The following is a 57671-nucleotide window of genomic DNA, read 5'->3' on the forward strand; positions in this document are numbered from 1 at the left end:
CCGCCCATCGCGACCGTCGACAGGAGTTTCACCGTGTCGTCGTGCCCCGACGGGCAGGACGCGGGAGCGGAGGACTCCGCCATCGGACGGCTCAGTTCGAAGGTGTCGCCGCAGGTCCGGCAGCGGTACTCATAGCGAGGCATACGCACAGATTAGCGGGCGACCCCTGTGAACACAGGACTTCCCGGGGCGCGAAGGCCGTTCACGTCACCCACAGGATCTCCTTAAGATCTCCTCAATATTCTCCGGCCCATCAAGTTCCAGCCGGTTCCCGGGCGAAGAGATCACAAACGTCACTGATAATTTATGGAAGCCGCGATGAGCCGCAACGTCGGGGAGGGGGGCTCGCTGCCATATGTCAGGCCGCTGCATCTACCCGCGCGCGCAACTGGGAGTGCGGAGGGAGATGCAGTCATGACCAAGGCGTGGCATCGAATAGGTGGACGGTGGTCTCCGGTCCGTCCGAACGCCGGAGCCCACCATGGCCAGTGAGGACGGCGGCCGTCCGGACCGCCGCCGGACGGAGCCCAAAGGTTCCTGGTTCCACCGTACGGAGGGTGACGCGCAGGCGGAGGCGCCCCTCGACGACCAGGCAGAGGCGCCCGTCGACGACCGGCCCGAGGCGCCCCTGGCCCCGGACGTGACCATGCAGCTGAGGGTCGGCGCGCTCCCGGAGCCGCCGGCCCCGGACGCCACCATGCAGCTGAAGCTTCCGGAGTCCCTGCCGCCGGACGCCACCATGCAACTGCGCACGGTCCAGCCGCCCTTGTCCGGAGAACCGCCGATTTCCGGCCAACGTGCCGCCCGCCGCAAGGCCGCACGGCCCTCCCTCCTCGCTCGTGTCACCGCGTTCCTCACGCCGTTCATGCACAGGCTCGAGCCGTACGCCCGCAGGCTTGCGCCGTACGCCCGCAAGCTCAGGCCGGTGTACCCGCGACCGGGTCGCACCGGCTGGCGGCGCTGGGTGCCCTCCTGGCGCCAGTCGGTGGGTGCCGTGCTGACGTCCATGGGTCTCAGTGCCGCGTTCCTCGTCGTCGCATACGCCGCCACGGACATACCGGACAACCTGAACTCGTACGCCACCCAGCAGGACAACGTCTACTTCTGGTCCGACGGCACGCCGATGGCCCGTACCGGCTGGGTGCAGCGGCAGGCGATGCCACTGAAGGACATACCCCAGGACGTCCGCTGGGCGGTGCTCGCGGCGGAGAACGAGAGCTTCTACACCGACCCCGGCATATCCGTGCGGGGCATCACCCGGGCCCTGTGGCAGACCGTGGGCGAAGGGAACACCGCGGGTGGCTCCACCATCACCCAGCAGTACGTCAAGAACGTCTATCTGACCCAGAACCAGACGCTCAGCCGAAAGTTCACCGAGGCGATGATCGCCCTCAAGCTCGACAACAAGATGAGCAAGGACAAGATCCTCGAGGGATATCTCAACACCAGCTGGTTCGGCCGCGGCACCTACGGAATCCAGCGCGCCGCCCAGGCCTACTACGGCAAGGACGTGAGCAAGCTCAACGTCAGCCAGGCCGCCTTCCTCGCCTCCCTGCTCAAGGGCGCCGGCCTCTACGACCCCACGCTGGACAAGTCGAACCACCAGCGGGCCGTGGAGCGCTGGGAGTGGATCCTGGACCGCATGGTCAAGATCGGCAAGCTGTCGAAGGCCGAGCGCGCCAAGTACACGACGTTCCCCGAGCCGCTCAAGTCGAACCCGCTCTACGACACCGGTGAGCAGAGCGACTACCTGGTGGAACTGGCGGCCCAGTACGCCAAGAAGACCGCGAACATCTCGGACAAGCAGTTCGACCTGGGCGGCTATCAGATCTACACGACCTTCGACCGCAAGCGGGAGACCGCGCTCACCAACGCCGTGACGAAGGCCCGCAAGCAGGCGAAGAAGGACGATGCGGGCGCGGCGAAGACCGTGCACTACGGTGCCGCCTCCGTCGCGAGCGACGGCCGGATCATCGCCGTCTACGGCGGCCCCGACCACCGTACGCAGGGCTACAACGAGTCCAACTCGGCCACCGTCCCGGCCGGTTCGGCATTCCTGCCGTTCGTCTACGCCGCCGGTCTGGAAAACGGCGTCCACAAGACCCGCGGCGGGCCCGCCACCCCGGTCTCCCCGCAGTCGGTCTACAACGGCAACGACGGCGTTCCCGTCACCACACCCGAGGGACCGTACTGGGACCGCAGCGGCAACAAGGTCGCCGCCCACAACGACGGCAAGAAGAACTACGGGCCGATCACCCTGCAGCAGGCGCTCGTCCGGTCCGTGAACACCCCCTTCATGCAGCTCGGCATGGACACCGGTCTGGCCCAGGTGCGCCGGACGGCGGAGGCCGCCGGGCTGCTCTCCTCCAGCATGGGACCGCAGGTGCCCGCCCTGTCCCTGGGCAACTCCACACCCAGCGCGATCCGGATGGCGAGCGGGTACGCCACGTTCGCCGCGGACGGTATGCACACCGAGCCGTACTCGGTGCGGCGCATCACCCGCAACGGCTCCACAATTCCCCTCGACATGCCGAAGTCCCAACGCGCGGTCGGCGCCGCGGTCGCCCGTCAGGTCACCGAGGCGCTCACGGAGTCCTTCCGGACCGCTCACTCTGCGGCGGCCCCCGCGTCCGCCCAGGTGGCCGGGAAGGCCGGGACCACGCAGGACGACACCGCCTCCTGGTACGTCGGCACGGCCACGTCCGTGTCGACCGCGATCGTGGTCTACCGCATGGACCTGTCCAAGAGCCTTGCACCACTGCCTCTCAAGGGAGTTGCCGGTACCTCCGTGAACAGCGTCCCGTACGGCATCTGGTCGAACGCCCTGAGTCCGCTCGGCTGACGCCGGCGACCGAGACACAGCAATGTGCCAACCCCCCTCCTCGTAGAACCGAGCGCCCATGTCCAAGAGTTCCGGCCGTCGCCGCCGAGCCCGTCAGCCCCGCAGCACACGATGGAGCAGCCGCCCGGGTTTCCTGACCCTGGCGGCCCTGCTCGCCCTCGCGTCCGTGACCGTGACCTTCCTCGCGGTGAAGCGGCACGACGACACCGCCCCGACCGCCTCCGCCGGCACCCGGCAGAGCGACGGCAAGGGCTCCGCCAAGCCGACCCAGGAGCCGAAGTGGGACGGCAAAACGCACATCCTCGGCGACGGCTCCACCTCTTACACCGGCCCGCAGAAGGGTGTGCTGAAGGCGACGCCGCTCAAGCCCGGTGAGAAACCGCCCCAGTTCGTCGTCTTCTCCTGGGACGGCGCACTGCAGGGCGACGACGGGCTCTTCTTGCACTACCGCGAGATGGCCAAGCAGTACGACGCCCACATGACGTTCTTCCTCACGGGGATCTACCTGCTGCCCAAGAGCAAGAGGACCATCTACCACCCCCCGCAGAACCCGCCCGGCTCAGCGGCGATCGACTTCCCCACCGACCAGCACATCCGCGACACGCTCGAGCAGCTCCGCCTGGCGTACAACGACGGCGACGAGATCGGCACCCACTTCAACGGCCACTTCTGCGACACCAAGAACAGCGGCAAGTACTGGAGCGTCGACGACTGGAAGCAGGAGATCGACCAGTTCTACTCCATGGTGGAGAACTGGAAGACCAACACCGGCTACAAGGACATCCCCGCGCTCCCCTTCGACTTCAAGAAGGAGGTCACCGGCGGCCGCGCGCCCTGCCTGGAGGGCCAGCCGAACCTGCTGAAGGCCATCAAGAGCTACGGCTACCGCTACGACGCCAGCTCCCCGGGCGACTTCCAGATATGGCCGACGAAGAAGAACGGGATCTGGGACTTCCCGCTCCAGTTGCTCCCGTACTCGGACAAACACCAGGCCCTGTCCATGGACTTCAACTTCCTCTACAACCAGACAGGCGGCGAGGTCCACGGCGACCCGGCGAAGTACGCCGAGTGGGAGCAGATGGCCGTCAACTCGTACATGAACGGCTTCAACCGCGTGTACTACGGCAGCCGCGCGCCGCTGTTCATCGGCAACCACTTCGAGAACTGGAACGGCGGCATCTATATGAAGGCCATCGACCAGGTTGTGAAGAACGTGTGCACGAAGAAGGGTGTCAAGTGTGTGTCCTTCAAGGAGCTGGCCGACTGGCTCGACGTGCAGAAGCCCGAGACGCTGCAGGCGTTGCGAACCCTGGACCCGGCGCAGTCGCCGGACTGGTCGACGGTGGTGAAGTGACGGGCGGCGCCCGGTGAACGGACGACGGACGCCGGGTGCTCCGCGAGCTCTCTGATGCAACCCCCTTCACAGGAGCCACACACGCCGTGCGAAGATGCCGTCTCCCGGTATCTGAGTACCGGCGTAGAGGGGAAACATCATTGAAATCACGGAAATTGAGCCGTAAGCGGAGCCGCACGGCCATAGTCGGTGCAGCGGCCGCCTCGGTCGTCGCCGGCGTGGCGCTGCTGCCCAACTGGAGTGCGGGCGCGGCGACCGTCGCCGAGCCGACGGTGGACCCGTCGACCAAGGCCACCTTCCAGCGGCTGGCGAACACGGTCTTCGCCGACCGTACGGACGCCCTGGTGGACGGGAAGAAGACGTCGGACAAGCCGCTGGAGTCCCGCTTCTCCGGCGACGTGCGGGTGTCGTCCACGCTGTCGCACGACGAGAACTCCGCGCTGTCCCAGCTGCGGGGTCGCAAGTCCCGCCTGGCGGCGCTGGGCGAGAAGTACAGCTCGGCCAACACCAGCGTCTCGCTGGACCGGACGCGGGTGAAGGGCCGTCACGCCACGGTCGACGTCACCGAGACCACGACCCTGACGTACGCGAAGGCCAAGGGCAAGGAGCCGAAGACCACCGGCTTCCAGGCCCACCACCAGCTGACGTTCAAGGCCGACCGGCAGGGCAACTGGCAGCTGACCGGTATCCGCGACACCGACGACGGCTACCTCGCGGTCAACCAGGTGGCCAAGCCGGCCGTCGCCCACCCGGACACCGGCTCCGACGACGGCCCGCCCGAGGCGGCCCGCTCGGCCACCACATGGCCCGCACCGGCCAAGCCGAAGAACTTCTCCGCCACCGGCTACGACTACAAGGCCATGGCGGCGTACGCGGCCAAGTACTGGAAGAACTACAACCCGGACTACCCGGACTTCAACGGGGAGGCCGACGGCGGCGACTGCACCAACTTCGTCAGCCAGACCCTGAAGGCGGGCGGCTGGAAGCATGTCCCCGGCGACGGGTCGGACTTCCACAAGTGGTTCGGCAACTCCCAGATCCAGTCGGACTCGTTCGTCGGCGTCAACGAGTTCTCCTGGTTCGCCCTGTCCTCCAAGCGGGTCACCAGCCTCGCCAACGTCTACCAGCTGGACGTCGGTGACGTGCTGCAGATGGACTTCAACAGGGACGGGTCCAAGGACCACTCCATGATCGTCACCTACCGCAGCCCGCAGGGCGTGCCGTACGTGACGTACCACTCCAACAACACCTACAACAGGTCGGTGGCGAGCATCGTCGCGTCGTACCCCACCGCGTACTACTACGCCTACCGCACCTGAGCGGTGACCCTTCGGCGGGGGGCCGGGCTCAGTGACCGGCTCCCCGCTCCTCGCGGATCTGCGCGACGACCCGAGCCGCCGTCTGCCGCACTGCCTCCGTCTCGGTCAGGAAGTGCCAGTAGTCCGGGTGGCGGCCCGCCAGCGTGCCGATCGCGCGCTCCAGCCGGGCCACGGACTCGTCCAGCGGGCGGGCGTGGCGCGGATCGGGCGTCGTACGCCCCGTCATCGCCAGCCGCTGCGCGTCCCGGATCGCGAACCGCGTCCGCTCGATCTCCTGCTGCGGATCCTTCTGCACGGCGTTCAGCCTCTTGAGGCGGTCCCCGGCGGCGGACACGGCCTCGTCCGTCGTGTTCAGCAACGCCCGTACGGTCGACAGCAGTGAGGCCGCGTCCGGCCAGCGCTGGGCCTCCCGCGCGGTCTGTGCCTCCCGCAGCTTCAGCTCGGCCTGCCGTACGGTCTCGGCGGCCTGCTCCGGCACGTGCTGGAGGTCCTGCCAGCAGGCGGCCGCGAACCGTCGCCGCAGCTCGCTCAGCACCGGCTCGACCTGACCGGCACGGGTGGTGAGCGCCTGCGCCCGGGTCCGCAGCGAGACGAGCCGGTGGTCGATCTCGGTGGCCCGCTCCGGCAGCCGCTCGGCCTCCACCCGCACGGCCTCGGCCTCCCGCGCGACCCGTTCCGCACGCTCCAGGGTCTGCGCCACGCCGTGCTGTCCGGCGCCCTGGTTGAGCTTGGTCAGCTCGGGGGCGAGGGCGGCGAGCCTGGCGGCCAGGTCGTCCGCCTTGAGCCCCGAGGCCCGTACGGCGTCCAGCGCGTTGCTCGCGGCGAGCAGGGCCTGCCGGGCGCGTTCCACGGCCGGGGCGAGCCGGGCGAGCTGGGTCTCGGCCTTGCCGAGCAGCGGCCCGAGGCTCTGGCCGAAACGATCCAGCTCCCCTTTGACCCGGGTGAGTTCGTCCTTGGCGGCGATGAGTTCGGCACGGGCACGGGAGGCCGCCGAGGCCTCGAGGTCGACCCGGTCGAGATCGTGCGCGTCGACGGCGTTGATGTACCGGTGGCTGACCTCGTCGATCCGCCGCCCGAGCGCCTCGAAGTCGGCGATCGCGCGGCGGGCGTCGGGGGAGTCGTCGACGGCGCCGATCGTCTCGATCGAGATCTTCAATTCGCGCTGGGCGGTGTCGAGCTCGTAGAACGCGGCCGCGGCGGCGTCCTTGGCGGCCTGCGCCTCGGCCCGCTGCCCCTCGGCCCGTCCCCCGAACCACCGCCGCGTGCCGCCTCCGGCGAACGCCGCGGGGAGCACGAGGGCGGCTACGAGGGGGAGGGCGAGGAGGGCGAGGGTGTCGTGGACGGGGGTGCGGCGGCGCCGGTCGTCACTCTGTGGTGGTGTGGCCGTCACATCCCTCTCCCGTGCCGTGATTCGCCCTGCCCGGTGCCATTCTCCCACCGGTTGAGGACGAACACACGGGGCGATCGGTTCGTGGTGTGCCGTGCCCGCGTTCGCCGTGCCCCGCCCCAGGGCCCTACTCCGCCGTCCGCACGGTGACCGACCCGTCCCTCGTCTTCGCGTCGACCACATGGGAGCTGTTCGCGTCCCTGGGGACGGACACATGGACCGAGCCGTCCCGGGAGTCGGCGTTCACACGGTACGTGTCGTGCGGCAGCGCGATCGTGACCGAACCGTCCTGGCTGCTCGACTCCACCAGGTCGGGCACGACGCCGAGTTCGAGGTGGACCGAGCCGTCCCGCGTCCCGGCGTGCACGCGCCGCGACCCCACCCCCGTCGCGCTGATCGACCCGTCACCGCTGTTCAGCGTCAGCTGCCCGGTGGAGTCGGTCACCTGCACGGAACCGTCCCGCGTGCTGATGTCCAGCGCCTCCTTGAAGCCCTGCGCCCGCACGCTCCCGTCACCGTCCTCGACCTTGACGGCGATCCCGCGCGGCACCTCGATCCGGTGCTTGACGGAACAGTCCGCGACCATGCCCGAGCAGTGCAGCCGCAGCACGAGCCGGTCGTCCTTCATGGCCCAGGTCACCCGGGGGTCCCCGCCGACCACGACCGTCCCCCTGAACCACCGCGTGACCTGGACCTTGTCCCCGTCGACCGGGACGATCTCCAGCGCCGAGTCGTCGGAGTCGACGGTGAGCGTACGGCCGTGCAGCGCGAAGGAACGGTGGTCCGGATGCGGATCGTCCTTCGCGTCGTTCCCGCAGGCCGCGGCCGTCGCCATGAGCGCCACGGCGGTTCCTGCGACGGCGAGCGCCCGGGTGTGCCGAGAACGTCCAGTACGTGCCGTCGTACGAGCCATGACGTCGTCCCCCTGAGAACCTGAACCCGATCGGGATGCCTGATTGCGTGATTGCCTGAGTGCTCTCAGACCGTACGCATCAACGGCTCCCGGGAGGATCCGGCGTGCTCCCGGATCAAGGGTGGGGTTATCCCCCCTCGGGTGCTCGCCGAGGCCGTCCTCCGGATACGGGTTTGCGGGGCAGGCCCCCGGGCAATGTAGGCTGTCGAATCGTCTCGGGTGCGTAGCTCAGGGGTAGAGCGCCTGCCTTACAAGCAGGATGTCGGCGGTTCGAAACCGTCCGCGCCCACCAGTGCCAGGACATGAGAAAGGCCCAGGTCGGCCGGGTGGGTACCCGGGGACCTGGGCCTTTGTCGCAAGGTCATCCCCCGGGCCCGCCCGAGGTCGTGGCCCCGCCAGAGGTCACGGTCGCGCCGCCGAGGGTGGCTCCCACGGTGACGGAGCTCGTGCTCCCGCTCGTTGTCGTGGTGGAGGGTGCGATCGTGCCGCCGCCCTGAGAGGTGGTGGGGGGTGTGATCGTGCCGCCCGGTGGGCTCGGCGGAGGCGTGGTCGTGCCCCCGCTCGGGGTGGTGTTGCCGGGCGGTGGCGTGGTCGGGCCGCTCGGAGCGGTGCTGGGCGATGGTGACGTCGGGCCGCCGGTCGTGGTGGTGGCGCCCGTGGTGGTGGCACCGGTCGTGGTGGTGGCGCCGGTCGTGGTGGTGGCGCCGGTCGTGGTGGTGGCGCCGGTCGTGGTGGTGGAGGCGCCCGTGGTGACGGCGCCGGTGCTGGTCCCGCCACCACCGCCCGCGCAGAAACGCGGGTCCGTGACGAACTGGCCGGTCCTCGCGTCCACCGCGACGACCTTGCCGGTACTGGTGTCACGGACGAGCCTGCAGGCCGCGTTCGGGGTCATGACCTTCGCCACCGCCGGGGCCTTCGCTGTTTGCGGCGTGGCCTGCACGTTCATCACGCTCACCGTTCCGGCGAGCGCCGCGGCCAGGCGGGACACGCCCACCACGCGGGGAAGGTGCTTCCGGATGCCCGTCGCCATAGTGCCTCCTTGAGGGGATGGGCTACCTGGCCTCCACCACCCTGGGAAACCGGCCATGACCGTGCCGTTGGCCGGGCGTGACCCCGATGTGACGCGCCGGCGTCCCGGGACGCGGGTGACGAGACCGGCGGCCGACCGGCCGCGATGGGGCGTCGCGCCGGGGTCACGCAGGATCAACGGCGCGGTTACGCCCGACCTCCCACGCTGAGAGCCACGTAGTCCGAACCTGTCCAAGGGGAGATCTTCATGGCGACGAGCATCCGGAAGCGCATTCCGCACATTGTCGGCGCGTCCTGCGTCGCTGCGCTGCTCGCCGGAACGGTGGGTGTGGCGAGTGCCGAGGCGGCGCCTCAGACCGCGAAGGCCACGGCGGAGTCGAAGATGGCCCCCCGCGTGATATGCGGGGGCGTCGTTTTCGCGAACAGGCGTGTGTGCCCCTTGAGACTTCGGCAGGCATTGCGACAGGGGCAGACAGTGGTGACTTTGGCAAAGCAGCCAAAGGTCACGGTGGTCAGGCAGGGGTCGGTCATAACGTTGCTGCAGCAGCAACAGCAGCAACAGCAGCAACAGCAGCAACAGCAGCAACAGCAGCAGCAGCAACAGCAGCAGCAGCAGCAGCAGCAGCAACAGCAGCAGCAGCAGCAGCAGCAACAGCAGCAGCAGCAACAGCAGCAGCAGGGGCAGCAGCAACAGCAGCAGCAACAGCAGCAGCAGGGGCAGCAGCAGGGGCAGCAGCAGGGGCAGCAGCAGGGGCAGCAGCAGGGGCAGCAACAGCAGCAGCAGCAACAGCAGCAGCAACAGCAGCAGCAACAGCAACAGCAGCAGCAACAGCAGCAACAGCAGGGGCAGCAGCAGCAGCAGCAGCAGCAACAGCAGCAGCAACAGCAGCAGCAACAGCAGCAACAGCAGCAGCAGCAACAGCAGCAGCAGCAGCAACAGCAACAGCAACAGCAACAGCAACAGCAACAGCAACAGCAACAGCAACAGCAACAGCAACAGCAACAGCAACAGCAACAGCAGCAGCAGCTGACGCCGGACCAGTCCACCAACACTCTGACGCCGGATCAGTCCACCAACACTCTGACGCCGGACCAGTCCGCCCAGACGCCGGACCAGTCCGCCCAGACGCCTGACCTCAGTTCTCAGGCACCCGATACGTCCTCGAGCTTCAGTGACACGGGCTCCGGTGACACGGGCTCCAGCGACACCGGCTCGGGTGAGGCCGCCTAAGACCCGCGGCCGAGGAACCGGCACACCGAAGACCCCGGCCGTTGCCGGCCGGGGTCTTGGCGTTCACCTCTGCTCGTCCTCGTCCACGTGCTTCAGCCGCATCCGCGCGGCCACCTTGTCCCCGGTCGCCACCTCCGCCCAGAAGCGGTGGCAGGAGACGAACACGGCGAGTTCCCGCTCCCGCTGCCGGAGCTTCTCCACCTCGGCCTGTTCGTCCTCGGTCCAGCCGGGGGAGGCGGGGCGCTCCACCTTGCGCCAGCCGGTGTCGTCGCTGAATCCGTCCAGCGGCTCCACCGACCAGGGAAGCCGCTTCAGCAGGGCCAGGAGCTCTGCCCGGACCTGATGCAGCTCCTCCTGACCGGCGAGGAGGTCACTCGGAAAGTCATAGGTCGCAGCCACGCCGCAATGCTACGCCTGTTCGATTTTTTGATGCGAGTTGCTTCGGGGACTTCGCCCGAACGGTTGTTCCCGAACACTTGTCCAGTCTCCGGGACCATTGGCCGGGTGCTCACGCTCGCCGAAATCGCCGAAACCCCGCTGACTCTGATGCCCTGCCTCGCCGCGCCCCGAAACAACTCAGGCAAGGCTGTGCAGTTTTGACTGGACAGTCTTAACTGAAGAACATACGGTGGCGTCATGGACCAGAACCCCGAAGGTGTCTCCGAGTCCGCCGCCCGCGCGGCGCGTGACCTGCGGGTGGTGTTCAGCCGGCTGCGGCGCCGTATCAGGGAGGTCGCCGGGGACGACGACCTCACGCCCTCCCAGGTGTCCGCGCTCACCCTGGTGAGCAAGGGCGGCGCCGCCACCGCCAGCACCCTGGCGTCCGCCGAGGGCGTGCGCCCGCAGTCCATGGCCGCCACGCTCGCCGCCCTCGAACAGCACGGGCTGATCCGGCGCAGCCCCGACCCCGAGGACGGCCGTCGCCAGCTGGTCACCCTTACCGAGGCCGGGCGCGAGCGCGTCGAGGGCGACCGGCAGGCCCGGCAGGAGTGGCTGACCCGGGCCCTGCAGGACCGCTTCGACGAGGACGAGCGTCAGACGGTCCTCGCGGCGCTCTCCCTGATGGAACGGCTCACCCGGCCGTGACACCGAAACTCGTCCGCCCGGCCGCCGGGACGGGGCGCTCCGCCCCGGCCGACCGCTTCGATCGCCGGCTGATCGCCCCGATGGTCCTGGGTTCCGTGCTGAACCCGGTCAACTCCTCGATGATCGCCGTGGCGCTCGTCCCGATCGGCGTCGCCTTCGGGGCCCCGCCCGCCAGGACCGCCTGGCTGGTCTCCGCGCTCTACCTCGCCACCGCCGTGGGACAGCCCGTCATCGGGCGACTCGTCGACATGTACGGGCCGCGCCGCCTCTATCTCACCGGTACGGCACTGGTGGGCACCGCCGGGCTCATGGGCGCCCTCGCCCCCTCCCTGGGCGTGCTGATCGCCGCACGGGTGCTGCTCGGCTTCGGGACCTCGGCCGCGTATCCGGCGTCGATGCAACTGACCAGGAGCGAGGCCGAGCGCACCGGGCGGGACAGCCCTACCGGGGTGCTGACCGCGCTGGCCGTGGCCAACCAGACCGTCGCCGTCGTCGGGCCCGCGCTGGGCGGCTTCCTGATCGGCGTGGGCGGCTGGCGTGCCATCTTCACGGTCAATGTGCCACTGTCCGCGGCCTGTCTGGTCCTCGGCGCGCTGTGGCTGCCCGGAGCGACGGTTTCGAACGCCGGGCGGCGCTCCGTGGATCTTCCGGGCATGGTCCTCTTCGCCGCCATGCTCCTGTCCTTCATGTTCTTCCTGATGGACCCGCGGCCCACCCACTGGTGGCTGCCGGTGCTCGCCGTCGCGGCGGCCGCGGGCTTCGCCCTGCGCGAGCTGCGCATGGACCGGCCCTTCATCGACCTGCGGGTGCTCGGCGGCAACGTTCCGCTGCTCGCCACGTATCTGCGCCAGCTCCTCGGCTACACCACCGCCTACTCCTTCATGTACGGCTTCACCCAGTGGCTGGAGGAGGGCCGCGGACTGCACGCGTCCACCGCCGGACTGGTGCTGCTGCCGCTGTCGGTGAGCGCCCTCACCGTCTCCGGCCTCACCGGGCGCCGGGAGGCCGTGCGCGGCAAGCTGCTGGCGGGCGGGCTGGTTCAGGTCGCAGCGTGTGCCGGGCTGCTTCTGCTGGACTCCGGCAGCCCGGTGTGGCTGCTGCTCGCCGCCGGCGTCGTCATGGGCGTACCGCAGGGCCTGATCGGGATCGCCAACCAGAACGCCCTCTACCGGCAGTCCGCTCCCGAGCGCATCGCCTCCGCCGCCGGGCTGCTGCGCACCTTCATGTACCTCGGCGCGCTGGGCGCCTCCGCCGCCGACGCGGGCTTCTTCGCCCACGGCGCCGACACGGCCGGCCTGCACGACCTGGCCCTGTTCACGGCCGCGGGGTCCGTCCTGTTCGTACTGGTCACCCTGTTCGACCGTTCCCTGTCCACCGTCACCCCCCTCTCCGGAAAGGCCTAGCCATGGCTGTCACCACCCTCGACCCGCGCACCGCCCTCGTTGTGATCGACCTCCAGAACGGCATCGTGGGGCGGCCCGTCGAGCCCCACACTGGCCCCGAGGTGGTGGCCCGCAACGTCGAACTCGCCGACGCCTTCCGGGCCCGGGACCTCCCGGTCGTGCTCGTCCGGGTCTCCTTCGCCCCCGACTGGGCCGATGTGGTTCCCGGCCGCACCGAGCGCGCGGCCGGCGCCGGCGCCTTCTCCGAGGGCTGGGACGTCATCGTCGACGAACTGTCCGGTCACCCGGGCGACATCCGTGTCACCAAGCACAACTGGGGCGCCTTCCACGGCACCGACCTCGATGTGCAGCTGCGCCGCCGCGGGGTCACCCAGATCGTGCTGACCGGCATCTCCACCAGCATCGGCGTCGAGTCCACCGCACGGGCCGCGTACGAGCACGGCTACCACGTCACGCTCGCCACCGACGCGATGGCCGACTCCGACGCCGAGGCCCACCGGGGCAGTGTCGAGCGGATCTTCCCGCGCCTCGGCGAGACGGGCACGACGGCCGAGATCCTGGAGCTGCTGGCCAAGACCCACGCGGTCTGACGCACGGGACCGCACCGCCCGCGGACCGTACGGGCCCGGCAGGCCTGCACCGCCCCGCGGGCCGGCCGCGGCCGGCGGCTACCTTTGATCCCCGTGACCCTCGATGATCTGCGTGTCTTCGTCGCCGTCTGCCGGGCCGGAAGTCTGAGCGCCGTGGCCCGGGAGCTCGGCTGCACTCAGTCCGCCGTCAGCCAGCACGTACGGCGGCTGGAGCGCGAGGTGGGGGTCGGACTGGTGGAGCGGCAGTCCCGCGGGGTCGTGCCCACCCGGGCCGGGCGCCTGCTGCACCAGGCCGCCGCGGAGGGGATGTCCGGACTCGACCTGGCGCTGCGCAGGCTGGCGGAGATCGCCCGCGGGGACGGCGGCGTCGTACGGATCGCCACCGGCAGTGTCACCGTCCGGCACTTCATGGCCGGGGCAGTTGCCGAGTTCCGGCGGCTGCATCCGGGGGTCAGCCTGGAGTTTCAGACCGAGAGCTCCAGCCGGAGCTGTTTCGACGCGCTGCGGGAGCCGGGGCTCGACCTCGCCTGGGTGACCCTGGGGGCGCCCGTGCGCGGGGTCGAACAGCGGCCCGTCGTCCACCTGCCCTGGGTCCTCGCCGTGCCCGCCGACGACGAACTCGCCGGGCGGGAGCGCGTCGAGGCCGCCGACCTGGCCGGGCTGCGCCTCATCGGACTGCCCGACGGCTCCACCTCACGCACCCAACTCAACACCGCCTACGCCGAGTTGGGCATACCGGCGGTTGCCTCCGACACCAGCGTCGCCGACTGGGACACCGCCATTCTGCTCGCCGAACTCGGCGTCGGTCACGCGGTCGTCCCCGACCTGCCCGGCTGGCGAGCCCAAGGCCGGCCCCCCGGACTGCGGTTCATCCCCGTACCCGAGCTGCCGCCCCTCGCCGTCGGCTGGGCGGTACGCCGCTGGGACACCCTGTCCCCGTCGGCCCGCGCCTTCGCCGACGCGGTCACCCGGCACAACACCGAGCCCTGACGGCTCAGGAGTCCAGGAACGACCAGCCCAACTCCCGTACCAGCCGCGTCGCCACCGGCACCGCCACCCCGTGCCGCTCGGCCTCCCGCAGCAACGCCCCGCCGATCGCGTCGAGTTCGAGCGGACGTCCCGCCTCCGCGTCGCGCTGCATCGACGACTTCATCTCCGCCGGGAAGGCGTCGTAGCGGGCGAGCGCCACCGCCGCGTCCGTGGCCGCGCCGCTCGCCAGACCCACAGCCGCGGTCTCCTCCACCAGGGACACCAACTCCTCGCGGTAGCGGGTGCGGATGTCGCCGAGCGGCACGCCGTACCGCGTCGTCAGCAGCGCGAACGGGGCGAGGAACGCCATCTTCGCCCACAGGGCCGCCGCCTCCCCGTCCAGGACGCCGACCTTCACCCCCGCCCACTCCAGGGCCCCGGCGAGCCGGTCGAGCCGGCCGCGCGCCACGGTGTCCCCGGTGAGGTCGATCTCGACGAACGGGCTGCCGTGCTCGATCACCCCGGGCGCGAGGCGGGTCGACTCGACCCGGATGACAGCGGGCGCCACCCGTCCCACGCCGTAGCGCCGGCGCAGCGCCGCCGGGTGCTCCACGCCGTTCAACAGCGGTACGACGAGGGCGTTCTCGTCCAGTGCCTTCGCCGGGACGCGCTCCAGCGCGGCGTCCAGTGCGGTGTGCTTGACGGCGACGAGCACGATGTCGGCCGGCTCGCGCAGTTCCGTGTCCGCCTCGACCCGGGCCAGGAACTCGCCGAACCGGTCGCTGCGGACGCGGATGCCGTCCTCCCGCAGCGTCCGCGCGGTCTCCTCGCCCGCCAGACAGATCACCCGGTGTCCGGCCCGGGCCAGCAGCGCGGCGAGCAGACCGCCGACACCGCCCGGACCCAGGACCGCCACCGTGAGGTCGTCGTTCGTCATTTCCGTCCCCGATCCTCGCGCCGGGTCCCCGGTCCGAGGACCCTCGGCGATGATCACAAAGGGCGCCGAGTCCAGTCAATCCTCGGAGAAACTTGCCGATCTCCAAGGAAAAGCTGGGGATTGGCTGAGGGATTGGGCGGATGCCGTCGCTCTACAGCTGAAGCTGAACCGAGGACCCAGGCTCCAGCAGATGCAGACGGTCCCTCAGGCCCGCCCGGTCGAACGCCTTGGTGAGCGTGAAGCCGTCCTGGGTGAAGTGGGCCCAGTGCTCGAAGTGCAGCGGGACGACATGGCGGGCGCCGAGGATCCGGGTCGCCTCCGCCGCAGCCTCGCTCGTCAGCGTCAGCGGGGCGTCCGGGACGAGCGGGGTACGGGCGGCGCCGGCGAACAGGACGGCCACGTCGACCGGACCGAGGCGGCCGGCGATCGTACGGACCACGTCGAGGGAGGCGTTGTCGCCGCTGACGTACACCGTCGGCAGGCCCTCACCGGACAGGACGAAGCCGGTGACCTCGCCGACGAGCGGCTCGCTGCCTTCGGGGCCGTGCAGCGCGGGCACGGCGGTCACTCGCAGCACACCGCCGTCCGGGCGCGGCAGCGCCACGTGCTCCCAGGACGGCAGGGCCTGCACGGGGGCGCCGATACGGTCGTACGCCGATGCCGTGGACAGGGTCAGCGGGGCCTCGGCGAGGTAGCTCCGGCCTGCCGTGTCGAGGTTGTCGGGGTGCTGGTCGTGGGAGAGGAGGACGGCGTCGACCGGGGCGATCTTTGCCGCCGGGAGGGCGGGGCCGGCCGTCTTCACCAGGCTGCGCGAGCCGATCGGGTACTCACCGGGGGCGTCGAAGGTCGGGTCCGTGAGCAGGCGTACGCCGCCCAGTTCGAGGACGGCGGTGGGGCCGCCCACGTAGAGGATGTCGACAGTGGTCATGCCCTGCACAATCCGGCGCGGGACCGGGCCTATTCCCCGATTCACGGGACGGCGGGTCCGGGCGTTTCGCGAGCGGGCGGAAATCCGCGGGGTGATGGCGCGACACTGGAGGCATGTGCCGCAGTATCAAGACGCTCCGACCGCCCGCCATCCCCGAGGACGCCACGGAGGAGGAGATCCGCGCCGCCGCGCTCCAGTTCGTGCGCAAGGTCTCCGGTTTCCGTGTTCCGGCCGTCCATAACCGTGAGGTGTTCGACCAGGCGGTGGATGCGATCGCCGAGGCCACCGCTGAACTGCTCGCCGGTCTGGAGGTACGGGGAGGGCGGGGCCGGGAGGCTACTCCCGTGATGCGGGGCGGCGCATGAGGTAGGCGGCGTTGTCTGCCGTGAGCAGGGGCGCCACGGATATGCCTGTCGCTTGCCGGCTCGTGCCCGGCGGCCGGCCGCCGAGGTGCGCGTGCGCAAGGTCTCCGGTTTCCGTGTCCCGGCCGTCCATAACCGTGAGGTGTTCGACCAGGCGGTGGATGCGATCGCGGAGGCCACCGCTGAACTGCTCGCCGGTCTGGAGGTGCGGGGAGGGCGGGGCCGGGAGGCTACTCCCGTGATGCGGGGCGGCGCATGAGGTAGGCGGCGCCGCCGCCCGCCGCGAACAGGGCCGCCACCGACACGCCCGTCGCCAGCCAGCTCGTGCCCAGCCACTGGCCGCCGAAGTAGCCGAGGGCCACGCTGTACGCGGCCCAGGCGATGCCCGCCAGCGCCGACCAGGGCAGGAAGTCGCGGGCACGGCGGTGGGCGGCGCCCGCGCCGAGGGAGACGACCGAGCGGCCCGCGGGCGCGAACCGGGCGAGGATCACCAGCGCACCGCCGCCGTGCGCGAGCGCCGCACCGAGACGTTCCTGCGCGTTCGTCAGCCGGCGTGAACGGGCTATCGCGCGGTCCAGCCGGGCGCCGCCGCGCCAGGCCAGCCGGTACGCCACCAGGTCGCCCAGGACCGAGGCCGTCGCCGCGCAGAGAGCGAGCGCCAGGACGTCCGGCACGTTCGCGACGGCCGCGGTCGCCGCCGTGATGACCAGGACGCCGCTCGGCAGCAGGGGCAGAAAGACATCCAGCAGCACGGACAGGGCCACCACGGCATAGATCCAGGGCGTGCCGGTCAGCCACCCCACACTCTCGAGCACCGCGAACTCCCCGTCCGACTCCCCCGTAGGCAACTGCGTGCCGCGGTGTCGCGGGGGGCGGCAGGAGCGGCCTGTGACAGCCGTAGAGCGTACGCGGCGGTTGTGACAAGTGATGCACGGGGGGCCGGTGAGGCGGTCCCGGCCCCGCCGGGGTCGGGCAAACGCACGGCGCCCACCCCGGGACCAGGGAGTGGGCGCCGTCGTACGCGTGGGCCGGATCAGACAGCGACGGGCTTCGAGGCCCGCTCCTTCCCGGCGGTGGCCGAGCGGGAGGCGAAGAGGCGGTCGAGGCCGAACGCGCCGGAGCCGGTGAAGACCAGCAGCAGGAACGACCAGCAGAACATCACCGACGGCTCGCCGCCGTTCTGGATCGGCCACAGCCCGCCGGGCTGGTGCACATCGAAGTACGCGTACGCCATCGCGCCGGAGGCGACGAACGCGGCACCGCGGGTGCCGAGGCCGACCAGCGTCAGGGCGCCGGCGACGAGCTCGATCACGGCGGCGTACCAGAACGGCCAGGTACCGGTGGGGACGGTGCCGCCGTTGGTGCCCGCCGCGCCGCCGAGGACGCCGAACAGCGAGGCGGCGCCGTGGCAGGTGAAGAGCAGTCCGAGGACGATGCGGAACAGGCCGACGACATACGGCTGGGCGCTGTCGAGGCGTGCAGTCATGTGGGGGCTCCTTCGGCCTGGTTTCGGTCCGCGAACGGACGCGTCCCGGGGACGGAAACCGAGTGGGGCCCCTAGGTTAGGCAGACCTAATCAATGCTTGCAAGTTCAACATTCTTCAACGGGTCCGATTCCGCCCGGGGTTCCGCTTCCGCCGCCGCCGTACGCAGCACCGCTCGCGCCACCGCGTCGGCGTCCGACAGCGTGACCGAATCCACACCGGGCCGGGCGCCCGCCGCGGTCACCCAGTGCACGCCTTCCGTGGGCACGCCGAACGCGAACCGCCGTGGGTGCGCGATCCCCTGACGGTCGATCAGACGGTAGGGGCGCGGTGTCACGTCCAGGCCTCCGGTTTCGTAACCGTCCACCGTGTGCGGACGGCATTCGCCCGAGCGGAACAAGCCGGCGAGGAGTTCGTCGGCGGTCGTCCGCAGATCCGGCTCCGGCAACCGCGCCTCGACGAGTGTGCGAACGCGTACGGTCGAGCCCGGGATGTCGGGGGAGTGCGCGACCCAGGCCCCGCTCTCGGCCCGTACCTCCAGGAGCGGGCCCACGACCTCCAGGACGCCCGCCTCGATCAGCGCGGTCATCTCCTCGATGCGCCGCCTGGGCGGACCGATGGACAGGAAGGCGTTGAGCGGGGTGTACCAGCGGTCCAGATGGTCCCGGCGGGAGGCGCCGGACAGACCGGCGTGATCGACGATCAGACGCACCTCGTTGCGCAGGTCGCGCAGCACGTCCAGGGCGGCCTTGAGCGGCCCCTCGACATTGCCGAGCGCGGCCTGCGCCGCATCCTCACGGAGGTGGTCGAGCAGCCAATCACGCCACTGCGAGGGCGAGTTGAAGGTGTGTCCCAGGTACGGCCGGGAGACGCGGTCCCAGCACCAACGGTCGGCCGGGGGGATGCCGGACTCGTCGAGGAGAGCGCCCTCCTCGGGGCTGCGGTGAGCGGTGGCGAGAAATCGGTCCCGGAACTCCGGCAGTTCGGTCGCCCGGCGCGCCAACAGGGCCTCGTAGTAGACCGTCTCCACCTCCTTCGCCACCAACGGCCATATCTCGGCCAGGAAGTCCGGGGCCTCCCCCGAGTCCGCGCGCTTACGGAAGCGGGCTGTCACCTCGCCCGTCAGCAGCAGCGGCGTGTGCCGGCCGTAGGGACCCTTCGCGTTGTCGCCGCGCGCCTGGTACGGGACACCGCGGCGGGAACCGGCGTACAGCCGCGGCTCGCGGCCCGAGGCCCGGTAGCGCAGCCCCTCGGCGGTGCGCACGAAACGGCCGCCGCGGCCCGTCGTCAGCAGGGCCATGTGGTCGAAGAAGTTGAGGCCAAGACCGCGCAGCAGAACCGGTTCGCCGGGTGCGAGCGGGGAGAGGTCGATGTCCGCCGGGTTGGCGGGCGGGATGTGGCGCAGACCGTGGCGGGCCGCGTGCGCGGCGAGCTCCCGCAGGCCGGGCTCGGCGACCGTGGGGAGGTGGCCCTGGGCGAGGACCACGGCGGACAGGCCGGTCAGGGTGCGGCCGGTGGAGAGGGTGAGCGCCTGGCGGCCGTCGGGGGCGTCCAGCAGGCGTATCGCGCGGGCGGTGTGCACCTCGACCCGTATCGCGTCCGGCGCGCCGCCCGCCACCCGGGTGAACACCCATTCAAGGTAACGGCCGTACTGGGCCCGGGTCGGATAGTCGTCCGGCCCCAACTCCTGCTCACCACCCTGCCCGTGTGCCCATTCGTACAGACTCGGCCCCGGACGGATCGGCCCCGCGCACTCCACACTCTCGTCGGTGAACAGCGTCACCTGGCAGGCCACCGTGTTCATCAGCAGCTCCGGGGACTGCGCGGTGCGCCAGACGTGACCGGGGCCCGGCGGCGCCGGATCGACGACGTGAACGGTCAACCGCACGCCGGGCGCGAGGAGTTCCGGGGCGGAGGCGCAGAGACGTTCCAGGACGCTCGTGCCGCGCGGGCCCGCGCCGACGAGGGCGAGGGAGACCGGCGCGGATTCCACGGTCACGGCAGACAAAACGGGTGACTCCCGGGCATGTGGGGGGCGCAGGGCAGCGGAACCGCCCGCTGGAAGCGGACGGTCCGCCTCATCATGCCTTCGTGGGCCAAGGAAGCCAACGCGCGCCCCACACGCCCCGGATGTCCCTCATGAGGTGGTCAGGGAGGACTCCTCCACGGTCGTCAGACGCGCCTTTCCGGTCCCGTCCGGGCGCGCTTGGTCGAGCCGCAGCGAGGCGGAGCGGCCGCGCAGGGTCAGCGTCATGAGCTGGTTGCCGAACCAGGGCCCGCCCGTGCAGCGCCAGTCGAGCGCTGTGCGGTGGTTGCGCCCGTGTCGGGCGAAACGGCGGCCCAGGGCGCGCCCGAGGCCGCTCCAGCCGAAGCGGAAGCCGAGCTTTACGGAGAGCGGGACGGAGTTGTGGACGGGGGAGCAGGTCAGCTGGAGGACCCGGGCGTCGGGCCCGCCGCCCGGCCACTCGGGCTCGGCGACATACGCGTGATGGACATCACCCGACAGCACGCAGACGCTCGCCGGCGCCCCCGGCCCCGTACCCGCCTCGGCGACAAGGCCCGCAAGCGCCTCGAACGACTCCGGGAACGCCGCCCAGTGCTCCAGGTCGGCCCGTTGGCGCAGGTTCTCGCCGAAGCGGCCCCAGCGGGCGCCGCGCTCGCCGCGGCACAGGGCGGCGTTCCACGCCTCGGCGTCGTGCACCAGGTGGGGGAGCAGCCAGGGCAGGGAGGTGCCGATCAGGAGGTGGTCGCAGGTGTCGCGCGTGCCGAGCGCCTGCTCCCGCAGCCACTGCGCCTCGGCCGGGTCCAGCATCGCCCGCCCGTCCTCGTCGAGGACCCGTGCCGCCCTTGTGTCCAGCATCACGACCCGTACGCGGCCGAAGTCCCGGCGGTAGCTCCAGCGGACCGAGGCCGGGTGGGTGTCGGCCTGGGCCGCGTACGCGCGCAGCACGTCCGTGCCGTCGGGAGTCTCGCGCACCGCGGCGTAGAGCGGGTCGGCGGCCAGTTCCGCCGGGGACAGATTGCCGAGGTGCTGGTGGACCCAGTACGACATCAGGCCGCTCAGCAGCCGCTCGCGCCACCAGGCGGTCGCGCGCATACCGGCGAGCCAGGAGGCGCTGGTGTTCCAGTCGTCGATGATGTCGTGGTCGTCGAAGATCATGCAGCTGGGCACCGTGGACAGCAGCCAGCGGATCTCGGGGTCCAGCCAGGACTCGTGGTAGAGCCAGGTGTACTCCTCGTAGTCCGCCACCTGGCTGCCCGGAGGGTCGGCGAGGCCGCGGCGCGAGGCGATCCGGTCGCGGATCGCCCGGGACGTCTCGTCCGCGTACACCTGGTCGCCCAACAGCAGCAGCACATCGGGGCGTTCGGAGTCCGGGGCGGCGGCGAGGCGGGCCGCCAGTGTGTCCAGTGCGTCGGGGCCCACCGGGTCCTTCTCGCCGACGGGCGGGGCGGCCCAGCGGCAGGAGCCGAAGGTGACGCGGACCACCTCGGGGTCGGCCGTACGGATGACGGAGGGTGGGAAGGGCGAGTCGGGCAGCGGCCACACGGGTGTGCCGTCGAGCAGCACCTCGTACGTCTGCGCAGTGCCCGGCGCAAGTCCGGTCACGGGGACGAGGGCGTAGTGGTGCCCGGCGATCTGGAAGGTGCGGGCCGTGCCGCGGGCGCCGTCGGCGCAGCGCACCTCGGCGGTGCACGGGCGGCTCGCCTCGACCCAGACGGTCGCGGACGAGCCGTCCACATATCTCAGCAGCGGTCCCAGGCGCAGTCTCGCCACGGCGATCCCCTCCTCCGTCGCCCCGTACGGTACGGAACGACGGAGGTCAGCGGGGAGGTTCCGGACGTCAGCAGTTGGCGAGGTAGCCCTGCAGCGCGGGGTGGGGGTGTTGAGGAGCGGGCGAAGGAATGCTCGCGGGGGTGTGTTGCGGTGAGGTGTGCGTTCGGTAAGAAAGTAATGACGTGAACATGACATAGCAAGGGGTCGACGGTCGCGTACCATGGACCGAGTGGAAGGGGAGTAGCTCTTCGCCGGACCGTCGACATACTGCTCAGCTCGTCTGAGCCGGCGCCCGGAGGCGGATCCCGCAAGGATCGGCCAGCGAGACCTTCGGCAAGCAGTGCACGCCCGTGCCGTACGGCACGGGTGATCCGTGTGCTGCCGTGCCGAGGTGTCGCAGCAGTCACAGCACTCTCGGCGGGGCAGCCCCGACCGATTGAGGAAAGTTGATCAGCATCACCGTCCTGGCGCTCGTCTTCGGCGTCGTCTTCCTGGCCGAGCTGCCTGACAAGACGGCCCTTGCCGGACTCGTCCTCGGTACGCGTTACCGCGCCTCGTACGTCTTCGCCGGCGTCGCCGCCGCCTTTCTGCTGCATGTCGTGCTCGCCGTGGCGGCGGGCAGCGCGCTGACCCTGCTGCCCCAGCAGATCGTGCACGCGATCACCGGTGTGCTCTTCCTCGGCGGCGCCGCCGTGCTGCTGATGAAGAAGGACGACGGCGAGGAGGAGATCCGCCGGCCCGAGAACCAGAGCTTCTGGAAGGTGTCGACGGCGGGCTTCATGCTCATCCTGGTCGCCGAGTTCGGCGACCTCACCCAGATCATGACCGCGAACCTCGCGGCCCGTTACGACGATCCCCTGTCGGTGGGCCTCGGTGCGGTCCTCGCTCTGTGGGCGGTCGCGGGCCTGGGCATCGTCGGCGGCAGGGCGCTGATGAAGAAGGTGCCGCTGCGGCTGATCACGAAGGTCGCCGCGTTGCTGATGCTGGGGCTCGGCATGTGGAGCCTGTACGAGGCCGTGGCGGCGTGACGGTGGCGGGCGCGGCGGGGTGCCGGTGCGGGGTGTCCGCCCGGCGTCCGCGCGGTGTCCCGCGGGTGTCCTTCCGATGGCCGTGCCGCAGGTGTCGGCTTCGTCGCAGGTCGGCAGCGGTGGCGCGAGCGGGACCCGTTTTGTATCGTGAAGGAACAAAGTGGCTCCCGCCCGCTTCCCCTGACCGGCGGGCGGGGCCGCCTTGTCCCCGGGGGTGCTCGCCGGCCCCCTCCCCGCGCCTTGGAGTCATGCCGATGACGGCCACGACCGTTCTCACCGCCCGTGCCCTTCTGCTGGACATGGACGGGACCCTCGTCAACTCCGATGCCGTCGTCGAGCGCTGCTGGCGACGCTGGGCCGAACGGCACGGTCTGGACGCCGACGAGGTGATGAAGGTCGTGCACGGCCGCCAGGGCCATGCCTCGATGGCGGCCCTGCTGCCGGACCGCCCGATGGAGCAGAACCTCGCCGACAATGCCCGCATGCTCGCCGAGGAGACCGCCGACATGGACGGCGTGGTCGAGGTCCCAGGCGCCGCCGCGTTCCTCGCCACCCTCGCCGGCCTCCCGCACGCCCTTGTGACCTCGGCGGACGTGGCGCTGTCCACGGCGCGGATGGCGGCCGCGGGTCTGAAGCTGCCCGATGTGCGGATCACCGCCGAGTGCGTGGGCGCGAGCAAGCCGGACCCCGAGGGCTTCCTGAAGGGCGCCGCCGAACTGGGTGTCGCCCCCGAGGACTGTGTTGTCTTCGAGGACTCCGGCGCGGGTATCGCCGCGGGGCGCGCCGCCGGGATGCGGGTGGTCGGCGTGGGCCCCCGGGCCGGACTGCACCGCCCCGACATCCTGGTCCCGGACCTCACGCGGGTCCGCGCGGAGGAGGCGGCGGACGGGACGATCCGACTGCACATCGGCTGACCGGGGAGAGCGCCTCCCGCCGGGGCGCCTCAGGACTGGTTCGTCTCCGACTCCAGCTTCTCCCTCGTTTCCGCCCCGTACACGCCCGGATCGTCCTGTGTGATGCCGCGGGTGAACTGGTAGTTGCGGACGGCGCTCTCCACCTGGCTGTCGTAACTGCCGTTCACGGGGCCGGCGTAGAGGCCCACCTCGCGCAGGCGCTGCTGGAGTTCGGTGACTTCGGGGCCCTGGTCGCCGAGTCTCAGGACCTGGACGCTGCGCTTGGCTTGGCCGTTGCCCGGGGTCGCCGACAGCGTGCCGGTGGCCCGCACGGTCGTCGGTGGCTGGCTCGGGGTGGCCGAGGCGGGCGGCGCCGGGGACGCGCTCGACGCCGGCGCCGAGGGTGACGGGCTCGCCTTCGGCAAGGACGGTGCCGCCCTCGTCGTGGGCGCCGCTGCGAACGCCGTGGACGGCGGTGCCGACGTCGGCTTCGGCGACGACACCTCCGGCACGCTCGCCCGGATGTCCTCGGGCAGCGCCCCGTCCCGCTCCGGGGGGTTGTACGTGAACAGTCCACTGGCCAACCCGGCGGCCGCCACCACCGTGACCACCGCGCCGCCGACGGCCAGCAGCACAGTGCGCCGCCGACGCCGGGGCGGCTCGTCGTCCGAGTGCGGGGGCGCGGCGGGGCCGCCGGGCACGGCCGCGAGGGGAGTGGTCTCGTCCGCGACCCCGAGTGGCGCGGTCTCCCCCGCTGATGCCGCAATCCGTACGGTCTCGTCCGCGTCCTTTGCGGACCGTTCGTTCCCGTCCGGCGCCGCGGTGAACCGATGGGCCCCCTCGGGCGTGGACCGTTCGGCCCTCTCGGGCGTGGACCGTTCTGCCCCCTCGGGCGTGGACCGTTCTGCCCCCTCGGGCGTGGACCGTTCTGCCCCCTCGGGCGTGGACCGGTCAGCGCTGCCGGACGTGGACCGCTCGGCTTCTTCGGACACGGCCGTGAGGCGCATCGTCTCGTCGGGCGCCGTAGTCCGCGCCGCATCGGCCTCCGTCGCGGTGACGCCCAACTCCACATACGGCCGTATCCGCAGCGGATCGAAGTCCTCCGCCGCTGCTGCCTCCGCCGTACGCGCGTCCCGGAGCGCGTCGGACGCCCGTCGGGCGCACCCGCACGACGGCGTGCCGTCCGGCCGCCGGGGTGCGGCGCACTCCGGGCAGGCCTGTCCGTTCGATCCGTTCATGCGTGGGTCCCCTCCCCGCCGAATTCCAGAAATTATGCAGATCTCCCTCACGGAATCTCCCAGGAGCCCCCGGAATCGCTCCTTCCCATCAGTACTCAACAGGCCATAACCGGCCACACCGACCACGATGGGAGTGCACGATGGACGAGCGGAGGTCGTAGGACCGTCCCGGGAGGCCTTCATGACCGATGACACGCAGGGCAGGGCGGGCGAGGCGGACATAACGGGCGAAGTTGCGCCCCTCGCGAGGCTCCACCCGGCCCCCGCCGACGAGAGCGTGCGCGGCTCCGTCCTCATCTCCATCGGCGCGCTGCTGCTGGGCATGCTGCTCGCCGCCCTCGACCAGACGATCGTGTCGACGGCGCTGCCCACCATCGTCAGCGACCTCGGCGGCCTGGAGCATCTGTCGTGGGTGGTCACCGCCTATCTGCTCGCCTCCACCGCGGCGACCCCGCTGTGGGGCAAGCTCGGTGACCAGTACGGGCGCAAGAAGCTGTTCCAGGCCGCGATCGTGATCTTCCTGATCGGGTCGGCGCTGTGCGGCATGGCGCAGAACATGCCCGAACTCATCGCCTTCCGCGCCCTTCAGGGCCTCGGCGGCGGCGGGCTCATGGTGTTGTCGATGGCGATCGTCGGCGACATCGTCTCGCCCCGGGAGCGCGGCCGTTACCAGGGGCTGTTCGGCGCGGTCTTCGGCACGACCAGCGTGCTCGGACCGCTCCTCGGCGGCCTGTTCACCCAGCACCTCAGCTGGCGCTGGGTGTTCTACGTCAACCTGCCCGTCGGTGTCGTCGCCCTCCTCGTGATCGCGGCCGTTCTGCAGATCCCCAGGAAGGCGGAACGGCATGTCATCGACTACCTCGGCACCTTCCTCATCGCCTCCGTCGCCACCTGCCTGGTCCTGGTCGCCTCGCTCGGCGGTACGACCTGGAGCTGGACCTCACCGCAGATCATCGGCCTCGGGGTCCTCGGCGCCGTCCTGCTCGTGGCCTTCGTGCTCGTCGAACGCCGGGCCGCCGAACCCGTCCTCCCGCTGAAGCTGTTCCGCGTCCGGACCTTCACGCTCTCCGCGGTCATCAGCTTCATCGTCGGCTTCGCGATGTTCGGCGCGATGACGTACCTCCCGACGTTCCTGCAGATCGTCCAGGGCATCTCGCCGACCTTGTCCGGCGTGCACATGCTGCCCATGGTGGTCGGCATGCTGCTGTCGTCCACCGCCTCCGGCCAGATCGTCAGCCGTACCGGCCGCTGGAAGGTGTTCCCGGTCGCGGGCACGGCCGTCACCACGATCGGTCTGCTCCTGCTCCACCAGCTCGACGAGAACAGCAGCACCGCGGAGATGAGCGGCTACTTCTTCGTCTTCGGCCTGGGCCTCGGCCTGGTCATGCAGGTCCTCGTGCTGATCGTGCAGAACGCGGTCGCCTACGAGGACCTCGGCGTCGCCACCTCCGGCGCCACCTTCTTCCGTTCCATCGGCGCCTCGTTCGGCGTGGCCGTCTTCGGCACGATCTTCGCGAGCCGGCTCGGTGACAAGCTCGTGGCGGCGCTCGCCGGCCGGTCGCTCCCCGCCGGGGTCACCCCGGACGCCCTGAAGGCCGACCCGCGCGGCATCCGGGCCCTCCCGGCCGCCGCACGGCCCGCCGTCCTGCACGCGTTCGCCTCCTCCATCACCGACGTCTTCCTGTACGCCGCCCCCGTCGCCCTCCTCGGCTTCGTACTGGCGTGGTTCCTGCGCGAGGACAGACTGCGGGGCTCGGTGACTGCGCCTGACGTGACGGAGACGCTGGCGAGCAACCCGGTGCAGCGCTCCTCGTACGACGAGGTGTGCCGGGCACTGTCCCTGCTCGGCTCGCGCGAGGGGCGGCGGGAGGTCTACGACAAGATCACCAAGCGGGCCGGGTACGACCTGCTGCCCGCGGCGAGCTGGCTGCTGCTGCGGATCAAGAAGTACGGCTGGGCCGAGCCCGGGGTGCTCGCCGAGCGCAGCACCGTCCCGCTGCACATCATCCTGGCCGCCGCGCGGCAGCTGGAGGAGCGGCGCCTGGCGGTGCGCGAGGGGCTCGACCTCGTCCTCACCGAGCAGGGCCGCGAGGTCGCCGAACGCCTCGCCAAGGCCCGCGAGGAGTCCCTGGCCGAACTGCTCGGCGACTGGTGGGGCCCGGACCGTCCGACCGATCTGAGCAAGCTGGTCGAGGAACTGAACAGGGAGATGTGCGGCTCGGACGCGGAACGCCCACGCCCGCGCGACCGTTCGTCGTCGCGGCCGACGGGACGGCCCTAGGCCCTGTGGTCAAACTCCCGCCTGCCCGGCGACGCCCGGCACGCACTCCGCCAAGCTCTCGGCTTCGCTCGAGCAGGGGGGACCCCCATGACGCCGCCGGCCCGCCCTCCGGGTGGACGACGGGAGTCTGACGACAGGACCTAGGACAGCTGCTTGCTGAACCAGTGCTCCGCATACGACGACGAGTTGTACGGTTCGATTTCCGTATAGCCGAGGCGGGCGTACAGGGCGCGGGCCTCCACCAGGTCGTTGCGGGTGTCCAGGACGATCCGCCGCGCGCCGAGCACACGGGCCGTGCCCTCGGCGGCGCCCACGAGGAGCGCGGCCCCGCCCCGGCCGCGCAACTCCCTGCGCAGGAAGACCCGCTTGAGCTCGGCGGTCCCGGCGTCCAGCAGCCGTACGCCCGCGGTCCCCGCCGGCTCGCCCTCGTGCCGGGCCACCAGCAGCGCCCCGCGGGGCGGCGCCAGACCGTCGCCGTCGTTGGCCGCAATCTCGCGCTCCAGCTCGTCCGGATCGGTCGTGCGTCCCTCGTGCACCTCGTACCACCGGTCGCTGACCTCCGTGTAGTACGCCCGCCAGAGGGCGGCGGCGACGGGGGAGCCGACGGGTTCCGGGGCGATGATCCAGGTCATGACGGGCATTGTCAGGCGGATGCGGCCACCTTGCGCAAGCGAATATGCGTGACCTCCGGCGAGTCCAGCACCTGGGTCTTCCGCCACTCGATGTGCTCGTCGCCGAGGTTGTCGAACAGTCGCCGCCCGCCGCAGGCAAGCACCGGGACGACATGCAGCAACAGCTCGTCCAGCCACCCTTTCCGGATGAACTGCTGCACCAGGTCCGCGCCGCCCGCGAGCGAGACGTCCTTGTCGCCCGCCGCCTCGCGCGCCAGCTCCAGCGCGCGCCCGGGGCCCTCGGTGACGAAGTGGAAGGTCGTGCCGCCCTTCTTCACCACCGACTCACGGGGGTGGTGGGTGACGATGTACACGGGCGCGTGGAAGGGCGGCTCGTCGCCCCACGGGATCTCCCCGGTGATGTACATGCCGTGGCCCATGACCACCGCTCCGGGCCGTTCGACGTGCTCGGCGAGCAGCTCGTCGTCGGGACCGCCCGTGCCGCCCACCATCCCTTGCATCCGCCGGAACGTGCGCGTCCCGTACACCCAGGAGTGCAGCCGCTCCCCGCCGATGCCCAGGGGATGCTCGCGGCCCGACTCCGGGCCCGCGATGTATCCGTCGAGCGACATGGCCAGCCGTGCGATGACCTCACCCATGACAACCTCCTTGTTCCCGGGCGGCCCCTGCGCCCTCCACCCCTGCGTCGAACGGGACGGCCGTGAATCGACACGCCCGTCCCACGAAATCCGGAGACTGGTCGCATGAACCGCACCGACAGGCTGTACGCCCTGGTCGAGGAGTTGCGTGCCGCCGCTCCCCGCCCGCGCAGCGCGCGTACGCTCGCCCGCCGCTTCGAGGTCAGCGTCCGGACGATCGAGCGAGACCTCGCCGCGCTCCAGCAGTCCGGGGTGCCGGTCCACGCCGAACCGGGCCGGAGCGGCGGCTACGTACTGGACCCGGCGCGCACCCTGCCGCCGCTGACCATCACCCCGGCGGAGGCGACCGCGCTCGCCGCCGGGCTGCGCGCACTGGACGGCACGCCGTTCGAAGCGGACGCGCGCAGCGCACTGCACAAGGTGCTCGCGGTGATGCCGCAGCGCGAGCGCGCGGCGGCGACCGAGCTCGCCGGGCGCGTGAGGCTGCTCATACCGCCCTCGCGGCCGCCGCGGCCCGCCGAACCGGCCGTCCCCGGGCCCGTGCGGGAGGCGCTGTCGGCGGGACGGGTGCTGCGGCTGGAGTACGCCGACGCGGCCGGCACGGTCACCGGCCGTGAGGTCGAACCGCTCGTCTTCCTCGGCGGCGACGAGCACTGGTACCTGGTCGCCTGGTGCCGGCTGCGCGCGGCCGTACGCGGCTTCCGGCTGGACCGGATCCGGGCGGTCGAGGCGCTTGCCGAGCGGTCCCCGCACCGCCCCGTCGACCTGTCCGAACTCGACCGGCTCGGCTCCGACGTGGTGCCCCTGACCGAGCTGGGAATGTGACGGCAATCACCGACAGGGTGTTGTCGCGTACACCGCCGAGGCTGGTGCCCGTTCCCGACGGACGTACGAGCCCGTAGCCGGGCCGACACTCGCGAAAGGCCGCAGCCATGACACCGACCACGACCGGCAGCACCCTCACCCCCGCAACCGGCATCGCCCTCTTCGAGCGCTGGACGGCCCTGTGGAACGGGGACTTCCGCGAACCGGAGAGCTTCCTCGCCCCCGGCTTCCGCATCCGCTTCGGCAACAGCCCCGACAGCGCGGAGGCAACCGACATGATCCACGGCCCGCGGGGCATCGTCGAGTTCATCGCCGCCTTCCGGGCCACGCGGCCCGATCTGCGCTACGCCGTCGACGGCACCCCTCTCGTCGACACCGAGCAGGGCAGCGTGGCGTCCCGCTGGTACGTCTCGGGGGAGGACGTGGACAGTGCGACGCGGGAGAAGAGCGGGATCGACCTGTTCGAGGTGGTCGAAGGGCGGATCGCGGCCGTCTGGTCGGTGACCGGGCTGCGCCGGTTCGCCCCGTGACGCCTGCCGGGTGAGGGTGGCCTTCCGGTTGTCCTCGGCTCGTTTGGGGGCGCCCGTCCGGGCAACCCGGGCGGGAGACGGCCCGCTGGGCCGAGAGACCGGAAGGCATTCATGTCCACAGGCGTGATCATCGCTCTGATCGTGATTGTTGTCGTGGCGGCCGTCGTCGCGGGCGCGGCCGCCGTGTCCCCGCGTGCTCGGGGCCCACTCGGAGGCGGAGGCCTCCGGCGCCGCTTCGGGCCCGAGTACGAGCGGACAGTGGCCCGGCACGACGGCGACGCCGAGGCCGCCGAGCGCGACCTCACCGAGCGGCTCAAGCGGTACGGCTCGCTGCGCGAGCAGCCGCTGGAGCCGGCCGAGTGCGCACGGTACGCGGCGCGGTGGGCGGCCGCGCAGGAGCATTTCGTCGACTCCCCGGGGGAGGCGGTCGCCGAGGCGGACCGGCTGCTCGCGGAGCTGGCGGGCGCGCGGGGCTTCCCCGACGCCGGTCGCTACGAGGAACAGCTCGACGCGTTGTCCGTGCACCATGCCCAGCACGTCCACGGCTACCGCCGACTGCACCGGGCCGCCCACGCCCCGACCGCCGGCACCGCCGAGAGCCGGGCCGGCACGGAGGAGATGCGCGCGGTCATGCTGGAGGCCCGTGCCCTCTTCGAGGACCTCGCGGCCCCCGCGCGCATGCAACCGGAGAGCCCCACGGCGAAGACGCCCCCGGGGACCCCCGCCCGCACGGCGGGGCAGTCCCGTTTCGCGTGGGCCTTCCACCGGCAGCAGCATGCCAAGGGGAGCTGAGCGTGATGACTGATGTGACACCGGAGGGCCCGCAGCCTGAGCCCCGGCTGCTGTCGCGGGAGGAGTGCGACAGGTTCGCGCTGCGGTTGCAGCACGCCGTCGGCGAGTTCGTCGACGACCCACGGGAGGCCGTCGAAGAGGCCGACCGGGTCGTGGTGGAGGTCGCCTCACGGCTTGCGGAGGCCGTGGCCGCGCGGCGGCGGACGCTGAAGGCCTCCTGGCAGGAGACCGAGGACGACCCGCACCCGGGCGGCGACGACACCGAACAGCTGCGGCTGGTTCTGCGCGACTACCGCTCGACGGCCGAGAGACTGCTGAGCATCTGAGCCATCGGCCGTGGGCCGTCCCCGGGGTCGTCGGCCGGGGGCGGCCCCGCCCGGCCTGTCGCTCAGCGCGGCTCCGAGCGCTGGGCCCGGCGCTCGCGCCACTCGCGGACGACCACCTCGACGTCGTACGGCTTCAGGCCCAGAGGCGGCCCCGGCGGCGGCTTGAACATCATGTCGCGGATCTTCACATTGAGGTCCTCGACCAGCCGCCGCACCATCCGCTCGGACGGCGCCACCGCGGCCGCCGCCAACGTGTCCTCCGCCTCCTTGCGCAGGGCCAGCGTCGGCGGCAGGACCGCGAGCCCCTCGCGGGCCATCTTGCGCTTGACCCACCACAGTTCGTCGTACGTCGTGTCCGTGACCGCGGGTGACGGCTCGCCCGCTCCGGGAAGGTCCGCGAACTCCCCGCGCTCCTGGGCGTCGCGGATCTGTTTATCGACAAAGGACTCGAAGCTGACGCCGGGTGGCTTGCGCTCGGTCATGGGTTCATTGTGCCGGACGTCACCCAACGGGGCGATCGGGCGAATTATCATTCCGCCGCGGTACGACAACCGGACTTGGCCGCAGGACACTTGAACCGCCGTACTCAGGAGGAGCGCACGTGCTCGAACTCACCATGGCCTCGGTTTCCGAGGTGGACGCCGGGGCGACGGCCGGAATGCTGATGGCCGACGCGCCCAGCGAGCCGGGCAGCGTGCTGAGGGTGGGCCGGGACAAGTCCGTGTGCCGGCTGGCGACCCCGGACGACTGGCTGTTCGTCTCGCGCGTCCACCTGGAGTTCCTGTGCGGCCCGGACGGAATCTGGCAGGTCACGTGGCTGCGTGGCACGCACGCCGAGCCCTCCTCCCATGTACTGCTGGCCCTGGCCGGGCACCCGGCCCAGCCGCTGCCCTACGGCGGCTCGGCCAGGCTGCCGCACGGCGGCTCGGGTGAGCTGATCATCCAGGACCGCACCGCACCGCGCAGTGTCAACGTGGGCTTCTACCACGAGGTCTAGGCGCCGCCCGGACTTCCGGACTCCCGGGCTCCAGAAGGAGCCCGCCCGGCCGAGGAGCGTTTCCGGGCGTCAGCCCACCACCCGTGCCAGCGCGAACCCGTCGTGTCCCTTGCTGCCCACCGTCTGCACCGCAGTCCCGCTCAGCCCCGGATGCGAGGCGATCAGTTCGAGCGCGGCCCGGGTGCCCCGCACGCCAGGGTCCTCGCTGCCCGCGTCGGTGACCTGGCCGCTGCGCACCACGTTGTCGAGCACGATCAGGCTGCCGGGGCGGGTCAGTCTGAGGGCCCACTCGACATAGTGGGCGTTGTTGGCCTTGTCCGCATCGATGAAGACCAGGTCGAACGGCGCCGGGCGCTCCTCGGCCAGCTTCGGCAGGGACTCCAGCGCGGGGCCGACGCGGACCTCGGTGATCCCGTCCAGGCCCGCACGCGCGAGGTTGCCGCGGGCGACCTCCGCGTGCTTCGCGCTGTACTCCAGGGTGATCAGCCGGCCGTCCGCGGGGAGCGCACGGCCCAGCCAGATCGTGCTGTAGCCGCCGAGCGTGCCGATCTCCAGGATGCGGCGCGCGCCCTGGATCAGGGCCAGGAGCTGGAGCAGCTTGCCCTGGTTGGGGGCCACGTTGATGGGTGGCAGCCCCGCCGCGTCGCTGTCCCGCAAGGCTGCGGTGAGCACCTCGTCGGCGGGGGCGAGAAGGGAGGTGAAGTACGCGTCGACGTCGTCCCAGAGCTCTTGCGCTGTGCTCATGCACCATGCCTTTCATGTGGCTGGTTAGACTGGCTAAGTAGGCTCTCTAACGAATATATCCGGGGCGGGGCGCGCTGTCAGCGGATATCGCCCGATCGAGTGAGATGTCAGCCGATCGGAGGAGGGATGTACACCGGCGGCGGAGGCACCACCGGACGCCGCCTGCGGGCTCGTACGACCGCCACCAGGATCACGATGGCCGATGCCACCAGGACTCCCGGCACCGTGAGCTGCCACGCCGGGACGCCGCCCACCTTGAGCAGGGTGTCGGTGTAGATCACCCGGTGGTACGGCGTGTCCGCCGCCGTCCGCTCCAGCTCGTGGTCGCCGGAGATCCGCGACGGCTGGGGGAACTCCTGGTCGAACGCGGTGAGGAAGTCCGTACCGCCCGCGGTGAGGGTCGCCAGGGCCCCCGACGCACTGGTGACCCGGCCCGCGTACGAGACCTGCGGGCGCTCGCCGCCGATCGATGAGCGCGGCTGCATACGGTGCGCGGCCAGGACGTACAGGCCGAGCGACTGCGGGGTGCTCGCCAGCCGCGAGAGCCGCATCGGGTAGACGAGCCGGTCGCTGGCGAAGGTGAGGTGCAACGGGTCGAGGGCGCCGCCCAGGGTGGCGCTCCCGCCCTGTTGCGGGGCGAGCCGGATCGCCACGTACTCCCAGCCCTGGTCGACGTAGGGGCGCAGTGCCTGGTTCAGGCGGGGCGGGAGGTGGAAGCCGTTGTCCTCCAGCCAGGAGCCGAGCGCGTTCTCGTCGGTGGCCGTCAGCCGGGCCACGTCGAACGGGCCGAGCCGCTCACGGCCCACGACGCCCACCGGGGGTGCCCCCGCGCCTGCCGCCGGAGGGGCGCCCGTGCTGTCCTCGCCCGTGAACGGCCAGTCGCCGTTGCGCGGCCAGAAGTAGTGGCGGGTGCGGTACTCCGGGGCGGTCGCCGTGCCGAGCTGGTCGAAAAGAGCACGGTCGCCGAGCTTCACGGTCGCCCGGTGCGGCACGGGCATGATCCATGCGGCCTTGTGTGCGTCCCCGGTCACCGTCAGGCTCATCACGATCTGCTCCTGACGGCCGTCCCAGCGGACCGCGGACACCTCGCGGTTCACCGTCACATGCCGCTGCGACTCCGGCACCATCGCGCCACAACCGCAGGCGTACGCCGGTGCCACCAGCGAGCCCAACTGCACCGCCAGCAGCGTCAGGACGACGGCCAGCACCCGCCCCCGCACGCGCCCGAACCGACCTGCCCGCATCCCCCGTGACCCTTCCTTGTGCCGTACGCCAGGACCGACAAGATCACAGACGGCGCGACGGAGGGGACGGTTCCAGGCCCGCACTGTCGTCATTCGGACAAAAGCCGGGCGGACGTCAGGTGAAGAAGAGGTTGCTTGCGTCTCACAGCGGGGGTGCTGCAAACCTCATAGGGTGCGCACAGCTGTATACGCACGTGACGCACGGGACGAACGGGGCGGGAGGGCAAGCGGGGCGTGGCGAATGTGGAGCACAGCGGGCAGGTGGGCAATGCCTTCGGGGCGGGGGCCGCAGAGCAGGCGAAGGCACGACTGAACGCGACCCGCGTCGGCCTCTGGCTGATCACCGCCGTCCTGGCGGTACGGCAGGTCGCCGTCGTCCTGAGCACACCCCAGGGCGAACGGCTGACGGACCTCGAGACCTGGGTCGGCCCCCACGGGGTCCTGCATGTGAAGGGGTCGCTGTACGACTCGACGCGGTTCACCGGCACACCGTTCGCCGGACTCGTCCTCAAACCACTCACCCGGGCCGCCCAGCAGGCCCTCGGCTGGGGCTGGACCTTCGGCACGCTGCTGCTCGTCGTCGCGCTCGGTCTGATCGCGGCCCGTGCCCTGCCACAGCCGGTGACCCGGCGCACCTCGCTGCTCGCCGCGCCCGTCGCGACAATCCTGCTGATGCTGTCGCTGCCGGTGCGCAACGCCCTCTATCTCGGCCAGACCAGCATCATCCCGGTGCTCCTGGTCCTGCTCGGCTGCTTCACCGTGCGCGGCGAGCGGACGAGCGGACTGCTGATCGGCCTGGGCGCCGCACTCCAGCCGACCGTGCTGCTGTTCGCGCCGCTGCTGTGGTTCACCGGCCGCCGCCGCGCCGCGGGCTCGGCCGTCGGCACGTTCGCCGTGAGCACCGCGCTCGCCTGGGCCGCGTTGCCGCACGACTCGTACACCTACTGGGTGCACCACCTGGCCGGCACCGGCCTCGGCGGCAAGGCCTACGACCACGCCAACCAGTCCCTGCACGGCGCCCTGCTCAGGCTCGGCCTGTCCGGGCCGCTGGAGATCGGTCTGTTCTTCGTGCTGGGCGGCGCCGTCGCGGCCCTCGGGCTGCGCCGCGCGATCCGGTACGCACGTGACGGACAGCTGCTGCTCGCCGTCGCGGTCACCGGCTGCGTCGCGGTCGCCGTCTCGCCCACCAGCTGGCAGCACCAGCTGCTGTGGGTGCTGCTCGCGGTGGTCGGCCGGGTCGGCAGCCGGGCCTCGGACCGGTACGTGTGGCCGGTCACCGTCGTCCTTCTGCTGACGCTGCCCGCGAAGATGATGCTGCCGAACGTGGCGGTGCTCGAACCGTTCCGCGACAACCTGGTCCTGGCGGCGGCCCTCGCCGCCGCCACCTTCGTACCGTTCCTGTCCCGCACCGCCCCCTCCTACCGGGCCCCGGTCCCCACGCAGTACGCGCAACCCGTCCCGGCCCGCCGGCGGCACGTCCCGCTGGTGCCGTTCCTGCGGCGGGTCCTCACCCGCCCGAACCTGCTGCTCGAACTGCTGCTGATCCGGGTCACCTACGCCGCCTACCAACGGGTCCGGCTCGCGGCGACCGGCGACAGCAACGCGGCGGGACGGGTCACCGCCGAGCACCACGGCGACCAGATCCTCGCCATCGAGCGTTTCCTGCACATCGACATAGAGCACTGGGCCAACCACGCCGTCGTCAGGGCCGGGTGGCTGCGGCACTTCTTCGACTTCTACTACGAGTCCTTCCACTTCGTGGTCCCGCTGGCCGTCCTCGGCGTGCTCTACTGGCGCCGCCCGGTCGACTACCGGTGGGCCCGCTCGGCGCTCGGCTTCACCACCTTCCTCGCGCTGGTCGGCTTCTGGCTCTACCCGCTGGCCCCGCCGCGCCTTTTGCCGGGCCTCGGGATCATCGACACCGTGCACGGCGTGCAGGACTTCTCCAAGCCGGACTACGGCACGCTGACCGCGCTGACGAACCAGTACGCGGCGATGCCCTCACTGCACTTCGGCTGGTCCCTGTGGTGCGGCCTGACCATCGCGATCCTCGCGCCCAAGTGGTGGATGAAGGCGCTCGGTCTGCTGCACCCGCTCTTCACGGTCTCGGCGATCGTGGCGACCGGCAACCACTGGGTACTCGACGCGGTCGGCGGCGCGACCGTCGTCGGCGCGGGCTTCGCGCTCACCCATCTGCTCCAGGGGCCGCGGGCCCGGGTGACGGTGGCCGCCGCCGAGGTCAGCAGTGCTCCGGTGCTGGTGAAGGACCGTACTCCGAGCTGATCCGGTACGTGCCCGGCGCGGTGACCGTCAGCCGTGTGAACTCGCCTTCCCGGGTGAGGCAGCCGCCCTCGGCGCGCAGCCATGGCGAGTAGGCGACCCGCACGGTCACCGGGCCGGGGTGCGGCACCCGGACGTCCATCTCGGCGCTCGTCGTACGCAGGACGGTGGCGGGCGCCGACACCAACGGCACCGCGTGGCGCACCCGGTACACCCGCCAGTACGCGTCCTGCCACACCGGCTCCAGCCAGTCCGGCCGGCGGTCGCGCACGAGATGCGCCTCGGCCTCGGCGGGCCCGTCCGGCCTGCCCAGCGGCAGGACGACGAGGCCCACCGCCCAGCGGTCCAGCCAGCGGCGGTAGGTGGCCGCCGAGAACGTTCCGTCGTAGAAGAGACGGCCGCGCTCCACGTCGAGCTGACGGTTCCACCCACGCGCCATGTTCACGTGCGGGGCGAGCTCGGTCGCCTCGCGGTGGTTGCGGGCCGGGACGACCTCGACTCGGGTGCGGTCGGCGCCGAGCCCGTCCAGGGCCCGTATCACGCCGCCGGTGTCCGCCGCCCAGGCCGGTACGGCGGTGGAGACCCGCAGATCGTCGACGGTCTTGCGGCCCACCCAGACGACGGAGAAGACCAGCGCGACGATCAGCAGATTGCGCCGCAGCAGCCGCAGCCGGGGCGCGCTGAGCAGCATCGCGAGCAGCGCGGCCGGCGCGAACAGTTCGGCGAACCGCTCTATGTTCGTGCCGATGGGCGAGGGGACCAGATACACGAGCACGGTCCCGGCCGCGTACACGGCCCCGCTCCACCGCGCGACCCGCCAGCCGCGCGGGGCCAGCATCGCGACGGCCAGCCCCAGCAGCGCGGGCTGGTAGATGCGGTCCGGCGGCATCAGCTGCTCGCCGGTGAACGGGAACAGCAGTGTGGTCGTGGCGACCACCGCGAGCGGCGGCAGCAGCAGTACGAGGGCGCGCCCCCAGTCCCGTACGAGCAGGAAGCCGGCCCCCAGCACGGCCAGGAACAACCCGGCCACCGGGCTTCCCATGGTCGCGAGCGCCCCGTACACCGCCGCAAGCGCGAGCCGCCGCTTCCCGGTCAGCAGCACACAGGCCGCCAGCCCGAAGGCCACGCCCAGAGCGAACGTCGTGCGGCCCGACGCCACGTTGCACCACAGCGCCAGCGACGCGAGCAGCGCCGGGCCGAGGGGTCTTCGGATTCCGGCGCGCACGATCAGTACGGCTGCCAGCCAGGAGGCGGCCAGGCCGGAGACCACGGTGACGGTGCGCACGCCGAGCGCGGCCATCAGATACGGGGAGATCAGGCTGTAGTTGGCGGTGTGCATCCCGCCGTACCAGAAGAGGTTGTACGCCGACCCGCCGTCCCGGGCCGCGAACTGGGCCCATGCCTCCTGGGCCGCGAGATCACCGCCGCCGGTGGCCAGGAACAGCCACCACACCGCGTACAGCGGCACGGTGGGGAGCGTGGCGAGCAGCGGTACCCGGTGGCGCTCCCGGAGTGTCCGCCAAGGACGCCAGGGACCGTTTTTTCGGGCGGTGGCCGTGTCTTCCGGCCGGACAACGGTGAGTTCGGCTGGGACCACGGTTGCGCGTTTCCGTTCGACGTTCTTCGGCGGTGTGGCACGACTGTGCCCTTTTGAAGACGCCGAAGGGAAGAGGAACGTTCACCCGTTTGTGGGGCGCGTGGGATGCATGGGACCCGTGGGGCCAGTGGGTGGGATGCGTGGGGCGCACGGGTCGCGTGGGAGGCAGGGGCGGGGCGTAGGGGGATGCCCCTGCCTCCCACGGGACGGGCCGGCGGCGCCGGGAAGCCGACGGCCCGAGCCTGTCAGCCCGTGCTGACCTGGAGTTCCTTCACGCCGTTGATCCAGGCGGAGCGCAGTCGGCGCGGCTCGCCGACCAGTTCGAGGTTCGGCATGGCGTCGGCGATCGCGTTGAAGATGAGGTCGATCTCCAGCGCGGCCAGGGACTTGCCGAGGCAGAAGTGCGGGCCTCCGCCGCCGAAGCCGAGGTGCGGGTTGGGGTCGCGGGTGATGTCGAAGGTGTCCGGGTGGTCGAAGACCTCCGGGTCGTGGTTGGCGGAGGCGTAGAAGATGCCGACCCGGTCGCCCTTCCGGATCTGCCGGCCGCCGAGTTCCGTGTCCTGGGTGGCGGTGCGCTGGAAGGCGTTGACCGGGGTCGCCCAGCGGACGATCTCCTCGGCCGCGGTCGCCGGGCGCTCCCGCTTGTAGAGGTCCCACTGGCCGGGGTGGGTGAGGAAGGCGTGCATGCCGTGGGTGATGGCGTTGCGCGTCGTCTCGTTGCCGGCGACGGACAGCATCAGCACGAAGAAGCCGAACTCGTCGGAGCCGAGATTGCCCTCGTCCTCGGCGGCCACCAGCGTGGAGACGATGTCGCGGGCCGGGCACTGCTTGCGCTCGGCGGCCATGTTCATCGCATACGCAATGAGTTCGGCGGCCGACTGGGCGCCGATCTCCTCGGTGATGGCGTACTCCGGGTCGTCGTACGCGATCATCTTGTTGGACCAGTCGAAGATCTTGGCCCGGTCGTCCTGCGGGATGCCGATCAGCTCGGCGATGGCCTGGAGGGGCAGTTCGCAGGCGACCTGGGTGACGAAGTCGAAGGCGCCCTCGTGTGCGAGGGCGCCCTGGACGATGGCGTGCGCGCGGGCGCGCAGCCTGTCCTCCAGGGCGCGGATGGCGCGCGGGGTGAAGCCGCGCTGCACGATCTGGCGGACCCGGGTGTGCTCGGGCGGGTCCATGTTCAGCATGATCAGCCGCTGGGCGTCGATCGCGTCGCGCTGGATGTGCTCGTTGAAGCGGATGATCGCGGTGTTGAGGTACGAGGAGAAGATCTCCGGGTGTGTGGAGACGTACTTGACGTCCGCGTGCCGGGTCACGGCCCAGTAGCCCTCGTCCTGGAAGCCGGCCACGTTGCCCGTCTGCGGTATCCAGCGGACCGGCTCGGCCCGGCGCAGCTCGGCGAACTCCGGCAGGGGCACACGGTGGTGCAGCAGATCGGGGTCGGTGAAGTCGAACCCTTCGGGCAGCGCTGGACAGGGCATCGGCGACTCCCGTCATTCTGACGGTCCATCAGGAATTGCCGTGAAGGTAGTAACGGGTTCTACAAGTCGCAAGGGGTGCGGCACCCCTAATTGCGTGCGGGATTCGTGCAGATCACGACTTCATGGCCTGCAAGACCCTTGCGGTCTTGGACGCGCTGTCAGCAGACTGCGAGCAGAACTAGAACGCGTACTAGTTCTGCGTGGCGGGTGGGCCGGGACGCCCGCGCCGCGCGGGTGACCGAGGAGAGGACGAGCCCCCCATGGCCGCGGAACCCGTGATCGTCGAAGCCGTACGCACCCCCATCGGCAAGCGCGGCGGCGCGCTCGCCAATCTGCACCCCGCCTATCTGCTGGGCGAGACCTACCGCGAACTCCTGGGCCGCACCGGCATCCACGCCGACTGCGTCGAACAGATCGTCGGCGGCACGGTGACGCACGCCGGCGAACAGTCCATGAACCCGGCGCGCACGGCGTGGCTGACCATGGGCCTGCCGTACGAGACCGCCGCGACGACCGTGGACTGCCAGTGCGGCTCCTCGCAGCAGGCCTCGCACATGGTGGCCAACATGGTCGCGGCGGGCGTCATCGACATCGGGATCAGCTGCGGCGTCGAGGCGATGTCGCGGGTGCCGCTCGGTTCCGGCTCCAAGCACGGGCCGGGCAAGCCCTTCCCCGACGAGTGGAACGTCGACCTTCCCAACCAGTTCGAGGCGGCGGAGCGGATCGCCCGGCATCGCGGTCTGACGAGGGAGAACGTGGACTCGCTGGGACTGATCTCGCAGGAACGGGCTGCGATCGCCTGGTCCGAGGAACGGTTCAAGCGCGAGACGTTCGCCGTGCAGGTGCCGACGACGGAGGAGGAGCAGCGGGCCGGTCAGGGCATGTGGCGGCTCGTCGACCGGGACGAGGGGCTGCGCGACACCTCGATGGAGGCGCTGGCCTCACTCAAGCCGATCATGCCGACGGCGGTCCACACGGCGGGCAACTCGTCGCAGATCTCGGACGGTGCGGCGGCCATCATGTGGGCGTCGAAGCGGATGGCGCGGGCGCTGAAGCTGCGCCCGCGGGCGCGGATCGTGGCGCAGGCGCTGGTCGGTTCGGACCCGCACTTCCATCTGGACGGACCGATCGACGCGACGAAGGCCGTGCTGGGGAAGGCCGGGATGTCCCTGAAGGACATCGACCTCGTCGAGATCAACGAGGCGTTCGCGTCGGTGGTGCTGAGCTGGGCGCAGGTCTTCGACCAGGACCTGGCGAAGGTCAACGTCAACGGCGGTGCGATTGCGCTCGGGCACCCGGTGGGAGCCACCGGGGCCCGGCTCATCACGACGGCCCTGCACGAACTTGAGCGCACCGACAAGGAGTTCGCGCTGATCACGATGTGCGCGGGTGGCGGGCTGGCCACCGGCACGATCATTCAGCGCCTGTAGCCGCCCAGGAGACGAAGGCCGAGAAGGCGGCGGGTGCGAGGGTGAGCACCGGGCCGGAGGGGGTCTTGGAGTCGCGTACGGCTACGGTGGCGGCCGGGGTTTCGGCGATCTCTACGCAATCACCGCCCTGGTCGCTGCTGTACGACGACTTGCGCCAGGCCAGGGCGCCGAGGGGGGCGCACTCGACGCAGTCGCCCCCCTGGTCGCCACTGTGGCTGGATTTACGCCACTGGATCCCCATCGGAATCGCGTTGTTGTCCATAGCGTTCCTCCATTACCCGCCGGATCAGCTCCGCCGAGTCCCTGAGGGAGAGCGCGGCGGCTTGCAGATGATCGTAACGGAGCGAACAATCCTTGACGGTGTCCGGATTGGCGGTTGGATGCCCGCTACCGTAGCCCTCCGTGTAGACGATGGTCGGGTCGCTCGCGAAGCGGTAGACGTTGAACGAGCCTTGCAGGCCCGAGTGTGCTCCGGCCGAGAACGGCAGGATCTGGATGTTGATCCGGGGGTTGTCCTCGAACGACAACAGGTGAGCCAGTTGCTCGCGCATGGTCTTCGGGCCGCCGATCTCCTGGTAAAGCGCGGCCTCGCTGAGGACCATCCAGAAGACAGGCGGCTCCTCCTTCTCGAAGATGCGCTGGCGGGCGAGTCGTACGGCGCTCCGGTCGTCGAGGTTGCTCTGGTCCAGCACCCCGAGCACGGCGCGCACATACGGCTTGGTCTGAAGCAGACCGTGGATCATGTGCGTCTGGAAGGTGCAGATCTCAACCGCCCGCACCTCCAACTCCGCCACCTGTCTGAACCAGGCGGGAAGTTGACTCTGCATCACCAGCTCGACCAGCCGGGACAGTAACCCACCCGTCCCCAACGCCGCATCCACCCGCTCACTGAACTCAGGCGTCGGCAGCTTTCTCGCCGTTTCGATCTGCCCGACCAGCGAACCGGTGTAGTTGACGATGTCCCCGAGCTGCTTCTGTGTCAGCCCGGTGGCTTCTCGATGCCGACGCAACTCGAAGCCGTAGTAGTCGAGCGGCGAAGCACCCGGGTCGAGGACGTTGATGTGGGTCACGCACGGTCCCCTCTCGCGCAACTCGGTCCACTGCGGGACCGGTTGTATCCGTTCTGTGGCCCAGAGTAGTTGCGCCAGGTCAGCCTTGTGATGTGAACGAGTACTTTCCCTCCACGCTCCTGGGCCCCCGACCCGCCCAGTACCGCATGTGCCTCACCGTCGCCGATCACTCGGCGCGCCACATCCGGCGCATCGTCCGCTCGCTCCTGCACGAGTGGGAGATGGCGGAGCTGTCCGACGCCGCGGAGCTGGCCGTGACCGAGCTGATCGCCAACGTCGTACGCCATGTCCCGGACCGCCGCTGCACACTGCTGGTGCTGCGGCAGACGGCGGGACTCCGGGTGGAGGTGGCGGACGGATACGACCAACATCCGGCCGTGGCCTCCGAGTTGCCGCCGGAGGCCGAGGGTGGCCGTGGGCTCACGCTGCTGGACGCGGTGGTCGACAAGTGGGGAGTGGAGCCGGAACCCTCGGGCGGCAAGACGGTGTGGTTCGAGTGTCTGGCTGGGCGGGAGCCGGAATACGGTTAGCGAGTGCCACAGATCGTCATGAGGGGCGTGTTCATCGCCCCCCGACGGGCGGCCGGCGGGGCTGAACTGGGAGGCACCGCGACTACAGACCTTCCATCACCCTTCTTCAGGGGCACGCAGAGTCGCGGCCTACGAGAACAGGCGCTCGACCGGGGCATCCCGGCCGAGCGCCTGCATTCCAATTATTGATCAGTCGAGTTGGGTGACGGCGGGGTTGTCGCCGGTCGCCGCGGCATCGGCGGGGGGCAGGGCGGTGTCATAGACGTGGATGTCACTGATCTTGCCGTTGGCGTACTCGCCGTAGGTGCCTTGGTAGAGGCGGCGGCCGATCTGAAGGGGGCCGGTGGCGTTCCATGGGGTTCGGGCGAAGCTTTTGGTGCCTGACAGGCGGCCGTTGACGTAGAGGCTGAGCTGGTTGGTAGTGGCGTCGTAGACGCCCACGAGGTGGGTCCAGGTGCCGATCTTTGGTGTGCCGCCGTAGGTGGCCGTGAAGGAGGTGCTGGTCGTGTCGTCGTTGTGGCGGCCGAAGGCCCAGGCGTTTTTGCCGGAGGAGTAGTACAGCTGGAATCCGTTGGCGTTGCCGGCGCTGTCGGACTGGGAGACGAAGGTCGAGTTGGCGGTGAGGGAGGTGAGGTTGGCCCAGGCGGAGACGGTGAAGCTTGTCGAGGTGTCGACGGCTGGGCCGGTGGTGGCGGCGAAGCCGGTGGTGCCGGTGAGGTTGAGGACGTTACCTCGTGTGCTGTCGCTGGCCCAGGTGTAGGCGCCAGTGAGTGATGCGGTGAGTCCGGCGCTGCAGTCGGAGCTCGTGGCGTTGGCGCAGTCGGCCGCTGTTGTGCCGGTGCCTTCGCCGAGGGTCCACGAGTGTGTGGCGGTGTTGGTGGCGGTGCCGAGGGAGACGGCGGTGCCGAAGGTGGCCGTGGTGCCGGTGGGCGCGCTGCCGGGATATTCGGTCAGCTGCCCGTTGGTGTCGGTGGCGTAGAGGTCGGGGTTGCCGTCGGAAGCGCCGCTGCTGCTGTTGACGTCCCCTGGAGAGGCCACGGTGGGGTAGTCCTTTGCCGCCAGGACGGCGGAGAGTGCGGTGCCGGGGCTGGTGTTCCAGTCGGCCTGTGTGCTGCTGGTCCAGTTCTGGGCGACGGTGCCATTGCAGGTGTAGATCTGTACCTGGGTGCCGTTGGTGGTGCTGCTGCGGGGGTCGTCCAGGCATTTGCCGGACTGGGGGTTTTGCAGGCTGCCGTTGGGGCCGGGGGTCCATTTCTGGGCGCCGGTGCCGTTGCACGTGTACAGCTGAAGGAGCGTTCCGTCGGTTGTGGCGCCTCCGGGAACGTCGAGGCACTTGCCGAGCACGCGCAGGGAGCCGTCGCTGAGCAGCGCCCACTTCTGGGCGGCGGAGCCGTTGCAGGCCCAGACTTGGATCTTGTTGTTGTTGTCGGTGCTGGAGTGGTCGTCGTCAAGGCACAGTGCTCCGCCGGTGGACGTGGTGAGGGCGGAGGTCAGGGCGGTGCGGACAGGGGCGTGCAGGAGCTGGGGCAGGCCGGTGGTCTGGTCGAGGCCGAGGGGGAAGGTGTAGACGGTGCCGGAGGCGTCGTCGCGGGCCCACAGCGTGTATGTGCCGCCGCTGACCTTGCCGTTGCCGTTTGAGTCCGTGCTGAAGGTTCCGCCGACGGTGCCGGGTGCGATCAGGGTGAGGCCGGACCAGTCGCCGTCGCCGAGCAGCACGGGGTTGGCAAGGGCTTTGCCGTCGTAGGTCTGGTAGATCCAGAGTTTGCCGTTCTCGACGGTGATGATCGCGGGGTGGCCATATGAGTTTGCGTAGACATTGCCAGCCGCGATGAGCTGGGTGATGTTCCAGGGTGTGTTGAGGTCGTAGCCGGCGCCCGCGCAGCGGCTGTCAGGAACGGTCGGCTGGCAGGGGGCCTTGGCCACGTGATCGCTGGAGCGCTTGCCGATGTAGCCGGGGAAGTTGGACCAGGGGACGAGGGGGAAGGCGCTGTCGTCCTTCGGATCGAGGTCGTTCGGGACGATGTACAGCTGCGCCGTCGTGCGGTTGTAGGCGAATAGGTCGTCTACGTCAGCTCCGTGCAGGTTGCCGCGGTGGGCGATCAGGTAGTTGCTCCATCTGGTGCCGTCAGGAGAGCCGGCGGGCGTGGAGACGATCACGGGGCCGTTAATGGGGGGAGGGGTGCCCGCGACCTGTCCGGTCTGGGCCGGTGTGGCGCTTTGGGCGGGGTCGGTGTTGCCGGGGATCATTTCGAGGTCGCCGGTCTTGGTGGTGGCGAGCAGGTCGGGGATGCCGTCGCCGCTGATGTCGCCCGGGGTGATCTTAGTGTTGGGGTTCCAGGGGACGGTGAAGGTGTAGCTGGCGGGGGCTTGGGAGATGTTCCCGGCTGCGTCGACGGCGGCGACGTACAGGGTGTGTACGCCCCAGTTGGTGACCGGGATGGTGACGGTGCCGGTGGCGGTGCCGGCGGTGTCGGTGCTGGTGACGGATGCCTTGGTGCCCGTGGTGGCGGTGGGCTGGCTGTCGAGCTGCCACAGGAAGTGGTCGACGCCGCTGGACAGGCATGCGTTGGGTGTGCAGCTGGTGTCGGACGGAGCGCCGTCGGCGGCGGTCACGGTGAAGCCGGTGGTCTTGCCCGCTCCGGCGTACACGATCGGATTGGCAGGGCCGGTGCCGACGGGCGGGAAGGACGGGTTGGTCGCGATATCGGGCGTGTCGGGCGGGGTGAAGTCGGTCTTGAACCAGCAGTGGCCGCTCGTGGCGGAGGTGAGGTGCTGGCTGGAGTTGTCCTGGGCGTAGACGTCCCAGCCGTATTCGTGGCCGTCTTTGAGTGTGAACCCGATGGGCATGTCGGCGTCCGAGCCGTTGGCCTGATAGGTGCTGTCGGGTGTGGATTTGGTCAGGGCGTTGCCGCTGGAGTCGAGGACGGTGCGGTCCCAGACGTTGTAGTGCGCTTGGACGTTGACGCCGGACATGTCGGTGGTGACGGTGGAGTGGAGCTGGAGGTTGCTGCCGGCGTCGGAGTAGGTGGTGGCGCCGATCCAGCCGTCGCCGCTCATGACGCAGGCGCCGTCGGCCCCTGTGGCGGCGGGTGTGGTGTGGAGGTTGGTCGGGACCTTCGGGGGGATGTCGAACTTGACGGTCAGCTTGAGGACGCTGGACATCCGCAGGTAGTCGTCGTTGCTCGACGAGATGCTCTCGTTGCCGTAGAGGCCGATGGTCCAGAAGTCGCCGCTGGAGCTGTTTGTCTTGGCCATCTTTTGGGCCTGGTCGGTGACGGTGAAGGTAGCGGTGTGGTTGCTGCAACTGCTGCCGGAGTTGGCGCCGCTGGGGATCGTGGTCGATACGGGCGGGTAGGCCGAGTCCTGAGTGGCGGGCCGGCTGTCCCAGTCGGTGCTGGAGCTGATCGCGCCGGTAGTGTGCAGTGTGATGGGCTGGTTCTGGGAGCAGTTCCAGCTGGCCGCGTAGGTCGAGGACACTGTGAAGAAGGCATCGTCGACCACCATGGACGGGTCGAGGCCGTCGGTGGGGACGGCGTAGTAAGAGCGTTCCAGGCCGGTGCCGCAGCTGCCGCCCCAGCGCTGGTAGCCGACGCCTTGGCCGTTGGTCTGCGGTTTGTCGTACTGGGGGCTGTTGGAGCAGGTGGAGCTGGAGTAGATCTCGTCGTAGTGGCCGGAGGATGGGGCGACCGGGTTGCTGTACGGGTCGATGTAGACCGGGTAGGTGGTGCCCGAGTTGTTGAGCACCGAGGTGTCGGGCGTCAGCGTGAGGCTGCTGGCGGTGGTCGTCATCGGCACGGTGTCGACCTTCGCTCCGGTGCCGGGGCCGTCGGCGGAGGAGACGGTGGGGTCGTCGGCAGTCGTGGAACTGGAGGACGTGCTCGTCTGTGGCGTCACCGCGTCCGGAGGGGTGCTGGAGTCCCACATCAGCGGACGGGGGCTGGTGTAGGCGACGGTGCCGTCGGAGGTGGTGGCGTTCATGCCGCCCGAGTCCGTGCCGGAGAGAGTCAGGCCGTCGGTAGAGGCAGCCTCGGTGAGCTTCTTGATGTCCGGGTTGGCGGCGGCGGTGGCGTCGTGGACGATCAGGACATCGCTGAAGCCGCCCTGGTCGGTGACGGAGACGGACAGGTCCACGCCGGGGAGTACTGACTTGTACAGCGCGGTGTCGTCGCTCACCGTGGGTGCGGGGAGGGGGAAGGGCATGGTCAGGGCCATGCTGTGGCCGTCCTCGTTGGTCAGGGTGACCAGGGGGCCGCTGCCTCCGCCGGACAGGGCGACGTCGTTCGGGGTGGCTCTGGGGGAGAGGGTGCCGTCCGAGTTGGTGGCGAGGGTGGCGTCGACGGGCGTCCAGGCGCCGTCTTTGAGCACCCGCACCGGCATGACGTCGGTGGTGGAGGTGAAGGTGCCGTCAGGGTTGGCCATCACGGTAGAGATCTCGGTCGTCAGGGCATCGACAGGGACGTCCTGACCGCTTGCCATCGCCTGCGCCTGGGCGGCCAGCATCGGATCGGACGGGGCAGGCGTGTCCTCTGCGGCGGCGGGCAGGGCCGGAACGGCCGTCAACAGGGCGAGAGCGGTGACGAACAGGGCAAGTCGGCGTGCGGGGACAACGCGTCTGTGGCCTGTGCGCCTGGGTGGTCTCAACACGCGGCGGGCTTCCTCCGGATCGCGGGCATCGGGTGGCGGCGCGCTGCGCTCGGTCCGTGCCTGGTGGGCTGTGTCGGGCAGTGCAACGGGTTTGTGGGGAAGCCCGGTTGGCCCAAAACATTGATCATTTGGGTACAGAAAATACACAAGATCTGCCAAGTTGAAGCACGGTCTTGTCGTGGAATTGGCAAAGGGTCTTGAGTCGTGATCATGGTCGTACCTAGCCTCCGGTCGATCACTCACACGTGTGATCTGACGATGTGACGGCCTTTCAAGGCCGAGCCCTGGGGGATTACGCGTGAGTGGCAGACGGCGCTGGTTTGAGGGTGCGTGGCACCGGAGATTTCTTGGCGGGCTGGGACTTTGGACGATTCCCGTCGCCCTCTTCGCGCTGCTCCTGCCGATAGCGATCGCCACGGGACTGGGTACCCCGGGATTCTTTCCCGGCCGCTCGGACGACGAGTTCGGGCACCACGGTGGCTTCCACTTCGACGGTACGGTGTGGAAACCAAAGAAGCCTGCCGTCACCCCAGCCGTAGGGCATCACGTCCTGCGGCAGAAGACCCACAAGCACCCCAAGGGGTACAAGCCGCTGGCCACCTACCGGGCCCAGGCACCTCAGTGGCCGAAGGCCGGCACGGCCACCGTCGACCTGGGTGCCCACAGTGACGTGAAGCCCGTCAAGGCGGGCGAACTGCCGGTCTGGATCGCATCCGCCGACGAAAAACACCCCGTCGACGAGGTGCGCATACAGACCGCCTCTCACAGTCAGCTGCTCAGGACCGGCGCCAACGGCATGCTGCTGGGCATCACCCCTTCCGGTCCAACCGCCGCACGCGGCCGAGTGAAGGTGGTCATCGACTACGCCGCGATCGCCAAGGCATACGGCGGAGGCTTCGGTTCGCGGCTGCAGCTGGTGCAACTGCCGGGCTGTGCGCTGACCACACCGCAACGGGCGGAATGCCAGAAGCGCACACCGATCGCGTTCACCAACCGCCCCACCGCCAAGCAGCTCACGGCGACCATCACTCTGGGCTCGGCACCCGCCAACGACCCCGAAACAGCACCGGCTGAGGGCGCGGGCGGCGCGAAGAAGGCAGAGGGTGCGCAGGGCGCGAAGCCGACACAGGGTGCGCAGGGTGCGAAGCCGACACAGGTCGCGGACGGCCCTCAGCCGATGTCGATGCGCACCGAGCCGCTGACGGCCACCACGGCTGCGGACACCACCGCGGTCGAGGTCACCTCGGGCAGCTCGGGTTCCCAGGGCAACTACGCTGCGACGTCCCTGAACCCTTCCGGTAGCTGGCAGACCTCGGGCACGGGTGCGTTCACGTACTCCTACCCGATCGACGTGCCCTCCGCGGTCGGCGGCAACGCCCCCTCAGTTGGACTGTCCTATGACTCGCAGTCCGAGGACGGGGAGACCTCGGCCCGTAATTCCCAGGCGTCCTGGGTCGGCGACGGCTGGGACTACCAGCCGGGTTTCGTCGAGCGGACGTACCGTCCCTGTGGCGGTCTGCTGGACAGCAGCGGCAACAAGATCCTCAAGGGGTCGGGGGACGAGTGCTGGGGCGGGGACAACGCCACCATCTCCTTCGGTTCGCACTCTGGTCAGCTGGTGCCGGACGGCGTCGACTCCGGTGTTCCGGGGGAGATCAAGCAGTGGCGGCTGCAGGGTGACGACGGCACCCTGGTTCAGGAGCTGTCCGGGGCCGCCAACGGCTTGCACGACGGCGTCTACTTCCGTGTCCTGACCACCGACGGAACGGCCGCCTACTTCGGTGCCGACCACTCGCCCACCGGTCCCGGCACCTCGGGCGGGATGCAGTCAGGTACGCCTTCCGACCCCTCGACCGACTCCGCCTGGGGTGTGCCGGTGCTGCACCCGGAGTCGGGTGACCCGTGTTACGACTCGGCCAAGGGCAAGGCGTCTCAGTGCGACAAGCATGAGGGCTGGCGCTGGAACCTGGACTTCGTCGTCTCGCCGAGCGGGTTCGTGCAGCGCTACGACTACACGACCGAGTCCAACTACTACGACCTCGGTGGGGGCCAGGCGGCCTCCGGTGACTCCGGCACCCTGACGTCCTATGTCCGCGGCGGCAAGCTCGACTCCATCTCCTACGGTTACACGCTCGACGACGAGCGGGCCGGACGCACTCCCGCCGGCGAGGTCACTTTCACCTCCCAGCAGCGCTGCCAGACCACGGGCAACTTCACCGACTGCTCCGCGGGTAACCTCAACGACAACACGGCTCCGCACTGGCCCGATGTGCCGTGGGACCTGCACTGCGACTCCACAGACAGCACCACCCTGCCGCCGGGGTCGACCTCGGTGCCCACCAACGTCTGCATCACCGCGGCGCCGACGTTCTGGACGACCACCCGCCTGGACAGCATCACCACCAAGGTCCACGTCAAGGACTCCTCCACCGATGCCCTGGTGGCCGTCGACAGCTATCAGCTCGGGCAGGTGTACTCCGATGCCGGCGGCACGGTGGACCCGGTCACCGGCACGACCATCGACCCCAAGGACGCGGGTTCCCTGCAGGCCGTGATGTGGCTGCAGTCGATCCAGCACACGGGCAAGGACACGTACGGCAACGGCAACGGCGACATCAAGCTGAACGAGGTCGCCTTCACCGGCACGGAGATCGACAACCGGGTCAACGATGCCTCGCCGTCAGCCCCGCCGCTGTACCGGCCGAGGATCTCCTCGATCCAGACCGAGACCGGCGAGTCGATCACGGTCGATTACAACCTCAACCCGTGCGCGGGCAAGACGCTGGACATCTCGGCGGCGGACTCCAACACCAACTCCTGCTACCCGGTGTACTGGACCGTGCCGGGAGCCTCGAAGCCGATCGCGGACTGGTTCAACAAGACCACCGTGCACCAGGTCACGGCCTCCGACCTGACGATTGCCTCGCAGTACAAGCCGAACTCCCAGAACGTCCCGGCGGACTCGGAGGCCCAGGTCTCCACGTACAGCTACGCCGGTGCCGCCTGGCACCGCGACGACTCGGAGCAGACGGACGACCAGTACCGCACGTGGGGCCAGTTCCGGGGCTTCCGTACCGTCACGGTGCAGACCGGTCAGGCCCCCGAGCCGGTGACCCAGCAGACCACCACATACCTGCAGGGCATGGACGGTGACTACAAGGCCGACGGCACCCGCCGCTCGGTCACCGTGAACGCCAAGGTCGGCGGCAACACGGTGCAGAGCGTCACCGACGCCAACCAGCTCGCGGGCACCGCGCTGGAGACCGACACCTACACCGCCGCCGGCGGCACGATCAACTCCGAGACGGTCAACGGGCCGTTCACCTATACCACCACCGCACACTCGGCCCAGACACCGTGGACGGACTGGACCCAGGACGACAACCCCGGTCAGACCAAGCCTGCGCTGTCCACCCTGCCGGACCTGTCCGCCTACCGCGTCAAGACCACCCAGTCGCACGGCTACGCGCTGCTCGCCGACGGGACATGGCGTCACACCCAGACCGACACCACCTACGACAGCCAGGGCCGGGTCTCCACCGTCGACGCGCACGGCGACGTGAGCGTGGCCGCGCAGGAAAAGTGCGCCACCACGACCTACGCGACACCGCCATCCAGCAACACCATGGCCCTCGCCTACCCTGACCAGGTCACTTCCGTCAGCGGACCGTGCGGCACCGCACCCAGCGCCACCACACTGCTCGCGGACAAGAAGATCTACTACGACGGCGACGGCACCCTCACCAACCTGGGAACCTTCGGGCAGCTCGACCAGACCGGCAGCACCGCCGTCGGCCAGGTCAGCGCCGTCCGCACGGCCACCGGCTACAGCGGCACCACCGAGAACTGGCAGACCAACTCGGCGATGAAGTACGACGGCGCAGGCCGGACCACCGACGCGCTGGACGCCACCGGGCAGAACACCCACACGTCCTTCACCCCGTCCTGGACCTCCGCAGGCGCCAACACCACCCCGACCAGCATCACGACCACCAACTCGCAGAACTGGAAGGTCACCTCCACCCTCGACCCGCTGCGCGGCCTGCCCACCGAGAACGTCGACGCCAACAACCGCAAGACCGACATCACCTACGACGCCCTCGGCCGCCGCACCGCCGTCTGGCTGCCCGGCCGGGACAAGACCGCCGGCCAGAGCGCGGACAAGACGTTCAACTACTCGATCAACCCCGGCGCGGTCGCCGCTCCCAGCGGCACCATCACCTCCCCGGGTGACCCGTCGTCCGTCACCACGAAGACGCTGCGCGATGACGGCACCTACAGCTCCTCGATCACCATTTACGACGGGATGCTGCAGCCGCGGCAGACGCAGGCCACCGCCCAGGGCGACTACAACGTCGGACGGATCATCTCCGACACCTTCTACGACTCCCACGGCTGGCCGACCGCCTCGTTCGCCCCGTACTCCGAGCCGAACAACAACCCGTCCACCACGCTGTACGCCGCGAACGAGAATCAGATCCCGTCGGAGACCACGACCGCGTACGACGGCCAGGGCCGTCCCGTCACCAGCACCGTGTGGTACCAGGCGATCCCACAGTGGCACACCACCACCAGCTACCCCGGCGCCGACGAGACCGATACCACCGCCCCCGCCGGCGGCCCCTCCACCGCGACCTACACCAACGCCCTCGGACAGACCACCAGCACGGTGGTCAAGAACACCGGCAGCACGGTCACCCTGCACGGAGGTGACGTCATCCCGTCCGGCACGTCGCTCACCTCCGGCAGCGTGCGCCTGACCATGCAGGCCGACGGCAACCTGGTGCTGAGCGCGCTGGCCACCGGCACGACGATCTGGTCCAGCGGCACCAACGGAAACCCCGGTGCTTACGCCAAGTTCGGCACCGACGGAAACCTGGCCGTCTACACCACAGCCGGTACGGCGAAGTGGACCACCGGCCTGACAGCCACCACCAGCTCCACCTTCCAGGTCCGCAACGACTCCACCGTGGCCGTTGTCGCCAGCGACAGCCGCACCGTGCTGTGGCGGCAGGGCACCGCCAATGCGGTCGCCGCGGCCAACTCCATCACGAAGTACACCTACACCCCCGCCGGCCAGATCGACACAGTCAAGGACAACGCCGGCAACACCTGGTCCTACAGTTACAACCTGCTGGGGCAGAAGACCTCCCAGACCGACCCGAACACCGGCACCACCACGTACGACAAGTACGACGTCGTCGGCAATCTCCTGCAGATGACCGATCCGCGCGGCCAGGTCCTGTCGTACACCTACGACTGGGACAACCGCCGCACCGCCGAGTACAACGGCCCTTGGTCCGCGACCCCTGACCCCGCCAAGGAACTCGCCTCCTGGCAGTACGACACCCTGGCCAAGGGCTACCCGACCTCGTCCACCCGCTACGTGGGCGGCACCTCGGGGTCGGCGTACACCGAAGCGGTCACCGGCTACAACACCGCCTACCAGCCGACCGGCAGCACGCTCACCATCCCGGCCACCGACGGCTTCGCCGCAGCCGGGCAGTCCACCGCACCCACCAGCGGCACCGTCACCTACACCCAGTCCTCCTACTACACCCCGACCATCGGGCTGCTGTCCACGCTCCGCTACCAGGCCGACGGCAACCTGCCCGCCGAGGACGTCGGCTACGGCTACACCCAGAACGGCAACCTGGACGGCATCGGCGGCTTCATCACCTCGGCCAACACACCCGACTACCTCGACGCCGCCGTCCACGATCCGTTCGGCCGTGTCCTGCAGGCCAACTACGGTCCGACCGGCAAGGAACTGGCGACCTTCGCCCAGTACGACGCCACCACGGGCCGGGTCACCCAGAGGCAGAGCCTGGTGCAGACGTCCGCCACCGCCCTGGACGTGACCAAATACCGCTACAACCAGGCCGGTGAGATCACCGCGATCGACGACCTGCAGAACAACACCACCCACGACACCCAGTGCTTCACCTATGACTCCCTCCAGCGCCTGACCGCCGCCTGGACGGACACCGCAGGCATCACCGACTCGTCCAGCACACCCGTGGGAGCCGTCGGCGGCTGCAACACCACCTCCGTACAGACCACGACCACGGCACCGATCACGACCACGACGGTCGGTGGCCCGGCGCCGTACTGGCAGACCTACACCTACGACCTGCTCGGCGACCGCACGGGCATGGACGACCACGACACCAGCGGCAACGCGCTCAACGACACCACCCAGGCCACCGCCTACACCGGCACCGACGGCACCGCCACGGCCACGCTGCCCAACCAGGCCGGAACGACCACCAGCAGCAACCCGACGGCCGGATCCGCGACTTGGACCCCCAGCTACACGGATACCGGCTACACGCCGAACAAGAACGCCGGCAACACCATGAGCCGGAAAGTCTCCACCACGAGCCCGCTCATCTCGGCGCTGACCACCAGCACGGGCAAGAAGCTGTGCGTCGACGACGCCACCTCGTCCACCACCAACGGCAACAAGATCCAGATCTACACCTGCAACGGCACCAGCGCCCAGAACTGGACGGTAGGCACGGACGGCACCATCCGCGGCATCGGCGGCAAGTGCCTGGACGTCACCAGCAGCGGCACCGCCAACGGCACCAAGATCGACCTGTACACCTGCAACGGCACCGGTGCCCAGCAATGGAAGGCCGCGGCCAACGGCTCGCTGGTCAACCCCGCGTCCGGCAAGTGCCTGGACGACCCGTCCAGCTCCACCACGCTTGGCACCCAGTTGCAGATCTGGACCTGTAACGGAACCGAGGCCCAGACCTGGAACCCGGTCGCCTCCGGCACCAAGATCCCGGCCGGCCAAACCCAGAACCTCACCTACGACCCCGAAGGCCGCACCGCAACCGTCACCACTCCCTCGGGCACCAGCAACACCACCAGCAGCTACCTCTACGACGCCGACGGCAACCTGCTCGAGCAGACCAGCAGCACCGACGGCACCGCCAAGACCCGCATCCTGTACCTGTTCGGCGGCACCGAACAGATCACCCTGAACGTCTCCGCCAAGACCTGGACCGGCCTGCGCTACTACACCGGCCCCGACGGCACCACCCTTACCCGCTCCAGCACCGGCACCGTCAGTTACCAGATTGCCAACGGCCAGGGCACAGCAGAGACGGCGGTAGACGCAAGCACCCTGGCAGTCACCCGCCGCTACTACGACCCCTACGGCAACCCCCGCGGCACCAAGCCCACCACCTGGGTAGCCGCCGACGAAAACCACGGCTTCCTAGGCAAACCCACCGACGCCACCACCGGCCTTGACCTCCTCGGCGCCCGTAACTACGACCCCACCCTGGGCCGCTTCCTCACCCCCGACCCGATCTTCGAAGCGGGGGACCCCAACCAGATGGGTGGCTACACCTACGCTGGGGACAACCCCTCGACGGGCTCCGACCCGTCGGGCCTGTGCCCCAAGGACATCTGCGACGGATACGGGCAGAACACCGGCAAGACGTCCTCCAACCCCCCCTCTGGCGGCAGCACCGACACCTCCAGCGGCAACACGGGCAGTGGCAGCACCGGCGGTGGTTCGACCTCGGTCTCTCCAGGAAACCCCTACGCTTGTGGCCGATTCGGACAATGCGGACCGGCGGTCAACTACAAGAACGATCCCGCGAAGATCATCGCCAAGATCCTCGTCGAGCCCCTCTGGGATGCCGTCAAGTGTGAGTTCTGGATCGGCGGAGGCGGGCAGGCGCATGAAGATGCCTGCGGTGTTGCGGGCGGCCTCGTCGTGGGCGGACTCGGAAGCGACGCTGCCGGAGCTGTCGAGAGCGGTGCGGCCAGTGACGTCGGGCGCGCAGCCGAGGGAGCTGCCCAGGACGACCTGGCCGCCGCAGCCGGCGCGGGTACCGAGGCCGTGAACGATGCTGCCGCCGACGCGGCCGATATCGTCGCTGCGAAGCGCGTCAACGCACAGGAACGCGCCCAGGAAGCGGACGCCGCGGCAGCCAAACCCAGCCACCCGGACAAGGGCAATACGGGAACCAAGCCCCCAGCCGAGTCGTCGCCGGGCCGCTGCAGTTTCTCCCCGGACACGCCCGTCCTGCTGAGTGGTGGCAAGACTAAGCCGATCGGCAAGGTCAAGGTCGGCGACAAGGTCGAAGCCGCCGACCCCAAGACCGGCAAGCGCAAAGGCGCCCGCCCCGTCCAGCACGTGTGGATCAACCACGACCACGACCTGCTCGACCTCACCATCCGCACCGAGGACGGCCACACAACCACCCTCCACACCACCGCCAGCCACCCGTTCTGGGACGACGCCACCCACGCCTGGGTCCCGGCCGGCAATCTCCACCACGGCGACGCCCTCAACACCGCCACCAACGGCCACGCCTACGTCGTCACCACCCAGCCCACGCATGGCGCTGCCAACCGCTGGAACCTCACCGTCCAGCAACTCCACACGTACTATGTCGTGGCGGGCGGCGTCCCAGTCCTGGTCCACAACACCTGCGGGGAATTGCCCGACGGTGTAACCGTGACGAAGGACGACAGCTCGATTGTGATTCACCATGCTGAAAGCGGATCTATGACGATCGGCCTGCTTGACGATGCTGGAAAGCTGACGCTGGGCATGGATCGCCTGAGTGGATCTCCTCTTTCTGGGAAGCAGATGTTCGGCATGGTGATGGACCACTTCGGAGACGGGGTTAAGAGCATTGAGGGAAACTGGTCATATGGTGATAATCTCGCTGCATTCAATCGATTGGTAACGGGAGGAACGCCTTTGAAAACGGCCGCCCGCGGAACCTGGACGGGGCAGAGAGCTGCCGAGTACGGGTTCACGAGTGTTCGTATCACTAGGGCCATCCCATCCATGGACGATGGGTATGATCGCGTCTCGGCCCTGTTTAGTAGGCCCTGACATGAAGCCTGGTCAGTGGGTGGAAACGCTTCGCGAGCTCGCTTCATCTGGGATGGATATCGTAGATGTTGCTGAGCATATGCGCGATGGGAATGCGGATTTTTCGGTGCGCTCGATGGAATGCCTGAATGAATTTCGAGTCGCATTTGAACTGTCCATCAGGCAGATGCAGGATATTGGCGGGTGGTACGAAGGGACGGTCTCTTCTGCTGCCCTCCGGGAAGAGATTCGGATTTCCTCAAATCGGCCTCCTTCGAAATGAGGATAGCGATCCGAAATGATCTGCCGCCTCGAGTGTGGCAGCCATGGTGGTGAGGGGAATCTCAAGTTCATTTGATGGCGCTCAAAACTCTGGGATCAAAATCCCCGAGGAGGGTGTCAGCTGTAGAGGTGCCCACCAACCCCGAATGCTTGAAAAATGACCGGCGGCCCCATCGGAATCTAGCTCCGACGGGGCCGCACCAGTGTCTGACGGCAGTAGTTGACGGCAACGTCAGCGGACGGATGCTGCACAAGGCGGCGGGTCGTCGCCGTCGTCGGGCTCGCTGACGGACTCCGAGGGTTTGGCGAGAGCTTGGCTGAGGAGGTCGATGGCGTCGCGCTGGAGGCGGAGTCGTACGTGTGCGTACACCGTCGCGGTCACCCCGATGTGGGCGTGCCCCAGCAACTCCTTGATGACGACGAGTTCGACGCCCTGCTCCAGAAGCAGGGTCGCCGTCGAGTGGCGGAGGTCGTGAAACCGAATCGGCCGCAGGCGAGCTTCGCGGAGCAGGGCGTTGAAGTGCCGGGTGAGGGTGGCGGGCTCGATCGGGTGCCCGTCCGGCCGCGTGAAGACGTGCCCGCCGCCCTGCCGCACCGAGCCCGCCCGGTCTCGCTCCCTGGCCTGCCGCTCGCGGTGTGCGCGAAGCGAGGCGACGCAGGAGGCCGGCAGGGCGATGCGCCGCTCCGAGCTGATGGTCTTGGTCGGCAGGGTGGCCAGGCCCCGGCTGGTGGTGCGCTGGAGGGTCCGGCGGATGCTGGCCGTGCCGCTGTCCAGGTCGAGGTCTTCCCAGCGCAGGCCGAGGAGTTCGCCCTTGCGCAGCCCGGTGCGCAGGGCGAGCTCGAACAGCGCGGCGAGCCGGTGCCCGTGGGCAGCGGCGAGGAACTGCCGTGCTTCGTCGACGGTGAGGGGGTTGAAGCGGCGGGGGCGGGGTGTTCCGGTGCGGACGTTGCGGGCCACGTTGCGGGAGATCTCCTCCTCACGGACGGCGTGCTCCAGGGCGGACTTGAGCACCGAGTGGATGTAGGCGAGCGTCAGTGCAGAGAGCCGCTTGCCGCAGCAGAGGCCGAGTGCGCAGCAGCGCGGGCGTCGGCTGGCCTGTGCGTTCGGGTCGCGTCCGGCGTCGATGCCGCGAGCGCAGCACTGGCAGACGGTCCGCAGCTCGTTGAGCCAGGTTCGGACGTCCTTGGCGGCGAGCTTGGCGAGCTTCTTCCGGCCCAGGCCCGGTATGAGGTACTGGTGCACGACGGCGGTGTAGCGGGTGTGGGTGGTCTCGCGAAGGTGGTGGACGGCGACGTTCTCCAGCCAGTACGTCAGGTAGGCGGCGAGGCTGCCCTGGGCGGTGATGATGGGGACGCCGCGGTTGCTGGCGGCGATTTTCTCGGTCAGTTTGGCCAGTGCCTCCGTGCGCGTGCTGCCGTAGACGCGGACGCGTTTGCGGGTGTTGCCGGGGGCGAGGACGTATCCAGCGGCTTCCCAGCGGCGGTCTTTTCGTTGGTAGACGGTTCCGTCGCCGTTGGCGCGGGTGCGGCGGGAGGCGGGGGTGTCGCGGGGTGTGGTCATCAGGCGGCGTCCTGATCGAGGCGGGTGTGGATGAAGTCGGTGAGGGCGTGGGCGGGGACGCGGCGGGCGCGGCCGAGGGTGAGAGAGGCGAGTTGCCGGGTGCGGATGAGGTCGTAGACGGCAGTGCGGCCGAGTTGGAGGCGTTCCATGACCTGGGGGACGGTGAGG

Annotated in this window: 47 protein-coding genes and 1 tRNA gene (2 of these 48 running past the window's edge); 24 read left to right on the plus strand and 24 right to left on the minus strand. The window is 69.9% G+C overall.

Going from position 1 to position 57671, the window contains the following annotated elements:
- Positions 1-143, minus strand: the 5' portion of a protein-coding gene (locus ABT186_RS19390) for an FmdB family zinc ribbon protein (RefSeq protein WP_351225451.1). It extends 82 nt beyond the left edge of the window; the window shows 143 of its 225 coding nt (coding positions 1-143); the start codon lies at positions 141-143; the stop codon falls past the left edge of the window.
- Between the two features lie 554 nt (positions 144-697).
- On the opposite strand from ABT186_RS19390, the gene ABT186_RS19395 reads away from it, so the two are divergent.
- The 3 genes from ABT186_RS19395 (at position 698) to ABT186_RS19405 (ending at position 5515) form a co-directional block, all read left to right on the plus strand.
- Positions 698-2842, plus strand: a complete 2145-nt coding sequence (locus ABT186_RS19395; protein ID WP_351926055.1) for a transglycosylase domain-containing protein — start codon at positions 698-700, stop codon at positions 2840-2842.
- Positions 2843-2900: 58 nt separating this feature from the next.
- Positions 2901-4196 carry a polysaccharide deacetylase family protein gene (locus tag ABT186_RS19400; protein WP_351225453.1) on the plus strand — a complete coding sequence of 432 codons (1296 nt, stop codon included), beginning with the start codon at positions 2901-2903 and terminating at the stop codon, positions 4194-4196.
- A 182-nt stretch (positions 4197-4378) separates the two neighbouring features.
- Positions 4379-5515: an amidase domain-containing protein gene (locus ABT186_RS19405; RefSeq protein WP_502973253.1), complete on the plus strand. Its 1137-nt coding sequence runs from the start codon at positions 4379-4381 to the stop codon at positions 5513-5515.
- A gap of 28 nt (positions 5516-5543) precedes the next feature.
- Here ABT186_RS19405 and ABT186_RS19410 read toward each other — a convergent pair whose 3' ends face one another.
- Complete coding sequence (locus ABT186_RS19410) at positions 5544-6905, minus strand: hypothetical protein (protein WP_351926010.1); 1362 nt, start codon at positions 6903-6905, stop codon at positions 5544-5546.
- A 124-nt stretch (positions 6906-7029) separates the two neighbouring features.
- On the minus strand, positions 7030-7815 hold the full coding sequence (locus ABT186_RS19415) for a DUF4097 family beta strand repeat-containing protein (protein WP_351225459.1): 786 nt from the start codon (positions 7813-7815) through the stop codon (positions 7030-7032).
- Positions 7816-8032: 217 nt separating this feature from the next.
- On the opposite strand from ABT186_RS19415, the gene ABT186_RS19420 reads away from it, so the two are divergent.
- A tRNA-Val gene (locus ABT186_RS19420) sits at positions 8033-8107 on the plus strand.
- A 69-nt stretch (positions 8108-8176) separates the two neighbouring features.
- On the opposite strand, the gene ABT186_RS19425 is transcribed toward ABT186_RS19420, so the two are convergent.
- Positions 8177-8845: a hypothetical protein gene (locus ABT186_RS19425; protein WP_351926012.1), complete on the minus strand. Its 669-nt coding sequence runs from the start codon at positions 8843-8845 to the stop codon at positions 8177-8179.
- A gap of 483 nt (positions 8846-9328) precedes the next feature.
- Between ABT186_RS19425 and ABT186_RS19430 the strand changes: the two genes are divergently transcribed.
- Positions 9329-10075, plus strand: coding sequence for a hypothetical protein (locus ABT186_RS19430; protein ID WP_351926014.1), 747 nt, complete (start codon positions 9329-9331; stop codon positions 10073-10075).
- A gap of 63 nt (positions 10076-10138) precedes the next feature.
- Here the strand turns inward: ABT186_RS19430 and ABT186_RS19435 are convergent, their stop codons facing one another.
- The gene (locus ABT186_RS19435; protein WP_351225465.1) at positions 10139-10474 is read right to left on the minus strand and encodes a DUF8825 domain-containing protein; all 336 of its coding nucleotides are present in this window, start codon (positions 10472-10474) and stop codon (positions 10139-10141) included.
- 237 nt (positions 10475-10711) lie between these two features.
- Between ABT186_RS19435 and ABT186_RS19440 the strand changes: the two genes are divergently transcribed.
- The 4 genes from ABT186_RS19440 to ABT186_RS19455 all read left to right on the plus strand — a co-directional run bounded on the left by ABT186_RS19440 (position 10712) and on the right by ABT186_RS19455 (position 14144).
- Positions 10712-11161: a MarR family winged helix-turn-helix transcriptional regulator gene (locus ABT186_RS19440; RefSeq protein WP_351225467.1), complete on the plus strand. Its 450-nt coding sequence runs from the start codon at positions 10712-10714 to the stop codon at positions 11159-11161.
- Positions 11158-12564, plus strand: a complete 1407-nt coding sequence (locus ABT186_RS19445) for an MFS transporter (protein ID WP_351926016.1) — start codon at positions 11158-11160, stop codon at positions 12562-12564. Before ABT186_RS19440 ends, ABT186_RS19445 begins: the two co-directional genes overlap by 4 nt.
- 2 nt (positions 12565-12566) lie before the next feature.
- Positions 12567-13154, plus strand: a complete 588-nt coding sequence (locus tag ABT186_RS19450; RefSeq protein ID WP_351225471.1) for a hydrolase — start codon at positions 12567-12569, stop codon at positions 13152-13154.
- Between the two features lie 93 nt (positions 13155-13247).
- Positions 13248-14144 carry a LysR family transcriptional regulator gene (locus ABT186_RS19455; RefSeq protein ID WP_351225473.1) on the plus strand — a complete coding sequence of 299 codons (897 nt, stop codon included), beginning with the start codon at positions 13248-13250 and terminating at the stop codon, positions 14142-14144.
- 4 nt (positions 14145-14148) lie between these two features.
- Here ABT186_RS19455 and ABT186_RS19460 read toward each other — a convergent pair whose 3' ends face one another.
- A complete protein-coding gene (locus ABT186_RS19460; protein WP_351225475.1) occupies positions 14149-15060 on the minus strand; it encodes a ketopantoate reductase family protein in 912 nt (303 codons plus the stop codon).
- 151 nt (positions 15061-15211) lie between these two features.
- Entirely contained in the window at positions 15212-15988 is a 777-nt protein-coding gene (locus tag ABT186_RS19465) for an MBL fold metallo-hydrolase (RefSeq protein ID WP_351225477.1), read from the minus strand.
- 113 nt (positions 15989-16101) lie between these two features.
- Between ABT186_RS19465 and ABT186_RS19470 the strand changes: the two genes are divergently transcribed.
- Positions 16102-16353, plus strand: coding sequence for a DUF2277 domain-containing protein (locus ABT186_RS19470; RefSeq protein ID WP_351225479.1), 252 nt, complete (start codon positions 16102-16104; stop codon positions 16351-16353).
- A gap of 52 nt (positions 16354-16405) precedes the next feature.
- Positions 16406-16609 (plus strand): DUF2277 family protein, encoded by a 204-nt coding sequence (locus tag ABT186_RS19475; protein ID WP_351926018.1) that lies wholly within the window; start codon positions 16406-16408, stop codon positions 16607-16609.
- On the opposite strand, the gene ABT186_RS19480 is transcribed toward ABT186_RS19475, so the two are convergent.
- The 4 genes from ABT186_RS19480 to ABT186_RS19495 form a co-directional block, all read right to left on the minus strand.
- The gene (locus ABT186_RS19480; RefSeq protein WP_351225481.1) at positions 16581-17165 is read right to left on the minus strand and encodes a DedA family protein; all 585 of its coding nucleotides are present in this window, start codon (positions 17163-17165) and stop codon (positions 16581-16583) included. The two genes, ABT186_RS19475 and ABT186_RS19480, sit on opposite strands and share 29 nt — an antisense overlap.
- Before the next feature lie 218 nt (positions 17166-17383).
- Positions 17384-17836: a DoxX family protein gene (locus tag ABT186_RS19485; protein WP_351225483.1), complete on the minus strand. Its 453-nt coding sequence runs from the start codon at positions 17834-17836 to the stop codon at positions 17384-17386.
- 86 nt (positions 17837-17922) lie between these two features.
- Complete coding sequence (locus ABT186_RS19490; RefSeq protein WP_351926020.1) at positions 17923-19842, minus strand: FAD/NAD(P)-binding protein; 1920 nt, start codon at positions 19840-19842, stop codon at positions 17923-17925.
- A gap of 129 nt (positions 19843-19971) precedes the next feature.
- Positions 19972-21609: a DUF7800 domain-containing protein gene (locus tag ABT186_RS19495; protein ID WP_351926022.1), complete on the minus strand. Its 1638-nt coding sequence runs from the start codon at positions 21607-21609 to the stop codon at positions 19972-19974.
- Between the two features lie 446 nt (positions 21610-22055).
- On the opposite strand from ABT186_RS19495, the gene ABT186_RS19500 reads away from it, so the two are divergent.
- Together ABT186_RS19500 and ABT186_RS19505 are read left to right on the plus strand one after the other, a co-directional pair.
- Entirely contained in the window at positions 22056-22637 is a 582-nt protein-coding gene (locus ABT186_RS19500) for a TMEM165/GDT1 family protein (RefSeq protein WP_351225489.1), read from the plus strand.
- 248 nt (positions 22638-22885) lie between these two features.
- Complete coding sequence (locus ABT186_RS19505) at positions 22886-23551, plus strand: HAD-IA family hydrolase (protein ID WP_351926024.1); 666 nt, start codon at positions 22886-22888, stop codon at positions 23549-23551.
- A 29-nt stretch (positions 23552-23580) separates the two neighbouring features.
- On the opposite strand, the gene ABT186_RS19510 is transcribed toward ABT186_RS19505, so the two are convergent.
- Positions 23581-24768, minus strand: a complete 1188-nt coding sequence (locus tag ABT186_RS19510) for a peptidoglycan-binding domain-containing protein (RefSeq protein ID WP_351926025.1) — start codon at positions 24766-24768, stop codon at positions 23581-23583.
- A 181-nt stretch (positions 24769-24949) separates the two neighbouring features.
- Between ABT186_RS19510 and ABT186_RS19515 the strand changes: the two genes are divergently transcribed.
- The gene (locus tag ABT186_RS19515; protein WP_351926027.1) at positions 24950-27049 is read left to right on the plus strand and encodes a DHA2 family efflux MFS transporter permease subunit; all 2100 of its coding nucleotides are present in this window, start codon (positions 24950-24952) and stop codon (positions 27047-27049) included.
- A 140-nt stretch (positions 27050-27189) separates the two neighbouring features.
- On the opposite strand, the gene ABT186_RS19520 is transcribed toward ABT186_RS19515, so the two are convergent.
- A complete protein-coding gene (locus tag ABT186_RS19520) occupies positions 27190-27681 on the minus strand; it encodes a GNAT family N-acetyltransferase (protein WP_502973251.1) in 492 nt (163 codons plus the stop codon).
- An 11-nt stretch (positions 27682-27692) separates the two neighbouring features.
- Complete coding sequence (locus ABT186_RS19525; protein ID WP_351225499.1) at positions 27693-28319, minus strand: dihydrofolate reductase family protein; 627 nt, start codon at positions 28317-28319, stop codon at positions 27693-27695.
- A 105-nt stretch (positions 28320-28424) separates the two neighbouring features.
- Here ABT186_RS19525 and ABT186_RS19530 point away from each other — a divergent pair, with 105 nt between their 5' ends.
- The 4 genes from ABT186_RS19530 (at position 28425) to ABT186_RS19545 (ending at position 30792) form a co-directional block, all read left to right on the plus strand.
- Positions 28425-29144: a helix-turn-helix transcriptional regulator gene (locus ABT186_RS19530; RefSeq protein ID WP_351225501.1), complete on the plus strand. Its 720-nt coding sequence runs from the start codon at positions 28425-28427 to the stop codon at positions 29142-29144.
- A gap of 107 nt (positions 29145-29251) precedes the next feature.
- Positions 29252-29674, plus strand: coding sequence for a nuclear transport factor 2 family protein (locus tag ABT186_RS19535; RefSeq protein ID WP_351225503.1), 423 nt, complete (start codon positions 29252-29254; stop codon positions 29672-29674).
- A 111-nt stretch (positions 29675-29785) separates the two neighbouring features.
- Positions 29786-30466, plus strand: a complete 681-nt coding sequence (locus tag ABT186_RS19540) for a hypothetical protein (RefSeq protein ID WP_351225505.1) — start codon at positions 29786-29788, stop codon at positions 30464-30466.
- A gap of 5 nt (positions 30467-30471) precedes the next feature.
- Entirely contained in the window at positions 30472-30792 is a 321-nt protein-coding gene (locus tag ABT186_RS19545) for a hypothetical protein (protein WP_351225507.1), read from the plus strand.
- Between the two features lie 62 nt (positions 30793-30854).
- Here ABT186_RS19545 and ABT186_RS19550 read toward each other — a convergent pair whose 3' ends face one another.
- The gene (locus ABT186_RS19550) at positions 30855-31274 is read right to left on the minus strand and encodes a DnaJ family domain-containing protein (RefSeq protein ID WP_351225509.1); all 420 of its coding nucleotides are present in this window, start codon (positions 31272-31274) and stop codon (positions 30855-30857) included.
- A gap of 119 nt (positions 31275-31393) precedes the next feature.
- Here ABT186_RS19550 and ABT186_RS19555 point away from each other — a divergent pair, with 119 nt between their 5' ends.
- Complete coding sequence (locus ABT186_RS19555) at positions 31394-31789, plus strand: FHA domain-containing protein (protein WP_351225511.1); 396 nt, start codon at positions 31394-31396, stop codon at positions 31787-31789.
- Positions 31790-31858: 69 nt separating this feature from the next.
- Here ABT186_RS19555 and ABT186_RS19560 read toward each other — a convergent pair whose 3' ends face one another.
- Both ABT186_RS19560 and ABT186_RS19565 read right to left on the minus strand, forming a co-directional pair.
- A complete protein-coding gene (locus ABT186_RS19560; RefSeq protein WP_351225513.1) occupies positions 31859-32533 on the minus strand; it encodes an O-methyltransferase in 675 nt (224 codons plus the stop codon).
- A 107-nt stretch (positions 32534-32640) separates the two neighbouring features.
- Positions 32641-33777 (minus strand): DUF2330 domain-containing protein, encoded by a 1137-nt coding sequence (locus ABT186_RS19565; protein ID WP_351926029.1) that lies wholly within the window; start codon positions 33775-33777, stop codon positions 32641-32643.
- Positions 33778-34011: 234 nt separating this feature from the next.
- On the opposite strand from ABT186_RS19565, the gene ABT186_RS19570 reads away from it, so the two are divergent.
- Positions 34012-36060: a bifunctional glycosyltransferase 87/phosphatase PAP2 family protein gene (locus tag ABT186_RS19570; RefSeq protein ID WP_351225517.1), complete on the plus strand. Its 2049-nt coding sequence runs from the start codon at positions 34012-34014 to the stop codon at positions 36058-36060.
- Here ABT186_RS19570 and ABT186_RS19575 read toward each other — a convergent pair.
- The gene (locus ABT186_RS19575; RefSeq protein ID WP_502973252.1) at positions 36017-37654 is read right to left on the minus strand and encodes a DUF8823 domain-containing protein; all 1638 of its coding nucleotides are present in this window, start codon (positions 37652-37654) and stop codon (positions 36017-36019) included. The genes ABT186_RS19570 and ABT186_RS19575 overlap by 44 nt on opposite strands.
- Positions 37655-37899: 245 nt before the next feature.
- Complete coding sequence (locus tag ABT186_RS19580) at positions 37900-39135, minus strand: cytochrome P450 (protein WP_351926031.1); 1236 nt, start codon at positions 39133-39135, stop codon at positions 37900-37902.
- A gap of 260 nt (positions 39136-39395) precedes the next feature.
- Here ABT186_RS19580 and ABT186_RS19585 point away from each other — a divergent pair, with 260 nt between their 5' ends.
- Entirely contained in the window at positions 39396-40565 is a 1170-nt protein-coding gene (locus ABT186_RS19585; RefSeq protein ID WP_351225523.1) for a steroid 3-ketoacyl-CoA thiolase, read from the plus strand.
- On the opposite strand, the gene ABT186_RS19590 is transcribed toward ABT186_RS19585, so the two are convergent.
- Complete coding sequence (locus tag ABT186_RS19590) at positions 40549-40827, minus strand: DUF397 domain-containing protein (RefSeq protein ID WP_351926033.1); 279 nt, start codon at positions 40825-40827, stop codon at positions 40549-40551. The two genes, ABT186_RS19585 and ABT186_RS19590, sit on opposite strands and share 17 nt — an antisense overlap.
- Entirely contained in the window at positions 40787-41635 is an 849-nt protein-coding gene (locus ABT186_RS19595; RefSeq protein WP_351926035.1) for a helix-turn-helix domain-containing protein, read from the minus strand. Before ABT186_RS19595 ends, ABT186_RS19590 begins: the two co-directional genes overlap by 41 nt.
- Before the next feature lie 92 nt (positions 41636-41727).
- Between ABT186_RS19595 and ABT186_RS19600 the strand changes: the two genes are divergently transcribed.
- Complete coding sequence (locus ABT186_RS19600) at positions 41728-42165, plus strand: ATP-binding protein (RefSeq protein ID WP_351926037.1); 438 nt, start codon at positions 41728-41730, stop codon at positions 42163-42165.
- 189 nt (positions 42166-42354) lie between these two features.
- Here the strand turns inward: ABT186_RS19600 and ABT186_RS19605 are convergent, their stop codons facing one another.
- Positions 42355-46809: a LamG-like jellyroll fold domain-containing protein gene (locus ABT186_RS19605; RefSeq protein WP_351926039.1), complete on the minus strand. Its 4455-nt coding sequence runs from the start codon at positions 46807-46809 to the stop codon at positions 42355-42357.
- A 298-nt stretch (positions 46810-47107) separates the two neighbouring features.
- Between ABT186_RS19605 and ABT186_RS19610 the strand changes: the two genes are divergently transcribed.
- Both ABT186_RS19610 and ABT186_RS19615 read left to right on the plus strand, forming a co-directional pair.
- Positions 47108-55681, plus strand: a complete 8574-nt coding sequence (locus ABT186_RS19610) for a ricin-type beta-trefoil lectin domain protein (protein WP_351926041.1) — start codon at positions 47108-47110, stop codon at positions 55679-55681.
- A 1-nt stretch (position 55682) separates the two neighbouring features.
- Positions 55683-55943 carry a hypothetical protein gene (locus ABT186_RS19615; RefSeq protein ID WP_351926043.1) on the plus strand — a complete coding sequence of 87 codons (261 nt, stop codon included), beginning with the start codon at positions 55683-55685 and terminating at the stop codon, positions 55941-55943.
- A gap of 231 nt (positions 55944-56174) precedes the next feature.
- On the opposite strand, the gene ABT186_RS19620 is transcribed toward ABT186_RS19615, so the two are convergent.
- Together ABT186_RS19620 and ABT186_RS19625 are read right to left on the minus strand one after the other, a co-directional pair.
- Entirely contained in the window at positions 56175-57503 is a 1329-nt protein-coding gene (locus ABT186_RS19620; RefSeq protein ID WP_351926045.1) for a tyrosine-type recombinase/integrase, read from the minus strand.
- Positions 57503-57671, minus strand: the 3' portion of a protein-coding gene (locus ABT186_RS19625; RefSeq protein WP_351926047.1) for a helix-turn-helix domain-containing protein. Its footprint extends 20 nt past the window's final position; 169 of the gene's 189 nt are visible here — the last part of the coding sequence; its start codon lies beyond the right edge, outside the window; it ends in the stop codon at positions 57503-57505. Before ABT186_RS19625 ends, ABT186_RS19620 begins: the two co-directional genes overlap by 1 nt.

Source organism: Streptomyces sp. NPDC001634, from assembly GCF_040298185.1.
Classification (GTDB): domain Bacteria; phylum Actinomycetota; class Actinomycetes; order Streptomycetales; family Streptomycetaceae; genus Streptomyces.

Bases quoted from the DNA above. Each gene is read 5' to 3' on its own strand.
- ABT186_RS19535 (WP_351225503.1), top strand. From the start codon at position 29,252: ATGACACCGACCACGACCGGCAGCACCCTCACCCCCGCAACCGGCATC.
- ABT186_RS19510 (WP_351926025.1), bottom strand. From the start codon at position 24,768: ATGAACGGATCGAACGGACAGGCCTGCCCGGAGTGCGCCGCACCCCGG.
- ABT186_RS19585 (WP_351225523.1), top strand. From the start codon at position 39,396: ATGGCCGCGGAACCCGTGATCGTCGAAGCCGTACGCACCCCCATCGGC.
- ABT186_RS19580 (WP_351926031.1), bottom strand. From the start codon at position 39,135: ATGCCCTGTCCAGCGCTGCCCGAAGGGTTCGACTTCACCGACCCCGAT.
- ABT186_RS19520 (WP_502973251.1), bottom strand. From the start codon at position 27,681: ATGACCTGGATCATCGCCCCGGAACCCGTCGGCTCCCCCGTCGCCGCC.
- ABT186_RS19415 (WP_351225459.1), bottom strand. From the start codon at position 7,815: ATGGCTCGTACGACGGCACGTACTGGACGTTCTCGGCACACCCGGGCG.
- ABT186_RS19425 (WP_351926012.1), bottom strand. From the start codon at position 8,845: ATGGCGACGGGCATCCGGAAGCACCTTCCCCGCGTGGTGGGCGTGTCC.
- ABT186_RS19545 (WP_351225507.1), top strand. From the start codon at position 30,472: ATGACTGATGTGACACCGGAGGGCCCGCAGCCTGAGCCCCGGCTGCTG.
- ABT186_RS19515 (WP_351926027.1), top strand. From the start codon at position 24,950: ATGACCGATGACACGCAGGGCAGGGCGGGCGAGGCGGACATAACGGGC.
- ABT186_RS19470 (WP_351225479.1), top strand. From the start codon at position 16,102: ATGTGCCGCAGTATCAAGACGCTCCGACCGCCCGCCATCCCCGAGGAC.
- ABT186_RS19485 (WP_351225483.1), bottom strand. From the start codon at position 17,836: ATGACTGCACGCCTCGACAGCGCCCAGCCGTATGTCGTCGGCCTGTTC.
- ABT186_RS19465 (WP_351225477.1), bottom strand. From the start codon at position 15,988: ATGACCACTGTCGACATCCTCTACGTGGGCGGCCCCACCGCCGTCCTC.
- ABT186_RS19505 (WP_351926024.1), top strand. From the start codon at position 22,886: ATGCCGATGACGGCCACGACCGTTCTCACCGCCCGTGCCCTTCTGCTG.
- ABT186_RS19550 (WP_351225509.1), bottom strand. From the start codon at position 31,274: ATGACCGAGCGCAAGCCACCCGGCGTCAGCTTCGAGTCCTTTGTCGAT.
- ABT186_RS19440 (WP_351225467.1), top strand. From the start codon at position 10,712: ATGGACCAGAACCCCGAAGGTGTCTCCGAGTCCGCCGCCCGCGCGGCG.
- ABT186_RS19530 (WP_351225501.1), top strand. From the start codon at position 28,425: ATGAACCGCACCGACAGGCTGTACGCCCTGGTCGAGGAGTTGCGTGCC.
- ABT186_RS19560 (WP_351225513.1), bottom strand. From the start codon at position 32,533: ATGAGCACAGCGCAAGAGCTCTGGGACGACGTCGACGCGTACTTCACC.
- ABT186_RS19395 (WP_351926055.1), top strand. From the start codon at position 698: ATGCAGCTGAAGCTTCCGGAGTCCCTGCCGCCGGACGCCACCATGCAA.
- ABT186_RS19590 (WP_351926033.1), bottom strand. From the start codon at position 40,827: ATGGACAACAACGCGATTCCGATGGGGATCCAGTGGCGTAAATCCAGC.
- ABT186_RS19450 (WP_351225471.1), top strand. From the start codon at position 12,567: ATGGCTGTCACCACCCTCGACCCGCGCACCGCCCTCGTTGTGATCGAC.
- ABT186_RS19540 (WP_351225505.1), top strand. From the start codon at position 29,786: ATGTCCACAGGCGTGATCATCGCTCTGATCGTGATTGTTGTCGTGGCG.
- ABT186_RS19620 (WP_351926045.1), bottom strand. From the start codon at position 57,503: ATGACCACACCCCGCGACACCCCCGCCTCCCGCCGCACCCGCGCCAAC.
- ABT186_RS19525 (WP_351225499.1), bottom strand. From the start codon at position 28,319: ATGGGTGAGGTCATCGCACGGCTGGCCATGTCGCTCGACGGATACATC.
- ABT186_RS19460 (WP_351225475.1), bottom strand. From the start codon at position 15,060: ATGACGAACGACGACCTCACGGTGGCGGTCCTGGGTCCGGGCGGTGTC.
- ABT186_RS19400 (WP_351225453.1), top strand. From the start codon at position 2,901: ATGTCCAAGAGTTCCGGCCGTCGCCGCCGAGCCCGTCAGCCCCGCAGC.
- ABT186_RS19615 (WP_351926043.1), top strand. From the start codon at position 55,683: ATGAAGCCTGGTCAGTGGGTGGAAACGCTTCGCGAGCTCGCTTCATCT.
- ABT186_RS19565 (WP_351926029.1), bottom strand. From the start codon at position 33,777: ATGCGGGCAGGTCGGTTCGGGCGCGTGCGGGGGCGGGTGCTGGCCGTC.